This window comes from Nocardia crassostreae, assembly GCF_001613405.1.
Classification (GTDB): domain Bacteria; phylum Actinomycetota; class Actinomycetes; order Mycobacteriales; family Mycobacteriaceae; genus Nocardia; species Nocardia crassostreae.
Map to the genome: position 1 here is coordinate 114726 of NZ_BDCH01000040.1, position 43054 is coordinate 157779.

At 67.6% G+C, this 43054-nt stretch carries 41 protein-coding genes and 5 pseudogenes (1 of these 46 running past the window's edge); 28 read left to right on the forward strand and 18 right to left on the reverse strand.

Annotated features, from left to right (window positions below; all coding sequences use genetic code 11):
* Positions 1–509 carry the 3' portion of a tetratricopeptide repeat protein gene (locus tag NC4_RS35325; RefSeq protein ID WP_067547763.1) on the forward strand. Its footprint begins 1309 nt before the window's first position, so only the last 509 of its 1818 coding nucleotides appear in the window; the start codon falls outside the window, past its left edge; it ends in the stop codon at positions 507–509.
* A gap of 1 nt (position 510) precedes the next feature.
* Here the strand turns inward: NC4_RS35325 and NC4_RS35330 are convergent, their stop codons facing one another.
* The gene (locus tag NC4_RS35330) at positions 511–1590 is read right to left on the reverse strand and encodes a YihY/virulence factor BrkB family protein (protein ID WP_084530080.1); all 1080 of its coding nucleotides are present in this window, start codon (positions 1588–1590) and stop codon (positions 511–513) included.
* A gap of 122 nt (positions 1591–1712) precedes the next feature.
* On the opposite strand from NC4_RS35330, the gene NC4_RS35335 reads away from it, so the two are divergent.
* On the forward strand, positions 1713–3428 hold the full coding sequence (locus NC4_RS35335; RefSeq protein WP_245722140.1) for a DEAD/DEAH box helicase: 1716 nt from the start codon (positions 1713–1715) through the stop codon (positions 3426–3428).
* 29 nt (positions 3429–3457) lie between these two features.
* On the opposite strand, the gene NC4_RS35340 is transcribed toward NC4_RS35335, so the two are convergent.
* Both NC4_RS35340 and NC4_RS35345 read right to left on the reverse strand, forming a co-directional pair.
* Entirely contained in the window at positions 3458–3757 is a 300-nt protein-coding gene (locus tag NC4_RS35340) for a DUF1905 domain-containing protein (RefSeq protein WP_067547766.1), read from the reverse strand.
* A gap of 51 nt (positions 3758–3808) precedes the next feature.
* On the reverse strand, positions 3809–4633 hold the full coding sequence (locus tag NC4_RS35345) for an AraC family transcriptional regulator (protein WP_245722141.1): 825 nt from the start codon (positions 4631–4633) through the stop codon (positions 3809–3811).
* Between the two features lie 56 nt (positions 4634–4689).
* Here NC4_RS35345 and NC4_RS35350 point away from each other — a divergent pair, with 56 nt between their 5' ends.
* The gene (locus tag NC4_RS35350) at positions 4690–5256 is read left to right on the forward strand and encodes a class I SAM-dependent methyltransferase (RefSeq protein WP_067547769.1); all 567 of its coding nucleotides are present in this window, start codon (positions 4690–4692) and stop codon (positions 5254–5256) included.
* 23 nt (positions 5257–5279) lie between these two features.
* Here NC4_RS35350 and NC4_RS35355 read toward each other — a convergent pair whose 3' ends face one another.
* A complete protein-coding gene (locus NC4_RS35355; RefSeq protein ID WP_067547899.1) occupies positions 5280–5993 on the reverse strand; it encodes an SDR family oxidoreductase in 714 nt (237 codons plus the stop codon).
* A 91-nt stretch (positions 5994–6084) separates the two neighbouring features.
* On the opposite strand from NC4_RS35355, the gene NC4_RS35360 reads away from it, so the two are divergent.
* Positions 6085–6507: a winged helix-turn-helix transcriptional regulator gene (locus NC4_RS35360; RefSeq protein WP_067547906.1), complete on the forward strand. Its 423-nt coding sequence runs from the start codon at positions 6085–6087 to the stop codon at positions 6505–6507.
* Between the two features lies 1 nt (position 6508).
* On the opposite strand, the gene NC4_RS35365 is transcribed toward NC4_RS35360, so the two are convergent.
* The 5 genes from NC4_RS35365 to NC4_RS35380 form a co-directional block, all read right to left on the reverse strand.
* A complete protein-coding gene (locus NC4_RS35365; RefSeq protein WP_067547771.1) occupies positions 6509–7090 on the reverse strand; it encodes an SWIM zinc finger family protein in 582 nt (193 codons plus the stop codon).
* On the reverse strand, positions 7090–8943 hold the full coding sequence (locus NC4_RS35370; protein WP_084530083.1) for a DEAD/DEAH box helicase: 1854 nt from the start codon (positions 8941–8943) through the stop codon (positions 7090–7092). The genes NC4_RS35365 and NC4_RS35370 overlap by 1 nt, the downstream gene beginning before the upstream one ends.
* A 161-nt stretch (positions 8944–9104) precedes the next feature.
* Complete coding sequence (locus NC4_RS43645) at positions 9105–9302, reverse strand: DUF7455 domain-containing protein (protein ID WP_084530084.1); 198 nt, start codon at positions 9300–9302, stop codon at positions 9105–9107.
* A gap of 347 nt (positions 9303–9649) precedes the next feature.
* The gene (locus NC4_RS35375; RefSeq protein WP_067547774.1) at positions 9650–11455 is read right to left on the reverse strand and encodes an acyl-CoA dehydrogenase; all 1806 of its coding nucleotides are present in this window, start codon (positions 11453–11455) and stop codon (positions 9650–9652) included.
* A gap of 19 nt (positions 11456–11474) precedes the next feature.
* Positions 11475–12509, reverse strand: a complete 1035-nt coding sequence (locus tag NC4_RS35380) for an AraC family transcriptional regulator (RefSeq protein ID WP_067547777.1) — start codon at positions 12507–12509, stop codon at positions 11475–11477.
* A 135-nt stretch (positions 12510–12644) separates the two neighbouring features.
* Here NC4_RS35380 and NC4_RS35385 point away from each other — a divergent pair, with 135 nt between their 5' ends.
* The 4 genes and pseudogenes from NC4_RS35385 to NC4_RS35400 all read left to right on the forward strand — a co-directional run bounded on the left by NC4_RS35385 (position 12645) and on the right by NC4_RS35400 (position 16382).
* Complete coding sequence (locus NC4_RS35385) at positions 12645–13979, forward strand: aldehyde dehydrogenase family protein (RefSeq protein WP_067547781.1); 1335 nt, start codon at positions 12645–12647, stop codon at positions 13977–13979.
* A gap of 257 nt (positions 13980–14236) precedes the next feature.
* A pseudogene (locus NC4_RS35390) lies at positions 14237–14618 on the forward strand (DUF952 domain-containing protein).
* 65 nt (positions 14619–14683) lie between these two features.
* On the forward strand, positions 14684–15166 hold the full coding sequence (locus NC4_RS35395) for a cation:proton antiporter regulatory subunit (protein ID WP_067547783.1): 483 nt from the start codon (positions 14684–14686) through the stop codon (positions 15164–15166).
* A gap of 4 nt (positions 15167–15170) precedes the next feature.
* On the forward strand, positions 15171–16382 hold the full coding sequence (locus tag NC4_RS35400; protein WP_067547785.1) for a cation:proton antiporter: 1212 nt from the start codon (positions 15171–15173) through the stop codon (positions 16380–16382).
* 84 nt (positions 16383–16466) lie between these two features.
* On the opposite strand, the pseudogene NC4_RS44930 reads toward NC4_RS35400, so the two are convergent.
* Both NC4_RS44930 and NC4_RS35405 read right to left on the reverse strand, forming a co-directional pair.
* Positions 16467–16817, reverse strand: a pseudogene (locus NC4_RS44930) (rhomboid-like protein); the annotation flags it as partial.
* A 27-nt stretch (positions 16818–16844) separates the two neighbouring features.
* Positions 16845–17144, reverse strand: a complete 300-nt coding sequence (locus NC4_RS35405) for a hypothetical protein (RefSeq protein WP_067547788.1) — start codon at positions 17142–17144, stop codon at positions 16845–16847.
* A 249-nt stretch (positions 17145–17393) separates the two neighbouring features.
* On the opposite strand from NC4_RS35405, the gene eat reads away from it, so the two are divergent.
* The 7 genes and pseudogenes from eat to NC4_RS35440 all read left to right on the forward strand — a co-directional run bounded on the left by eat (position 17394) and on the right by NC4_RS35440 (position 25127).
* Complete coding sequence (gene eat, locus NC4_RS35410) at positions 17394–18821, forward strand: ethanolamine permease (protein ID WP_067547790.1); 1428 nt, start codon at positions 17394–17396, stop codon at positions 18819–18821.
* On the forward strand, positions 18818–20224 hold the full coding sequence (locus NC4_RS35415) for an ethanolamine ammonia-lyase subunit EutB (protein ID WP_067547792.1): 1407 nt from the start codon (positions 18818–18820) through the stop codon (positions 20222–20224). The genes eat and NC4_RS35415 overlap by 4 nt, the downstream gene beginning before the upstream one ends.
* Positions 20225–20416: 192 nt before the next feature.
* Positions 20417–21352, forward strand: coding sequence for an ethanolamine ammonia-lyase subunit EutC (gene eutC / locus NC4_RS35420; RefSeq protein WP_084530085.1), 936 nt, complete (start codon positions 20417–20419; stop codon positions 21350–21352).
* Between the two features lie 25 nt (positions 21353–21377).
* Positions 21378–22016, forward strand: a complete 639-nt coding sequence (locus NC4_RS35425) for a YdcF family protein (protein WP_067547794.1) — start codon at positions 21378–21380, stop codon at positions 22014–22016.
* A 620-nt stretch (positions 22017–22636) separates the two neighbouring features.
* A pseudogene (locus tag NC4_RS44935) lies at positions 22637–22699 on the forward strand (hypothetical protein); the annotation flags it as partial.
* A 496-nt stretch (positions 22700–23195) separates the two neighbouring features.
* Positions 23196–23840: a response regulator gene (locus NC4_RS35435; RefSeq protein WP_067547801.1), complete on the forward strand. Its 645-nt coding sequence runs from the start codon at positions 23196–23198 to the stop codon at positions 23838–23840.
* Positions 23841–23981: 141 nt separating this feature from the next.
* The gene (locus NC4_RS35440; RefSeq protein WP_218021383.1) at positions 23982–25127 is read left to right on the forward strand and encodes a DUF418 domain-containing protein; all 1146 of its coding nucleotides are present in this window, start codon (positions 23982–23984) and stop codon (positions 25125–25127) included.
* A 53-nt stretch (positions 25128–25180) separates the two neighbouring features.
* On the opposite strand, the gene NC4_RS35445 is transcribed toward NC4_RS35440, so the two are convergent.
* Positions 25181–26773 (reverse strand): Na+/H+ antiporter, encoded by a 1593-nt coding sequence (locus NC4_RS35445; RefSeq protein ID WP_067547807.1) that lies wholly within the window; start codon positions 26771–26773, stop codon positions 25181–25183.
* 74 nt (positions 26774–26847) lie between these two features.
* Complete coding sequence (locus NC4_RS44940; protein WP_067547810.1) at positions 26848–27978, reverse strand: MHYT domain-containing protein; 1131 nt, start codon at positions 27976–27978, stop codon at positions 26848–26850.
* Positions 27979–28332: 354 nt separating this feature from the next.
* Between NC4_RS44940 and NC4_RS35455 the strand changes: the two genes are divergently transcribed.
* Positions 28333–29700, forward strand: a complete 1368-nt coding sequence (locus NC4_RS35455) for a DoxX family protein (RefSeq protein ID WP_157555416.1) — start codon at positions 28333–28335, stop codon at positions 29698–29700.
* Positions 29701–29747: 47 nt separating this feature from the next.
* A complete protein-coding gene (locus NC4_RS35460; RefSeq protein ID WP_067547813.1) occupies positions 29748–30377 on the forward strand; it encodes a LysE family translocator in 630 nt (209 codons plus the stop codon).
* Between the two features lie 162 nt (positions 30378–30539).
* Here NC4_RS35460 and NC4_RS35465 read toward each other — a convergent pair whose 3' ends face one another.
* Both NC4_RS35465 and NC4_RS35470 read right to left on the reverse strand, forming a co-directional pair.
* A complete protein-coding gene (locus tag NC4_RS35465; protein ID WP_218021384.1) occupies positions 30540–30947 on the reverse strand; it encodes a dihydrofolate reductase family protein in 408 nt (135 codons plus the stop codon).
* 96 nt (positions 30948–31043) lie between these two features.
* Positions 31044–31997 (reverse strand): GlxA family transcriptional regulator, encoded by a 954-nt coding sequence (locus NC4_RS35470; protein ID WP_067547823.1) that lies wholly within the window; start codon positions 31995–31997, stop codon positions 31044–31046.
* 117 nt (positions 31998–32114) lie between these two features.
* Between NC4_RS35470 and NC4_RS35475 the strand changes: the two genes are divergently transcribed.
* From NC4_RS35475 to NC4_RS43665, 7 genes and pseudogenes are all read left to right on the forward strand, one after another.
* Complete coding sequence (locus NC4_RS35475; protein WP_067547826.1) at positions 32115–32369, forward strand: type 1 glutamine amidotransferase family protein; 255 nt, start codon at positions 32115–32117, stop codon at positions 32367–32369.
* Between the two features lie 120 nt (positions 32370–32489).
* Positions 32490–32627: pseudogene (locus NC4_RS44945) on the forward strand (hypothetical protein); the annotation flags it as partial.
* A gap of 36 nt (positions 32628–32663) precedes the next feature.
* Positions 32664–33230 carry a hypothetical protein gene (locus tag NC4_RS35480; RefSeq protein WP_245722143.1) on the forward strand — a complete coding sequence of 189 codons (567 nt, stop codon included), beginning with the start codon at positions 32664–32666 and terminating at the stop codon, positions 33228–33230.
* 40 nt (positions 33231–33270) lie between these two features.
* On the forward strand, positions 33271–33933 hold the full coding sequence (locus tag NC4_RS35485) for a hypothetical protein (protein ID WP_157555418.1): 663 nt from the start codon (positions 33271–33273) through the stop codon (positions 33931–33933).
* A 129-nt stretch (positions 33934–34062) separates the two neighbouring features.
* Entirely contained in the window at positions 34063–35379 is a 1317-nt protein-coding gene (locus tag NC4_RS35490; RefSeq protein WP_218021385.1) for an IS110 family RNA-guided transposase, read from the forward strand.
* A gap of 193 nt (positions 35380–35572) precedes the next feature.
* Complete coding sequence (locus NC4_RS43660; protein WP_245722144.1) at positions 35573–36139, forward strand: alpha/beta fold hydrolase; 567 nt, start codon at positions 35573–35575, stop codon at positions 36137–36139.
* Complete coding sequence (locus tag NC4_RS43665) at positions 36117–36536, forward strand: hypothetical protein (RefSeq protein WP_245722145.1); 420 nt, start codon at positions 36117–36119, stop codon at positions 36534–36536. The genes NC4_RS43660 and NC4_RS43665 overlap by 23 nt, the downstream gene beginning before the upstream one ends.
* Positions 36537–36869: 333 nt before the next feature.
* On the opposite strand, the gene NC4_RS35500 is transcribed toward NC4_RS43665, so the two are convergent.
* Positions 36870–37490: a TetR/AcrR family transcriptional regulator gene (locus tag NC4_RS35500; RefSeq protein WP_067547837.1), complete on the reverse strand. Its 621-nt coding sequence runs from the start codon at positions 37488–37490 to the stop codon at positions 36870–36872.
* Positions 37491–37669: 179 nt separating this feature from the next.
* Between NC4_RS35500 and NC4_RS35505 the strand changes: the two are divergent.
* The 3 genes and pseudogenes from NC4_RS35505 to NC4_RS35515 all read left to right on the forward strand — a co-directional run bounded on the left by NC4_RS35505 (position 37670) and on the right by NC4_RS35515 (position 40368).
* Positions 37670–38606 (forward strand): annotated as a pseudogene (locus NC4_RS35505) (metal-dependent hydrolase).
* Positions 38603–39766, forward strand: coding sequence for a hypothetical protein (locus NC4_RS35510; protein WP_067547841.1), 1164 nt, complete (start codon positions 38603–38605; stop codon positions 39764–39766). Before NC4_RS35505 ends, NC4_RS35510 begins: the two are co-directional and overlap by 4 nt.
* A gap of 92 nt (positions 39767–39858) precedes the next feature.
* A complete protein-coding gene (locus NC4_RS35515) occupies positions 39859–40368 on the forward strand; it encodes a hypothetical protein (protein ID WP_157555419.1) in 510 nt (169 codons plus the stop codon).
* Between the two features lie 62 nt (positions 40369–40430).
* Here the strand turns inward: NC4_RS35515 and NC4_RS35520 are convergent, their stop codons facing one another.
* Positions 40431–40688 (reverse strand): type 1 glutamine amidotransferase family protein, encoded by a 258-nt coding sequence (locus tag NC4_RS35520; protein WP_084530091.1) that lies wholly within the window; start codon positions 40686–40688, stop codon positions 40431–40433.
* 359 nt (positions 40689–41047) lie between these two features.
* On the opposite strand from NC4_RS35520, the gene NC4_RS35525 reads away from it, so the two are divergent.
* Positions 41048–41539, forward strand: coding sequence for a methyltransferase family protein (locus NC4_RS35525; protein ID WP_157555420.1), 492 nt, complete (start codon positions 41048–41050; stop codon positions 41537–41539).
* A 69-nt stretch (positions 41540–41608) separates the two neighbouring features.
* Here NC4_RS35525 and NC4_RS35530 read toward each other — a convergent pair whose 3' ends face one another.
* Positions 41609–42997, reverse strand: coding sequence for an RNA polymerase sigma factor (locus tag NC4_RS35530; RefSeq protein ID WP_067547851.1), 1389 nt, complete (start codon positions 42995–42997; stop codon positions 41609–41611).
* Between the last annotated feature and the right edge of the window lie 57 nt (positions 42998–43054).

Sequence of the window (43054 nt, forward strand, 5' to 3'; positions counted from 1 at the left end):
TGCGCTGGCCGCACCTGCCCGCCGTCTACGATTTCGCCGTCGTGCTGGCCGATGTGCCGCTGCCGGATCTCATCGGCACGCTGGTGCATCCGCCCGCGCCCCGCGACGACGAGGAGGGTCGCGCCCTCACCGCGCGCTACCCGGACCTGTGGGTCCAGGCGGTACAGGTGTTCGCGTGCCTGGGCATCGCGCATCATCGCGTGGTCGAGCCGTGGCCGGAATCCACCCGGCGAACAGTCCTTCTCGATCTGCTCAACGGTCCGGAGGACTGGGTGTGCGAGGCCGCTGCGGTGGCGCTGCTCGCGGTGGCGTGGACCCAGCCCGACACCCGCTCGGATATCGGGCTCGCCCTCTGCCAGCGCATGATGGACCTGCTCGAGGCGTACCGGTCGCGACCGGTGACCATCGCGGCCACCTTCTGCTCGCTCATCCTGGCCTGCCCGTGGCTGGACGGGGCCTTCCTCGATCTCGCCCGGGACATGCTCGCCGTATTCGACGCGCCGGACTGAGCTACGAGATGATGCGCACTGTCCGCGCATCCTTGGCGGGCGGCTCCGACACGGGATGCGGTCCGGGCTCGTCGGCGGGATCCGGCTCCGTCATCGCCCTCACCTTTCGGTGCAGGTGCGCGGTCAGCCAGGCCCGGACGCGGGCGAAGCGAGTGGTCCGGGCGGGCCAGAACTCCTGCACGCTGGCATTGAATTCCGCGCCCAGAATCACGGCGAACCCGAGGAAGAACGTGAACAGCAGGAACGCGATGGGCGTGGCCAGCGCGCCGTAGCTGATGCCGGTCTTGGTGATCCAGGACAGATAGCGGCGCAGCCCCTCGCTGGCGGCCATGAAGAACACGGCCGCCACCAGCGCACCGCCGAACAGCCGATGCCAGGGCAGGGTGCGGTGCAGGGCGAGCTTGTAGAGCGTGGTCAGCGCGACGATGAGCAGCAACCCCACGCCCGGGTAGTAGAACGTGTCGATGAGCCGCAGCCCGGGTTCCTTCCAGCCCGAGGGGAGGGCGCGGCCCATGATCGACGGGCCCAGCGCCACCAGCGGCAGGATGAGCACCGCGGTGATCAGGAAGCCCACGTAGAGCAGCAGCGCGAAGATGCGCTGCCAGACCGGATGGCGGGCGTCGGCCTGGCCGTGGGCGGCGGTAATGGCGTCGACGAAGGTGGCCATGGCCGAGGAACCGGCCCACAGCGACAGCACGAAACCGAGCGAGACCACCCCGCCGTGGCCGCGTTGCAGCACGTCGGAGACCGTCGGCGCCACCAGGTCGTCGACCACGCTGGGGCTGAACAGCTTCCGGCTGAAGCTGATGATCTTGGAGTTCACGATGTCGACGGTGTCCGGACCGAACCAGTGGCCGACATAGCCGAGGCTGCCGAGCAGGCCCAGCAGCAGCGGCGCCAGCGACAGCGTCTGCCAGAAGGCGGCCGCCGCGGATTTCGCGAAGATGGAATCGCCCCAGGCCTTCACTGCCACGTGGGCGATGAGGTCCCAGACCCGGCCCAGCCGTGTGGCGGCGCGCACGTTGGACCCGTCCGGCGCGGGGGCGTCGGCGTGTTGTTCAGGATCCTGGTGCGTGTTCATTGTGGCTACAGCATCGCCTACCAGCGGTTCGAATGGGACAGGACCCGCGATGTGTCGTGCGGCACTCGAAGGGGCTGTGTCGGATTGGTGGAGTGTCGGTGGGAATCGCTAATCTCTACCGAGTGACTTCGGGTGGTGGCGGTTCATTACGTGCTTGGCAGCGCAGGGCTCTCACCAAGTATCTGACAAGCAAGCCACGCGACTTCCTCGCTGTCGCGACCCCAGGTGCCGGTAAGACGACTTTCGCGCTGCGGGTGGCCGCCGAACTGCTCACCGACCGCACCGTGGACCAGGTGACGGTGGTCGCGCCGACCGAGCATCTCAAGCATCAGTGGGCGGCCTCGGCGCAGCGGATCGGGATTCAGCTCGACTCCAACTTCTCCAACTCCACCGGGTCCACCTCCTCGGACTACCACGGTGTGGTGGTGACCTACGCCCAGATCGCCTCGCATCCGTTCAAGCACCGGGTGCGCACGGAGAACCGGCGCACGCTGGTGATCATGGACGAGATCCATCACGCCGGTGACGCCAAGAGCTGGGGTGAGGCGGTCGAGGAGGCCTTCGGCGATGCGACCCGCAGACTCGCGCTGACCGGTACGCCGTTCCGCAGCGACGACTCCAAGATCCCGTTCATCACCTACGAGGCCGACGAATCCGGGTTCGAGAAGTCCCGCGCCGACCACACCTACGGCTACTCCGAGGCGCTCGCCGACGGCGTCGTCCGGCCCGTGGTCTTCCTCGCCTACTCCGGTGAGGCGCATTGGAGAGACAGCGCGGGCGAGGAGTACTCCGCCCGCCTCGGCGAGCCCCTCAATGCCGAGCAGACCGCCCGCGCCTGGCGCACCGCCCTCGATCCGGCGGGCGACTGGATATCGAAGGTCCTGCAGGCCGCCGACACCCGCCTGCGCCAGCTGCGCGCCACCGGCATGCCCGATGCGGGCGGTCTGGTCATCGCCACCGATCAGGACAAGGCGCGCGACTACGCCGAACTGCTGGAACACATTTCCGGCACCAAACCGGCCGTCATCCTCTCCGACGATCCGGACTCCTCCGATCGCATCGGCGAGTTCTCCAACAACACCGACCCGTGGATGGTCGCCGTCCGCATGGTGTCCGAAGGCGTCGACGTCCCCCGTCTGGCCGTCGGCGTCTACGCCACCAGCGCCTCCACCCCGCTCTATTTCGCCCAGGCCATCGGCCGCTTCGTGCGCGCCCGCAAGTCCGGCGAGACCGCCAGCGTCTTCCTCCCCTCGGTCCCCGTCCTCCTGGATCTGGCCGCCCAGCTGGAACGCCAGCGCGACCACGTCATCGGCAAACCGCACCGCGAGAAGAGCGATCTCGACGACGAACTCCTCATCGACGCCAACCGGCAGAAGGACGAGCCCGGCGAAGAGGAGAAGAAGTTCATCGCCCTGGCGGCGGACGCCGAACTCGACCAGGTCATCTACGACGGCGACTCCTTCGGCACCGCCACCTTCTCCGGCTCCGACGAGGAAGCCGACTACCTAGGCATCCCCGGCCTCCTCGATGCCGATCAGATGCGCGCACTCCTGCGCGACCGCCAATCCCGCCAGTTGCAGGAGCGCACCGCCCTCGCCGAGGCTCCCCGCCCCGACGGCCCCAGCGTCGCCGCCGCGGCCGAACGCGCCGCCACCGCCGACCGCCTCTCCGAACTCCGCCGCGAACTCAACTCCCTGGTGGCCATGCACCACCACCGCACCGGCAAACCTCACGGTGTGATCCACGGCGAACTCCGCCGCGAATGCGGCGGCCCCCCGACCACCCTCGCCACCGCCGACCAGCTCACCGAGCGCATCGCCGCCCTCCGCCGCCTCTGATGCGGCGGGGTAGTGGAATCGCCGGGGAATCAGGCGATCTCCAGCTCGACCCGCACCGAGTCGCCCGCCTCGATGCCCTCCGCGATCCGCACCGGCTTCTTCATCGGGAGGATGTAGGTGCCGCGTTTGGTATCGGGGAACAGGGAGGTGGACCAGCGGCTGGCGCCGACGGTCACCTTCACCCGGATCGAGCCGAAACCCGCCGCGCGGTGGCCGTGTAGCTCCTCGATCTCGTCCGCCATCGGCTCGGGCAGGCTCACGAAATGCCAGGCCGCCGGGCCTTCCCACTCCCAGAGGACGGCACTGAATGCGTATTCCGATGGCGCCATAGGGCGACGGTAGCCCACGGGTGTGACAGGTTTCCGCCCGCGCCGGGCAGCTCAGCGGGTGAAGTAGCGGCCGGGGGAGATGCCCACTTCGCGGTGGAAGGCGGCTACGTAGGCACTGGGGGTGGCGTAGCCGACGCGTTCGGCTATGCGGGACAGGGGGAGGTTGGCGGCCAGGAGGGGGAGGGAGGCGGCCAGGCGGATGTGGGTTCGCCAGTGGGCGAAGGTGATTCCGGTGTCGGCGAGGAAGGCGCGGGAGAGGGTGCGGGGACTGGTGGCGGCCGCGGTGGCCAATTCGGTGAGGGTGCGCGGGTCGGCGGGGTCGGACAGGAGTATTGCGGCTACCTGGCGGGCTCGGGGGTCTTCGGGGAGTGGAGCGCCCAGGGGGACCACGTCGACGGGGGTGAGGAGGTCGAAGATGACGGCTTCGGCGCGCTCGCGTTGGGCGGGAGTGGTGGTGTCGGCGGTCAGGTGGTCGAAGAGGTCGTGCAGCAGGCGGCTCACACGGAGCATGGTGGGCCGGGCGAAGGCGACCGGGGTGCGGGCGGGGTCGAGGTAGATGCCGCGCATGACCGCGCCTTCGTAGGTGCCGGTGCGATGGCGGACGCCGCCGGGGATCCACAGGGCGCGGGTGGGCGGCAGGACCCAGCGGCCGTCGCCGACTTCGACGGTGATCACTCCCTGTGCGGCCCAGGCGATCTGATGCTGGGGATGTTCGTGCTCGTCGAACCAGAGACCGGCGGGCAGGGCGCCCGCGCCGAAGACCATGGCGGTGGGGCCGGTGGGAGCCGGGAACACCATGCCGTCCGGATCGGCGTGGCCGGGGACCACCGCGCCCGCGGCGACCGGGAACACCGTGAATTGGCCGTTTGGCGACACGACTTGTCAGCGTAGTCTCTCGCGGTCGGGGCGATGCGTCCCTACCGTCGGAGGGCATGGGGATGAATGTGTTTCACCAGCTCTTGTGCCGGTCCTCGATGTGGGAGCGGACCAGCGCCACCCGCATCGTGCCGTGGGCGCTGGATCAAATCGAATTGGGCGACAACGCGCTCGAGGTCGGGCCCGGGTACGGCGCGAACGTGCGAACCCTGCGCGCCCGATCCACCGCGCTGACCGGCCTCGAGATCGACCCGGCCCTGGCGACGCGGCTGCGGAACCGGCAGGGCGGGGAGGTGCGCGTCATCGAGGGTGACGGCACCGCGATGCCGTTGCCGGACAAGGACTTCAGCTCCGTGGTGTGCTTCACCATGCTGCATCACGTGCCCTCGCCCGCCCAGCAGGACGACCTGTTCGCCGAGGCGTTCCGGGTCTTGCGCCCCGGCGGCGTCTTCGCGGGCAGCGACGGTCTGGACCGGCCGTTCTTCCGGCTCATCCACCTCGGCGACACCTGTGTGCCGGTGCCGCCCGAGACATTGTCCGACCGGCTCGCCCGCATCGGCTTCACCGATATCGAGATCGACACCGCCGCAACGATGTTCCGCTTCCGTGCCCGGCGTCCGTAGCGCTCACGGCACCGGCACGGCGGTCACAGCACGGGCACGCCCACGGTGTTCGTCATGAGATTCGCTCGCGCGAACCGGGTGAGCTCATCGGCGAACACTTCGGGAGCGCCGGACTCGATGCCGTCGAGAATGGCGGTGGCGACGTCGGCGGGGGAGTTCTTGGGGTGGTCGATGCGCGCCGCCATATCGGTGTCGATGAACGCCGCGTGTACGCCGACCACCAGCGTGCCCTGCTCCCGCAGGGCGATACGCAGGCCGTTGGTGAGCGACCAGGCCGCGGACTTGGACGCGCTGTAGGCCGCGACCGCGGGCAGGCTGACCCAGGACAGCACCGACAGCACGTTCACCAGCGCACCGCCGCCGTTCGCGGCGAGGACGGGCGCGAAGGCCTGGCTCATACGGAGCGTGCCGAAGTAGTTGGTCTCCATCTCGTCGCGCGCGGTGTCGAGCGTGGTCGCGGCGGTAATGCTGCCGGGTCGGCTGATGCCCGCATTGTTGATGAGCAGCGTGGTGTCCCCGCAGCGGGCGGCCGCGGCGGCGACGGCCGCCGGATCGGTCGTATCCAGTTGCACCGGAATCAGATCCGGATCGGTGACGCTGCCCGGATCGCGCACTCCCGCGTAGACGGTGGCCGCGCCGCGCGCCGTCAGTGCCCGCGCGATGGCTCGTCCGAGTCCGCGGTTCGCGCCCGTGACGAAGGCGGTGCTGCCGTCGATCTTGACGCCGGATTCACTCATGACCTGCACTCCCTGGTTAGTTGGAATTTCCAACCCACTATGGCATGCGGTAAGTTGGAAATCCAGACCCACTCGGAACGAGGAGGTGGCGGTGCCGTCGGAAGCCCGTGCGTGCTCGATAGCCAATGCGCTCAAGGTCGTCGGCGAGCGCTGGAGCCTGCTCGCAGTGCGCGAAATCATGCTGGGGGTCAACCGGTTCGACCAGATCGCCCGCAATACCGGGGCCAGCCGCGACATCCTCACCACCCGATTGCGCAAGCTCGAGGAGGTCGGGCTGCTGGAACGCCGGATGTACCAGGAACATCCGCCGCGCTACGAATACGTGCTCAGCGAATCCGGACAGGCGCTGCACTGGGTGCTGCTCAACCTCATGAACTGGGGTGATCGCTACGTCACCGAGGGCGCGCCGCCGCTGGTCCTCGAACACGACTGCGGCGCGGTGCTGGGCCCGGTAACGGTGTGCGCGCACTGTGCACGGCCGGTCTCGCCCACCAGCCTGCGTCCGCTGCCCTAGATCAGGGCGCGGTAACCTCGAAAAAGGTTGCCGGATCCAGGGTGTCGATCGGAATCCAGCGTGGCGGCGGGATCTCGGCCGCCCCCTCGGCGGTGCCGTCCGCCTGCCCCGCGCTCCGTAGGATGCGCCCGTAGCCTTGCAGATCCAAAGCGAGCCAGGGGTTCTCGTCGATCCGCATGGCCAGCGCATAGCAGGTGGCGAGCATGTGCAGGCAGCGCTCGCCGCGCGCGCGGCAGGAGCAGTCGAGCGCGGACAGCGTGGGCGACACCGTGATTCCGGCCTCGGCGATCGCGGTGCGATGCTCGTCGGTCAGCATGACGGCCTCCGCGGGTACCAGTTCCGCGATCGCGCGCACCGCCGCGGCGGGCAGCGGAGCCACCTCGAAGTAGGTCACCGATGCCTCCGACCCGCGATGAATGTTCGCTCGCACCATTGCGCCGGTGATCTCGATCCGCACGAGGCCGTTGCGCGCGATGCTGCGCGCGCGGGGCAGCATCGGTTCGGGTTTGGTCATCCGCAGCGGTTCGGCCAGTCGCACCCAGTCCCGGCCCCACGCGGTGTATCCGAAATCGTTGTCGGGCATCAGTTGCCTCGCTTCCGGCGCAGCAGGTCGAGCAGGCGGTCGTCGTCGAGGCGCGCCAAGGTGGCGATCCCGCTGGTGTCGGTCAGATCCGTGAGCGCCGACTTGCGGTCGTGCATCCCGGCGATGTGCTCCTCGATGGTGGTGCCCGAGGTGAGCGTCGTGACGGTGACCGTGCGCGTCTGCCCGATGCGGTGCGCGCGATCCGATGTCTGCGCCTCGACGGCCGGATTCCACCAGCGGTCGAAGTGCACGACATCCGCGGCCCGCGTCAGCGTCAGCCCGGTGCCCGCCGCCTTCAGACTCAGCACGAGAATCGGTGGCCCGTCCGGAGATTGGAACCGCCGCACCAGCTCCGAGCGCTCGGACTGCTTCAGCCCGCCGTGGAAGAACGGCGCGGTGACCCCGAACTGCTCGGCGCACTGCCGGACCAGCAGCTCGCCCGTGCGGCGGTACTGGGTGAACACCAGTGTGGGCGAGCCGGTATCGAGATTGTTGGCGAGGATATCGGTGCACACATCGAATTTCCCGGAGCGCCCGGACAATTCGTCGAGCTCGCCGGTGATCAGCCCCGGATGATTGCACACCTGCTTCAACTCGGTGAGCACCGCCAGCACCCGGGTGTGCCGCTCGGCCCCCGATCCGAACCCCGCCTCCTCGGCCCGCGCCAGCAGCTGGTCGTAGAGTCGCTCCTGCTCGGCGGTGAGATCACAGATCAGATCGCTGTGAATCTTCGGCGGCAGCGTGGAGGCCACATCCGCCTTGCGTCGCGCCAGCACCACCAGCTCCAGCGCGTCCCGCAACCGCACCACCGCCGCCGCGGACCCCTCGTGAATCGGCCGCACGAACCGCCGCCGGAACTGCGCCTTGTGCGTGAATGCCTGCGGCACGGTCAAATTCAGCAAGGCCCACAACTCGTCGAGATGATTCTCCACCGGCGTCCCCGTGAGCGCGATCCGCACGTCCGCGGTGATCGCCCGCGCCGCCTTGGCCACCTGCGTGCGCGGATTCTTCAGCACCTGCGCCTCGTCGAAAACCGCACTCGCCCACCGCTGCCCGGCCAGCGCCGCCCCGTGCCCCCGCAGCGTCGGATACCCGGTCACCACGATCGTCCCGTCCGCGATCTCCGGCAGTTCCCCGCCCCGCCAGGTCACCGGCCGCAGTCCCGGCGCGAACCGCTCGATCTCGTGCGCCCAGTTGCCGACCAGCGAGGTTGGGCAGACCACCAGCTGCGGCCCCTCCCCGGCCCGCCCCAGCAGATACCCGATCGCCTGTACGGTCTTGCCCAGCCCCATCTCATCGGCCAGCACCGCCCCGCCGTGCGCCGCCCCGGTCTCCCGTAACCAGGTGATCCCGCGCGCCTGATACGACCGCAGCTCGGCCTTCAACCCGGCTCGCAGCTCCCCGCTCAGCGCCACGGTGTCCCGTAGTACCCGCAATGCCCGATCGCCGGAGACGATGGCGTTCCCAGCCGCGTTCGGCACCGCGTGCGCCGCGGCGGGCAGTTCCGACGCCGCGATCTCCCCGCTCAACGCCGCCCGCCACGCCGCCACCGAGACCCCCGGTTCGCTCAGCTCGACCACCGGCAACCGCTCCGGATCGACCAGCGCGCACTCGACCTCGGTCACCGCGATCCCGCCCTCGCCCGGTACGGCCACAGGCACTGTCTCCAATTCACCCAGCCCGCGCGGCGCGGACCCGGGCTCGCGCCCGGTCCACGTCCACAGCGCGAACTGATGACGATCGGGCAGGTAGGTGGCATGTACGGCAGGCAGCGCAACTCCTCGGTCATAGCGGCAGACGACCGTTGTACCCGATTTTCCGGGCACCGCGCACAGAGCAGACCCGTGATACATGCCATGTTGTCGCCCACCGTCCGGACATGTCTTCGGGCACATTCCCCGAAACGCCAGCGGCGGGCGATCTTTCGATCGCCCGCCGCTGGGGTTTTCTGTTGGGAAGATTCAATTGTCGAGCGGACCCTTCGAGGTGGCGTACCGGCCTCGAAGCGGAGGAGCTATGAAAGCGCCGGTGCCGACTCCGTGTCGATCACGGCTTCGAGCTCACGGAGACGATCCATGTGCTCATTGGCGTGATGCTGGCAGAAGAGCAACTCGCCACCACCGGGAAGGGTCGCACGCACGCGTGCTCCTGCCCCACAGCGGTCACAACGGTCGACCGCGGTCAGTGGGGTGCTTGTCAGGGTTCCTGGCATGACTCCTCCGTCCTGGCTCCGGGTGCTCGCGCACCGTTTGCCTGGTGTGGGGCCCACAGTCCACTCTGTGGGCCTCGCTACCGCTACTTCCCAGCAGTGGTTGATGACTACTCTGTCAGACGTTCGGCGGGAGGTCTTTGTTCCCGAGGAGTTTCCCGTGTGTTTTGCCTAACACGACCTGGGGTTTCGCTGAAAGCGAACAGGCCCGGGCGGCAAGGGAAAAACACCTGTGAAGCCCTCCGGGCTCCCCGCCGAACACGCTGATCGAGTTGTCTACCGGGAGACTACCCGCGAGCCCCGACACCCACACTCCGATTGAGTAACCCTATGAGTACGGGACAGCAAGCTCACAGCCACGATGGGTCCAGGTCGAGGGTGGTGCGATCGCCCGAATCGAGGAGATCGAACAGGGGGTTGGTACGGGGGAGTTCCCAGTGGAAGAAGTAGCGGGCGGCGGCGCGTTTGCCGTGGCCGAAGTCGTCCCCTCGGGCGACGTGCGGGGCGGCGGCGAGCGATTGCTCGAGCCAGATCCAGGCGAGCACGATATGGCCGAAGGCCTCCAGGTAGGCGGCCGAATTCGCGAGGGCGGAGACCGGGTCGGCGTCGCGCCCCAGGCCCGCCGTGGTGGCGGCCAGGCGGGTGGCGGCGGCCTCCAGGGCGGCGGCGAAGGCGGTGAGTTCCGGGTCGGTGGCGGCGCGGGCGGCGGCCACGGTCGCCGCCATGGTTTCGAGCAGGGCGGTGAGGGCCGCGCCGTTGTCGAGGGTGACCTGGCGGCCCAGCAGGTCGAGGCTCTGGACGCCGTGGGTGCCCTCGTGGATGGGGTTGAGGCGGTTGTCGCGGTAGTGCTGTTCGACGTCGTAGTCGCGGGTGTAGCCCGCGCCGCCGTGCACCTGGATGGCGAGATCGTTGGCGGCCAGGCACCATTGGCTCGGCCAGCTCTTGGCGATGGGGGTGAGGATGCGCAGCAGGGTGGCGGCGCGGGCGCGGTCGTCCGGGGTCCCGGCGGTGTGCTGGTCGTCGACCAGCTTGCCGCAGTAGAGCTGAAGGGCCAGTGCGCCTTCGGCATAGGACTTCTGGGCGAGCAGCATGCGCCGCACGTCCGGGTGGTCGACAATGGGCACCTGGGCGCCGCCGCGCGCGCCGACGGGGCGGCCCTGCGGGCGGTTGCGGGCGTAGTCGAGGGATTTCAGGTAGCCGGTGTAGCCGAGGGCGGTGGCGGTCATGCCGACGCCGATGCGGGCCTCGTTCATCATCGTGAACATTTGCGCCAGGCCGTTATTGGGCTCGCCGACCAGGTAGCCGACGGCCCCCGGGACGCCGCCGGGGGTGAAGTTGCCGTCGCCGAAGACCGGCGCGGTATTGACGGTGCCGCGCCAGCCCATCTTGTGATTGATGCCCGCCAGCACGATGTCGTTGCGCTCACCCCGCGAACCGGCTTCGCCCGGAAGGTATTTGGGCACGATGAACAGCGAGATGCCGCGCGTGCCCTTGGGTGCGCCCGGAATGCGGGCCAGCACCGGGTGCACGATGTTCTCCGAAAGATCGTGGTCCCCACCGGAAATCCACATCTTGCGGCCGAAGATCCGGTACGTGCCGTCGTCCTGCGGCGCCGCGCGGGTGGTGATGTCGGCGAGGCTGGATCCGGCGTGCGGTTCCGACAGCGCCATGGTGCCGAAATTGCGGCCGTCGAGCATGGGGCGCACGAAGGCGTCGATCTGCTCCGGACTACCGTGCGCGGCCAGCAGATTGGCATTGGCGGCGGTGAGCAGCAGATAGGAGGTGGTGGCGACGTTCGCGGCATGGAACCACGCCATGCACGCCGAATTGACGACATAGGGCAGCTGCATGCCGCCGATCTCGTAATCCATTGCCGCGCCGATCAGTCCGGCATCGGCGAAGGCGCGCAATGCCTTGCCCGCCGCGGGGATGATGTGCACGCGCTCGCCGTCGAAGGTGGGCTCGGACAGATCGTTCTCGCGATTGTGCGGCGCGAAGTAGGTGGTGGCGAGATCCTGGCACAGCCGCAGCACCTGGTCGAAGGTCTCGCGGGAGTGGTCGGCGAAGCGTTCCCGTTCCGTCAGCGCGGTCACGTCCAGCCAGTCGTAGAGCAGGAACTCGATATCGCGGGCAGACATGATGAGCGACGGGTTCATACCAGGAACGTACCGGGATTCAGGAACGGACCGGGGCCCGACCTCGGTGCAATCGTCCGAAATGTTCGGGGGACTGGCCCTTCCAGGAGCGGAAGGCCGAGGCGAAGGCGGACACGCTGGAGTAGCCGAGCCGTTCGGCGGCCTGTTCGACGGTCAATCCGGCGATGAGCAGCTCCTCGGCGAGCATGCCGACCGTCTCGGTGCTCAGTTCGCGGAAGGTGGTGCCCTCTTCGGCCAGGCGGCGGCGCAGGGTGCGCACGCTGACATCGAGGTCGGCGGCAATGCGGGTCTGGTCGGCGGAGCCGCCGTGGCGGATGAGCAGTTGGCGGACGCGGCCGCTGAGGCCGCTGCGGCTGCGGCGGCTCTCCATGAGGTCGGCGCACTGCTGCTCGTAGAACCGGGCGGTCGACAGATTCGCCTGGGGTAGTGGGGTTTGCAGCGTGCTCGCCTGAAAGCCGATCTGCGAGCGCGGCATCGAGAAGTGCACATCCTCCACGCCGAAGACGGCGCCGAACATCTCGTAGATGGGGTGGGCTTCCACATTCAGCTCCACGCGCACGGTCGGGATGCGCATGGGCAGCAGATCCTGCTGCACGGTGGCAATGGCGGCGAGATCCCGTTCCAGGGTGAAACGCCGGATTTCGGGCGGCAGTACGCTGTCGTCGCGCACCACCCACACCTCCGCGCCCCGGTCCTCGATCTGGTGCGGGGCGGTGGTGAAGGTCAGGTCCGAGTAGCGCTGCGCGATATCCATGGCGTGGCGCATGTTCATGCTGCTCATCAGGGCGAAACCCATGACGCCCAGGGACGGCGGATGGCACAGCAGCCCGGCCAGCAGGCCCAGGCCGGGCTCGTCCTCGATGCCCTCGACCACATTGCGCGTCACCGAGAACTCTTGACCCACGGTGATTTCGAATGACGGATCGCGCAGATCGACTTCTCTGATGCCGGTCCCCTTCAGGACCGATGCCAGCGGGAGACCGCGGCCCAGCGCGAAATCGACCAGCAGCGCGGTACTGGTGATGGAACGCAGCCGCTCCAACTCTTCCGTCACTCAGGCAGTCTCGCAAACTTCCGGCGTCCCCGAGGCGTTACCGGCCGGTAAGTTGCCTGGTTGCGGCCCGTATTCGTCGGTTCCTGGCCGCTAGGAAGCTGGTCGCTCGAAAACCTCACCCATACGGTGAGATTCATGCGCACCGCGCTCAGCACCCAGATGAACCAGATGAAGGTGTCGGATTCCGGAAAGGTCCGTCCGCCGATGCTCACCGTGATCGCGCCCGCCGACGGCCGGGTGATCGAGACCATTCCCACCGACGATCCGGATCAGGTGCGCGCGATCGTGGACCGGTTACGGGATAACGGCGCGCTCTGGCGTTCGCTCGGGGTGGTCGGTCGGATCCATTGGCTGACCTCGTTCCGAAACTGGTTGCTGGACAATCGCGATGAACTCGTCGCACTGCTCGAGCTGGAAACCGGGAAGTCGGAATCGGAGAGCGAGGCGGAATTCGCGCTCGCTCTCGAAGCCCTCGAGCACTACCGCGCCCACGGCGCGGCCTTCCTCGGCGGCCGCCACCCGCAGGTGGCCGTGCGCCCGACCGCCTCCATGCAAGTGGCTCTCGCGAACCAATTGTGCTCGGTGATGGGGGTGGTCGGGCCGTGGACATATCCCTTGGCGCTGGCGGTATTCGACGCCGTGCCCGCGCTGCTGGCCGGAGCCGCGGTGGTGGTGAAACCGTCCTCGGAAACGCCGCTGACCATGCGCGCGGTCACCGCGGGCTGGGCAAGTATCGGCGCCCCAATGGTTTTCGAGACCGTCGCCGGGCACGATGCCGGGCCCGCTGTGCTCGACAGCGTGGACTACGTGCGCTTCACGGGTAGCGCCGACACGGGCAAGGTGGTGGCGCTGCGCGCGGCCGGGCGGTTGATCCCGTGCTGCCTGGATATCGGCGGCAAGTCCGCGGCCGTCGTGCTGGCCGACGCGGACCTGGATCAGGCCGCGGCCTGTATTGCCCTGGGCGGGCTGGCGAACAGCGGGCAATCCTGCAATTGCGTGGAACGGATCTACGTCGAATCCGCCGTCCATGACGCGTTCATCGACAAACTGGTGCACGAGGCCGCCGCCTTCGGACCCATGACCGACGACGATCCGGGCATCGGCGTCATGACCTCCGCCGCCCAGGTCGGCATAGTCCGCGACCAGGTGCGCGACGCACTGCTCAAGGGCGCCCGCCTCCTGTGCGGCGGCACCGCCACCGGCCACGTCTTCGAACCCACCGTCCTGGCCGACGTCGACCCGGCCATGTCCATCATGACCCGCCAGACCCTCGGCCCCGTCCTACCCGTGGTCCGCGTCGCCGACGCCGGTGAAGCCTTCGAACTCGCCCTACGCCCACCCGCCGCCCCTTGCGTGAGCGTCTGGACCACCGACGCCGCAGTCGGCGCCCGCGCCGTCGGCCGATTCGCTCCCGCCCTGGTCGGCGTGAACGACATCTCCGGCCACATCGCCCGCCCGACCCCCTTCTGAATCAAACGACCGCCCCTGGTGCACACAACTCAGCCCTGATGCGCGCAGCCTCAGCCCAGCGCGCGAAGGTCGTCCGGCGGCGGAGGGTGGTCTAGCCGCAGAAGCTTGTCTGGTAGCGGAGGATCGTCCAGCCGCGGGAAGTTGCCTGGCGGCGGAGGATCGTCTGGCGGCGGGAGGTCGTTCAGCCGTGCGTCGGGTGGGGATTGGGTGCGGCGATAGACTGCGGCTTTGTCGGGAACGCGGAGCGGATGGGGATCATGTCGGAGACAGCGTCGGATACCGCAGCGTCGGAAACCCTGGTGCACATCTGCACTCGGGACGAGTGGGAGGCCGCGCAGGCGGCGGGGGAGTATCGCGCGCCGTCCTTGGACGAGGTCGGGTTCATTCATCTGTCGGCCCCCCTATCAAGCGCACTATCCGGCCGATCGGTTGTTCGCTGGGCGGCAGGACCTGGTGCTGCTGTGGCTGGACCCGCACCTCTTCGACGCACCGGTCCGGTGGGAGCCGGGCGTGCCGACCGATCCCGAGTCCATGCGGTTCCCGCATCTTTACGGCGCGCTGCCGCTGGCGGCGGTGACCGGGGTGAGCGATTACCTCCCCGCGGCGGACGGTCACTTCGCGCCGCTGGTCGACGACTGACCGGTATCCGGCTCGGCATGAGCCCGTTCTGCCGCAAACTGTGCGGTCTGTCCTAGTCTGGACCGGTGAACGTCGATGTGACAGCGCTGCCAGGTATCGGTGTACGCAAGGATTTCGAGGTCCGAGCGGGCCGCCGGATCGGGGTGGTGGCGCACCGGGACGGCGGCATCGACCTCATCGTCTCCCAGCTCGACGATCCGGACGCCTGCCTGGCGCAGGTGCCCCTCACCACGGACGAAGCGGCCGTCATGGCCAATCTGCTGGGCGCTCCGCAGCTGGTGGAGAGCCTCAAGGAAGATCACCGCGACCTGCCCGGCATCACCACCAGACAGCTACCCATCGGCAGCAACTCGCCCTATCAGGGCCGCATGCTCGGTGAGACCGGTATGCGCACCCGCACCAAGGCGTCCATCGTCGCCATCATGCGCGCCGGGCAGTTGCACCCCTCGCCCGGACCGGACTTCGTGCTCGACTCCGGCGATCTGCTGGTAGTCGTGGGCACCCCGCACGGGTTGGACGCCGCGGCGCGCATCCTGGCCGACGGCTGAGACTGTGGATGCAACCGGTCTAGCCCTGGTCGAACTCGGCGCGATCTTGTTCGCGCTCGGGATGCTGGGCCGGTTGGCCGCCCGGTTCGGCATGTCGCCGATCCCGCTGTATCTGCTCGGCGGACTGGCCTTCGGGCAGGGCGGCATCGTGCAGATGCAGGCCGCCGCCGAATTCGGTCACCTCGCCGGTGAGATCGGCGTGGTGCTGCTGCTGTTGCTGCTCGGATTGGAGTACACCGCAGCCGAATTGGTGACCGGCCTGCGCCGCTCCTGGGTGGCGGGCCTGGTCGATATCGTCGCCAATGCCACCCCGGGCGCGGTGGTGGCGCTCATGCTCGGATGGGGTGCGGTCGGCGCGGTCACCATGGGCGGCGTCACCTACATCTCCTCCTCCGGCATCGTGGCCAAGGTACTCAATGATCTTGGGCGCCTGGGTAACCGGGAAACCCCGGTGATCCTGTCCATCCTGGTGTTCGAGGATCTCGCCATGGCGGTGTACCTGCCGATCCTCACCATGATGCTGGCCGGGCTGAGCTTCGCCGCCGGTGCGAAATCGCTCGCCGTCGCGCTGCTGGCGATCACCGTGGTGCTGGTGGTGGCCCTGCGCTACGGCCGCTATGTGTCGGCGGTGGTAGACAGCAACGACAACGAGGTCTTCCTGCTCAAGCTGCTCGGCGCGGCGCTACTGGTGGCGGGCATCGCCTCCGCGCTCAATGTGTCGGCGGCCGTGGGCGCGTTCCTGCTCGGCATCGCCATCTCCGGATCGACGGCGCACGAGGCGGCGAAACTCCTGGAACCGCTGCGAGATCTGTTCGCGGCCATCTTCTTCGTGGCCTTCGGGCTCAATACCGATCCCACCGCCATACCGCCCGTGCTCGGGTGGGCGGTCGCGCTCGCGGTGGTCACCGCGCTCACCAAACTCGGTACCGGCTGGTGGGCGGCCAAGCGGCAGGGCATTCGCCGGATGGGCCGCGCGCGTGCCGGTGCGGCGCTGGTGGCGCGCGGCGAATTCTCCATTGTCATTGCCGGACTCGCGGTTTCGATGGGCGGCGCGGACAGCCGACTGGCGGCGCTGGCCTCGGCCTATGTGCTAATCATGGCCGTGCTGGGGCCGATCGCGGCGCGGCTGGTCGAGCCCGCCGTCCGATTCTTCCAGGGGCTGGGCAGCTCCGCCGACCCGATCGAGCCCGCCAGCCGGGATGCGGTCGGCCGCTGAGCCTTTCGCCCGCCCGTGCGCGGACCGGGCGGCCTTGCGCGCCATGACCTTCACGAACCGGTGTGAGAGCCCGACCGCTATCGCCCCGACCGCCAGGCCGATGAACAGGGCGAAGAAGTGGCCGTAATCGGTGAAGGTGCGGCCGTGCCAGAGCGCGCCGCCCCACCACAGCACCAGTCCCACCGCCCAGATCCAGCGCGCCGGGCCGCGCAGCCGGAAGGTCAGCGCGCCCAGCATGGCCGAAATCCCGTAGCTGGGGCCGACATCCGTGGCCACGGTGACCCGCAGCGGAATGAGCCCGTCCTCCAGTCGCTGCGTGAGCCCGTAGGCCACCAGCAGGGTCGCGCCGATATGCCCGGTGGCGACCACCAGGATCCAGCGCAGTGAGCCCAGCCAGCGTTCGGCAAGCGCCATGAGGGTGAGCATGACGATGATCTCGCCCCACGGGAATCCGCCGTCGGTCTAGAACGCCGAGGCGACGAGCACCTGGATCGGATCCTTGTGCAGATTACGCAGATTGGTGGAGGCGGACAGGATGAGGCGGCGGCCCACCATATCGCTGGCCCCGCGCAGGGTCCACCAGGTGAGGAACAGGGTGAAGGCGTAGGCGATGGCGGCGGGGGTGACCGACAGCAGATCGTGATAGGCCTGGAAGGCGCGGCGTATCCGCCGCGGGCGTTGCCACCACGCGCGCAGGGCGCGCACTTCGTCCTGGATGTCTACCGTGCGCAGCCAGGGTGGCTGATACGCGTCCAAGGCCATGTGACGGGGTCCGTTCTGCCGTGCGCTACCGGGGTTCGCTGCGTGAACCGACGTCCGATCGGGGCGTCGCGGACATCGTATCCCGAGGTCAAGCAGGCTCGGAGCGCAGGTTCGGTGCGATTCGTAACGCGCATTAATGCCGCGGGAAAACGGTGGTTACAAGCCAGCAACATGGGGTCCCGAGGATCGTCCGGGTAACCCATTCTGGGCGAGTGCTCAGTTCACAGTGCGAGGAGTGCGAGTCACCATATGACGACTGCGACCCGAACGGCGGCGTCCGCCGAGACCACCGCCGACGACTATCTCGCCAAGAGAACACTGCGCAAGGGTTCGGCGGGCTGGGTGCTGCTGGCGGGGCTCGGCGTCAGTTATGTGATTTCCGGTGACTATTCGGGGTGGAATTTCGGTCTGGCACAGGGCGGTTTCGGCGGGCTGCTGATCGCGACCGTGCTCATCGCGGGCATGTATCTGGCCATGGTGCTGGGCATGGCGGAACTGTCGGCGGCGCTGCCTGCGGCCGGTGGCGGGTACACCTTCGCGCGGCGGGCGCTGGGGCCGTGGGGCGGATTCGCCACGGGCGCGGCGGTTCTCATCGAATACGCCATTGCTCCGGCGGCCATCGCCACCTTCATCGGCGGATATGTGGAGTCGCTGGGATTGTTCGGGATCACCGACGGGTGGTGGGTGTATCTCGCGGTGTACGCGATCTTCATCGGGATTCACCTGGCCGGGGCGGGTGAGGCGCTGAAGGTCATGTGCGCGATCACCGTCGTGGCGCTGGTGGGTTTGGTCATCTTCGTTATCGCTTCGTGGGGCAAGTTCGATCCGGCCAACCTGACCGATATCGCGGTCGATCCGAATGCCGTTGGCAGCTCGTCGTTCCTGCCGTTCGGCGTGTTCGGGATCTGGGCGGCGGTGCCGTTCGCGATCTGGTTCTTCCTCGCGGTGGAGGGCGTGCCGCTGGCGGCCGAGGAGGCGCGCGAACCGGAGAAGAACGTGCCCAAGGGGATTATCGCGGCCATGCTGGTGCTGATGGTCACCGGCGGCGCGGTGCTGGTGCTGTCCACCGGAGCGCTTGGCGCGGACAAGCTTTCGCAGTCCGGGAACCCCCTGGTCGAGGCGCTCGGCTCCGGCGGGGCCGCCACCGCGGTCAACTACATCGGCCTGGCGGGTCTGGTCGCCAGCTTCTTCTCCATCGTCTACGCCTACTCGCGGCAGACCTTCGCGCTGTCGCGGGCCGGATATCTGCCGACCAGCCTGTCGGTGACCAACTCGCGCAAGGCGCCGGTGCTGGCGTTGATCGTGCCGGGCGTCATCGGTTTCGGGCTGTCGCTCACCGGTGAGGGCGCGATGCTGCTGAACATGGAGGTCTTCGGCGCCGCGGTCAGTTACGTGCTCATGATGGTGAGCCACATCGTGCTGCGGGTGCGCGAGCCCGGTATGGCGCGGCCGTACCGGACGCCCGGCGGTATCGCCACCACCGGATTCGCATTGCTCGTCGCGTGTGTCGCGGTGGTCGCGACCTTCCTCGTGGATCCGGTCGCGGCGGCTTGGACGCTCGCGGCATTCTGCGCCTTCATGCTGTATTTCGGGCTGTACAGCCGTCATCGCCTGGTCGCGAGCTCGCCCGATGAGGAATTCGCCATGCTGGCCAAGGCCGAACAGGAGCTGGAATGAGCGTCTACCACCAGCACATCGGCGGCACGACCTACACCTTCGACGGGTTGGTGGAGCTGCTGGCCAAGGCCACGCCGCTGCGCAGCGGTGACGAATTGGCCGGGTGTGCGGCGCATTCCGATGCCGAGCGGGCGGCGGCGCAGTGGGCGCTGGCGGAGGTGCCGCTGAGCGCCTTCCTGAACGATCCGGTTGTGCCGTACGAGACCGACGAGGTCACGCGGCTCATCATCGATAGCCACGATCGCGGTGCGTTCCAGGCGATTTCGCATCTGACCGTGGGCGGACTGCGGGACTGGCTGCTCGGGGTCGCGGCCACCGAGCACGCGGCCGTCACCCTGGCCGCGGTCGCGCGCGGGCTCACTCCCGAGATGGTGGCCGCGGTGTCCAAGCTCATGCGCAATCAGGATCTTATTGCCGTGGCCAAGGCCACCGAGGTGACGGCGGGGTTCCGGACCACCGTGGGGCTGCCCGGCACCCTCGCCACCCGGTTGCAGCCCAACTATCCCACCGACGATCCGCGCGGTATTGCCGCGGCGGTGCTGGACGGGCTGCTGCTGGGCTGCGGTGATGCGGTGATCGGCATCAATCCGGCCACCGATTCGCCGCAGGCCACCGCCGATCTGCTGTACCTGCTCGACGAGGTGCGGCAGCGGTTCGATATTCCGACGCAGTCGTGTGTGCTCTCCCATGTTACGACGACCATGGGGCTCATCGAGGCGGGTGCGCCGGTGGATCTGGTGTTCCAGTCCATCGCGGGCACCGAGGGCGCGAATTCCGGGTTCGGCGTGAACATCTCGCTGCTGCGCGAGGCGAACGAGGCCGGGCGGTCCCTGCGCCGCGGCACCGTCGGCGACAATGTCATGTACCTGGAAACCGGTCAGGGCTCGGCGCTTTCAGCCGGTGCGCACCTGGGCGTCGGCGGCAAGCCCGTCGATCAGCAGACTCTGAAAACCCGCGCCTACGCCGTGGCCCGCGACCTCGACCCGCTCCTGGTCAATACCGTGGTCGGCTTCATCGGACCCGAATACCTGTACGACGGAAAGCAAATCATCCGCGCGGGCCTGGAAGACCGCTTCTGCGGCAAGCTCCTCGGCCTGCCCATGGGCGTCGACGTCTGCTACACCAACCACGCCGAAGCCGACCAGGACGATATGGACACCCTGTTGACGCTCCTGGGCGCGGCGGGCTGCGCCTTCGTCATCGCCGTCCCCGGCGCCGACGACGTCATGCTCGGCTACCAATCCTTGGCCTACCACGACGCCCTGTACGTCCGGAAGGTCCTGGGCCTGCGTCCCGCCCCCGAGTTCGCGGCCTGGCTGGACCGTCTCGGCATGATGAGCACCGACGGCCGCGTCCTGCCCGTCGAACCCCTGTCCTCGCCGCTGCGAGCACTGGCGAGCTGACATGAACGACCTGCCCACCTGTTCGGCTCTGCCGGTCGTTCTCGTCGGCGCCTTCGGGAAAACCCTTGGTGCTCGGCATGACCGGACCGCATCGCGAACATTGCGCGCGACGCACCGATTCGACAGCGGCTGCCGCCCACGCGGAGCCGATGTCGCCGAAGGCGATTCGGTGTGGACTCCGGAGGAAGACCAATGAGCAATCACGACTCCGCCCGCCCCGCGACGGTCCTCGCCGGTCGCTCCATCCATCCCGCCGGTCCCGTCCCCGAGACCGCGAGCACGACAGCCGCTGCCGCCCAAGACTTCTGGGCGGAACTGCGCCGGACGACCCAGGCCCGTATCGGCCTCGGCCGCACCGGCGACGCCCTGCCCACCACCGAAGTCCTCGAATTCCGGGCCGTCCACGCCGCCGCCCGCGACGCGGTGCACAATCCCCTCGACGTGGCGGCGCTGTCGACTCGGGTGACGGCACTCGGCCTGGGTGAGCCCGCGCACGTCCGCAGCCGAGCCGCCGACCGCTCCGAGTACCTGCGGCGACCGGATCTCGGTCGCCTCCCGGCCGGGGTCGACGCGGTGAACGCGAGAACCGCTGCGGGACAGGAGGACGCGCCGAAGCTCGCCGGGTTGTCGCGGGTGGGTGCCGATATCGGGATCGTGCTCGCCGACGGGTTGTCGCCGCGTGCCCTCTCCGATCACGGCGCGCCCATGGTGGCCGCCTTGGTCGAAGCGCTCGGTGACCGCTACACATTCGCGCCGCCCGTCATCGCCACGCAGGCTCGTGTGGCACTCGGCGACCACATCGGCGCGGCCCTCGGCGTGACGACCCTGCTGGTCCTCATCGGTGAACGGCCCGGCCTGTCGGTCGCGGACAGTCTCGGTATCTATCTCACGCATCTGCCCCGCCCCGGTCGCGCCGACTCCGAGCGCAACTGCATCTCCAATATCCACCCGCCCGAGGGCCTCGGTTACGCACGCGCCGCCCAGGTCGCCGCCGGGCTGATCGAAGGCGCTCGCCGTCTGGGCCGTTCGGGGGTCGATGTCAAGGACACGTCGACCGGGCCCGCGCTCGAATCGAGTGACGCGACAGTGCTCGACGCGGTGGTGTCGCAGGCTGCCGATCCGGGGTAGTCGGCGGGGTGGATAGGGTCGTGCCATGCGTCCGCTGCTGGTTGCTCTGCGTCTGCTGCCCCTGCTGATACTCGTCCAGTTCGTCGCGTTCCTGGGGTATGTGCTGGTGTATGCGCGGCGGCCGCAGCGGCCGGGTGCGGAGGTCATCGTGGTCCTCGGATGCCGATTGCGGGATGGGCGGGCGGGGCCGCTGCTGGCCTCCCGGCTGGACCGGGCCGTCGAGGTGTACGGCGTGGAGCGAGAGCGGGGCGGCGCGCCGGTGCTCGTCGTCTCGGGCGGTCAGGGACGTGGGGACAGCATTGCCGAAGCCGACGCTATAGCCGCCTACCTCGAGGCCGCGGGGATTCCGGCTACGGCGCTCGTTCGCGAAAACCGTTCTCGCAATACCGAAGAGAACCTCCGATACACCCTCCGCGAACTCCGCGGTCGCGGCATCGATCCCGACACCGCCCGAATAACGGTGGTGACCAGCGACTTCCACGTGCTGCGCACCGCCGCCCTGGCCCGCCGTCTCGGGCTGCGCGCCCAGGTCAACGGCGCGCGCACCACTCGCTGCTTCGCCCGGCGCGCTGTCCTGCGCGAGTTCGCCGCCGTCTTCGCCATGTATCTCGCCACGGCGGCGCGCTGGGGCAGGCGCCGAGAGAGCGGCAGACAGTTGACCTGATCGGGCGCGAAGCGGCTCTGTTCGCGGGGGTCGATAGGGTCGTGGGCATGCGTGCGTTGTTGGTTGCTCTGTGTGTGCTGCCCGGTGGGCTGGGTGTGCTGCTGGAGTTGTCGGCATCGGGGGCTGCGGGGCAGGTCGGGGTGGATCTGATCGGCGTCGCGGCGGGCACGGTGGCGTGTGTGGCGGCCTTGCGGGAGACCGGGGAGCCGGTGGTGCGGCGCTGGGCGGTGGTCGGCGGATTCCTGGCGTTGCTCGCGGCGATTGTGGCGGTGGCCTACTGGCCGGTGGGCCACGCGCCATGGGCTACCGGGTCGGCATGGGTGGCGATCGTCGGGTGCGGGGTGGTGGCGTCGCGGATTCGCACGTTGTGGGACGGCGTACTGGCCGGGCTGCTGGCGGTGGCGGCGGTGGGCTCGGTTGTCGCGTATGCGGGGGTGATCGAGGACGGGGCGATCGCGCTGCTCGCCGTGACGATTCCGACGATCACCTCGCTGGGGATCGGGTTGCTGGTGCGGTCGCATCGGGGGCGGTTGGTGGCCGAGCGCCGGGCGGCGGTGGCGGGGGAGCGGGCGCAGATGGCGCGGGAACTGCACGATGTGATCGCGCACGAGGTGATGGGGATGGTGGTGTTGGCGCAGGCGGCGCAGGCCGGGGCCGATGAGCGGACCCGGCCGTTGCTCGCGAGGATCGAGGGGTCGGGGCGGCGGGCGCTCGACGATATCCGGGCGCTGGTGCGCACCGTCGCCGACGAGGCGGCCACCACCGGTACCCGGGATCTCGATGATGTGGTGGCGCGCTTCGCCGAAACCCTTGGGGGTGAGGTGGTTTCCGATATCGATCCGATGGTGCGAGCGCCGCGGGTCGCCGATTCGGTGCTGCTGGCGGCGCATCGAATCCTGGTGGAGGGGTTCAACAATATTCGGCGTCATGCCGCGGACGCGCGCCGGGTGACGGTCACGGTGCGGCTCGACGAGGACGATGCGGTCGAGATTCGATTGTGCGACAACGGAAGCGGATCGGCCGGTCTGGGCGGTGGCGGCGGGGCCGGGATCACCGGATTGGCGGAGCGGGCCGCCGCGGTGGGCGGAACCGTCACCGCGGGTCGGCTGCCGGACGGCTCCTGGCAGCTGGCGGCACGCCTGACCGCCTGCCCGCATCCGGAAACAAGGAAGGGACACGATGATTCGCGTACTCGTCGCCGACGATCAGGAGATGGTGCGCATGGGGTTCGCCATGATCCTCGACGCCGCACCGGATATCGACGTGGTCGCCCAGGCAGCCGACGGAGTGCAGGCCATCGAAGCGGTGCGCGCGGCGAATCCCGATGTCGCACTGCTCGATATCCGCATGCCCCGGGTGGACGGCCTGGAGGTGTGCAAACGAATCAGCCTGACCACCCGCGTCGTCATGGTCACCACCCTCAACGACGACGACTACGTCGACACCGCACTGGCCAATGGCGCCACCGGCTTCCTCCTCAAGGACTCCGGCCCCGACCTCCTGTTCGCCGCGGTCCGCGCCGCCGTCGCCGGTGACGCCCTCCTCAGCCCGGAACTCACCACCGCCCTACTGCGCCGCACCCGCGCCCGCACCGAGCGCCCGGTCCCGCCGGAGTTCGCGAACGCCCTGGCCACCCTCAGCCCCCGCGAACTCGACGTCGCCCGCCTGGTCGCCGAAGGCGCCACCAACGCCGAAATCGGCGAGCGCCTGTTCCTCTCCCTGGGCACGGTGAAAACCCATATCGCGAGCATCCAACGCCGCCTCACGGCCCGCAATCGCGTGGAGATCGCAGCCCGCGCCTGGCAGTCCGGACTCATGGACTGAGCACCACCCCCCGGGACAGGTGATCATCCGTGGACGCGTGGGTTGTTCGGGATCTTGGGGGGGAACTCATCCGTTCGGCTGAGGGTGGCGGGGTGGTTTCGGCTGTTCGGCCGATGTTCGGGGGTGGGGCGGAGGATGAGCATGATCGGTATGCGACGAATACCGAGTCTCGACATTCTGCGCGGGTTTGCCCTGTGCGGCATCCTGTTCGCCAATGCTCCGGCCCTGCTGCGCCTGCATCCGGTGCGGGGCGATGACCTCGATCCGGTGGTGCGCGGGTTGGAGCTGGCGGTTTATCACCGGTTCTTTCCGTTGTTCTCGCTGCTGTTCGGGATCAGCTTCGCGCTCATGTGGCGCGCCGTGTCGTCGCGGGTGCACTCGCCGCGCCGCGTGATGCTGCAGCGGATTGCCGCGATCGGTGTACTGGGCGCTCTGCACCAGTTGCTGCATCCGGGGGAAGCGCTGCTGCCGTACGCGATCGTGGCGTTGACCCTGCTGCTGCCCGCCACGTTCCTCCCGGCGCGGTGGGTGGTGCCGGTGACCGGCGGGGCGGGTGTGATCTGCACCGTCGGCGCGGCACTCGGGTCGTCGGGTCTGCTGGTGGTTCCGGGGCTGTTTCTGCTCGGCTTCGCGGCCGGTATGGCGGATCTGCCGCGGCGGCTGGAGGTTTCCGGGCGGCGGATTCTGCCTTGGGCGCTGGTGGTTTTCGGGTTCGCGGCCGTCGCCGCGCTGCTCTGGCAGCTGAACCATGCCGAGGTCGGTATGGTCAGCGGGCTCGTCATGATGGCGGCCTATGCGTGCCTGGTCCTGCTGCTGCTCGGCTCTCGCCCGGATTCGCGGCCAGCCGTCGTGCTCGCAGCGCTGGGTCGCACGGCGCTGACCAACTACCTCGCCGCCACCGTGATCGTGGTTGCCGCACGGTATTTCGCGGTTCCGCTGGGATTGGAGCCGGAGGGGGCGGGCGCCTGGACCCGCACTCTCGTGCTGTGCGCGCTGATCCTGGTCGTGCAGGCGGCGGTATCACTGTGGTGGCTGCGGCGATTCGCGCAGGGACCGATCGAATGGCTGGTGCGCCGCGTGTCCTGGGCCGGGGCGAAACCACTGACGCCCACGGCCGCTGGCTCGCCCGCGGCCGCTGACTCGGCCATGACCGCTGACTCGGCCATGACCGCTGACTCGGCCAAGGCAGTCCGCTCGGCCAAGGCTGCCGACTCGGGTGCGGTCGTCGGCTCGGCCGGTGCTGACGGCTCCGCGAGCGGCTCGACGCGGTCGGCGGTGGCGGGGTGATCGGCCTCCAGCCCGCGAATCGAGCTGACAGCCCTCCGCCGTAGCGGGTTTCACTACATGGGTGGGCTGTTGCGCAGGTCCAGGCGGCGCATGACGCGGTCGACGACATCGGGTGGGATGCCGGGTTCGCGGCGGGCGGCCAGGGCTTCGGTGCGCCCGGCTTCCAGGACCTCGTTGGTGATGGAGCGCATCTTCTTGGTGAAAGCCAGTGCGCGGTCGGTGTTTTCCTTGGCGTTCTTGTCGGCGGCTTCGGGGTCGACGCGGGCCAGGCGGCGTTCGAAATTGTCGCGGAGGCGCTCGTAGACCTCGTCGGGGAGTTGCTCGTCGGCCGAGATCTGTTTCAGGCGAGCCAGTTCGGCGTGCAGCACCCGGCTCCAGAGGTTGCGTTCCATCTCGCGTTCGAGTTCGGTGTCGGCGTGCACGCCGGTGGCGCGCACCACGGCGGGCAGCGTGGGGCCCTGCAGGAGCAGCGTGAACAGGACCACGGCGAAGGCGGTGAAGAGGATTTCGGTGCGGCCCGGGAAGGGTTCGCCGCTCTCGGTGGTGAACGGGATGGCCAGGGCCAGCGCCACTGTGGCGACGCCGCGCATACCGGCCCACCAGGTGACCAGGGTCTCGCGCCAGGTGTAGGGCTCGTCCTTGTCGCGTCGCCGCCACCACGCCTGGAACAGGGCGGTGGTGCCGAGCAGCCAGATCAGGCGCAGGCCCACGACGACCGCGATCACCACGCCCGCCCCGCCGAGGTAGCGCGGCCAGTCGGGACCGGCCTGTTGCAGCACGGTGCTGAGTTCCAGGCCGATGAGACCGAAAGCGAAACCGGTGACGAGCATCTCGGTGATCTCCCAGAAGGAATCACCGACCAGGCGGTAGTCGCTGTCGCCGAAATCGGTTGCCGCATCGGTGAGATACATCGCACACACCAGCACGGCGAGCACGGCCGATCCGCCCCGCGACTCCGAGACGCCGTACGCGGCGAACGGAAGCAGCAGTCCGAGCGTCACCTTCCACGGGGCCTCGTCGAGCTGCTGCATGAGTTTGCTGCCGATCCACCCGGCGGCCAGGCCGACCACCACGCCCACCACCGCGGACACCGCGAAATCGCGCGCCGCATGCCAGCCGGAGAACTTGCCGGTGACCACGGCCTGGATGGCCACCGAGTACAGGACGATGGCCGTCAGGTCATTGAACAGGCCCTCGCCCTCGAGTACCGACACCAGGCGGCGGGGGAGTCCGAGCTTGCCCGCCAGCGCCGAGATTGCCACCGGATCGGGCGGGGCCACCAGCGCGCCCAGCGCCAGGGCCGCTCCAATCGGAATCGCCGGATACCAGGGGTGAAAGGCCCAGGCCACGGCGATCGTGGTGACCACGACCAGGACCACGGCGCGCAGGCTGATGGCCCCCCAGTTATCGGCGAACTGCCGCCAGGAGGTTCGCCGCGCCGCCGCGTAGAGCAGGGGCGGCAGCACCAGCGGGAGGATCACATGGGGATCGATCTGGATTGCCGGGACCTGCGGGATCAGCGCCAGGACCACGCCGAAGGCGGTCATGAGCACCGCCGGGGCCTGGCCCAGCCGCTGACCGAGCGGCTGGGCGAGGATGGTCGCGAAGAGGACCAGGAAGATGAGTTCCAACTGGTGGGGCTCCACGGCAGCTAGTTTGCTACCGATATGCCCGAGAGTCGACCAACCGGTCCGTGTTCTCAGTTACCGAAATGGGAATCTCAGGAAGAGCGCCTATTGTGGCGCGGAACGCCGATGTTCACCCGGGGCGTGCTCAGACCGGTCTGCGGAAAGCCCGGCGGTAGCGGCGGGAAGCCCGGCGCCTGCGCCGCCGGAGCGGGCTGGTGCGGCTGGTTTCCGAAACCCGTAGGCGGCGGGGCCGATTCGTGTGCCGCCGCCCGGTACCGGGCCCGCGCGGCCTCGGCGACATACCGCCGCGCGCCGACACTGCCGTAAGTCGGACCGGAATCGTGCTGCGGCGCACCGTAGCCGTGCTGCCCCGGCTCTCGAACCATCGCATCCATGCCCGGATTCGCCTGCCGTTCCAGCGGATTCGCCTGCAACGACCACGCCGCATGCTCGGGCTGCTGCGACCGCTTCGGCGAATCGAGCACCTCGGCCATGCGGCTGGCCTCATCGACCTCGGTCAGGCCGACGTGAATGAGCAACACCATGGTCACCATGCTGACGCTGATCATGAGCGGCGCGAGCAACTGCATCGCACCCGCGCCCGCGGGCATATCCACCGCGTGATCGGCCTCGTGCGCGCTCATGGACGCCATTCCGGTGTAATGCATGCCGCACACCGCCACACCCATGATCAGGGCCGCCCCGATGGTGGCGAGAATCCCATTGATGTGCAGGGTGAACCACAGCGCCACGGTCGCCGCCACCACCGCGATCAGCAGCGATACCGCCACAATGCCCGCGTTGTAGTGCACGACCGCATCGGTCTTCATGGCGTACATGCCCGAGTAGTGCATGGCGCCCACGCCGAGTCCGGTGACCGCGCCGCCCGCGATCAGCTCCCAGCCGCGCCAGCGCGCACTCGCCACGATGGACAATCCGACCCACACCACGCCGATGGCGATTACCGCCGAGAGCAGGGTGATCGGGATATTGTATCGAATATTGGCGCCGCGAATCGCGAATCCCAGCATGGCAATGAAATGCATCACCCAGATGCCCGTTCCGCCGATGGCGATCGCCGCGGCGATGAGCCAGCCCTTGCGGCCGTAGCCCACCCGGGCGCGCGCCGTGCAGCGCAGTCCGAGTAGGGATCCGGTGACGGACATGATGTACGCCAGTACGGGTGTCAACCACCCGTAGCTGAAGTGGTGAATTTCCAGCACACGAACTCCATTGCCAGAACAGGTTTTTCGCTATCGCGCACCGCGACGTGCGCACACTACAGCCGGATCGCTCGATTGGGAAATTAAGAGGATTGTTTTCCTCGAAAAGATTCCGTATGAAGTTTTCGGACGTCCTAGCAGGTAGCGGGTGTGCGTAGCGTACGCCCGAAACCTGTTGTGCGCGCGGCGATTCGGTCGATCAATATCGGCAAATATGGAGCGATCGCGGCGGCGGCCGATTCCCGCAGTTCTCGGGGCAGGAACGGTCGGGGCAACGGTTTTGGTGGATACGCGCGGTTTGCTCGCTCCCATAACGTTCCGCCCGCAAAGCAATTGGTGGTGGGAGGAACGAACGTGGTTGCGTTGTCGACGGCCGAGGCGGTGCGCCCGGAAATCGGGCCGGAACAGGACGGAAGCTGGCATCCGCTGGTGCGCGTCTTGTTCCGCTTCGGATTCGTCTTCGTGGGTGTCGGCATGGCCGGGGTGTGGCTGGCGCATGCGCTGCTGCGCTCGTTCGGCGTGTCGCAGCAGACGGTGACGCGGGTGGGTGAGTGGGCCTCGCTGCATCCGCTCACCGATTGGATCGGTCTCCATATCTTCGACGTGCGAGTCGATTACACCCCGACCGGCATCGGTGATACTGCGACGCACTGGGTTTCGCTGTTCACCCTGCTGTTCGCCGCCGTGCTGGCCACGGTCGTCTGGTCGGTGCTGGATCGACGCCGTCTCGAGTATGTGCGGCTGTACGCCTGGTTCCGGCTGCTGTTGCGCGCCAACCTGATCAGCGCCCTGCTGCTGTACGGGATGATGAAAATGCTGCCGTCGCAGATGTCGTTCAATCTGGATCGGCTGGTGCAGCCCTTCGGTGAGATGAGCCCGATGTCGGTGCTGTGGGCGCAGACCTCGGTGTCGGAGCCGTACGAGATCGCTTTGGGCGCGGCCGAAGTCACCGCGGCCCTGCTGCTGGTGCTACCGGTCACCGCCGGGCTGGGCTCGAACCTCGCCGCCATCGTGGCCTTGCAGGTCTTCGTGCTGAACCTCACCTTCGACGTCCCGGTGAAGATCTTCTCCTTCCAGCTGCTCGTCTACGCGCTGGTGCTGGCCGCTCCCGATATTCGCCGAATCGTGCTGGCGCTCATCGGCCGGGCTCTCCCGCCCCGGCTGCCCGACCTCGTGCTCGCCACAACCCGTGGCAACCGAATCCTGTTGGCAGGCCAGGTCCTCTTCGGCATCTGGCTGCTGTTCACCACCGTCGTCGAATGCCACGACGCCTGGCGCACCCACGGCACCGCCCGCCCGCAATCGCCGTTGTACGGCATCTGGAATGTCACTGAATACACCGTGGCCGACCAGCAGCTCCCGCCTCTGATCGACTACTCGGACGCGTCGAACACCCAAATATTCACCCCCGCCGACCGTTTCCGCCGCATCATTTTCGACATCCCGATCGGCATCACCGTCCAGCGCATGAACGACTCTCTCCAGTCCTTCCCCGCCCGCATCGACACCGACCGCCACACGATCACCCTGTCGAAAGACCTGGCACACCAGTACCCCTTCGCGGTCTTCGGCTACGAACAGCCGCAACCGGATCAACTGATCCTCACGGGCACACTGTCCGGCCGCCCCGTCCGCATCCAACTGGACCTCGTCGACCTCGACCGCTACCCCGTCGTGTCCCGAGGCTTCAACTGGGTGCAGCCCGCCCCCTACTTTCGGTAGCGAGCGAATCCTCCCGCACCACCGAATTCCCGTGTGATGTTCGAACAATGACCTGGTCGATGCTCGGCGGCTTCCTCATCGCCGTAACCCTCGCCGCCATGGTGCCCGGCCCCACCACCGCCCTGGTGATCCGCCGCAGCGCCCTCGGCGGCACCCGAGCCGCCCTCCCCATCATCGCGGGCATGCAGCTGGGCCTCTACCTCTGGATAGCCGCCTCCGTCTTCGGCCTGTCCGCCCTGGTAGCGGCCAGCGACATCGCCTACACCGTCATCCGCGTCCTCGGCGCGGCAGTCCTCATCTGGTTGGGCGTCCAGGCGTGGCGCGCCGCCCGCCGCCCACCCGAGGACATCCCCGTGGACGAGCACGCCGCCCGGGCCCGCACCTGGCGCGCCTTCTCCATCGGCCTCCTGACCAACCTCACCAACCCGAAGGTCGCAGTCTTCGCCTTCGCCTTCTACCCCCAATTCGTCGCCCCCGAGGCGAACATCATCCCGACCACCCTCGCCCTGGGACTCCTCCAACTCCTCATCGACGCAACCTGGTTCCTCCTGGTAGCCACCTTCGTAGGCCGCGCCCGAGCCTTCTTCTCCCGCACCCGAGTCCGCCACTGGCTCGAACGCACCACCGGCACCGTCCTGATAGCCCTGGGCCTCCGCCTCGCCGTCACCGAGACCTGACCCAGGGCCGTCGAACAGCGCCGGTCAGTTCGGGACGAGGCGGTGGACGACGATGCCGGATTTGAAGGTGGTGGTGCCGAGCAGGGTGAGGTGGGTGAGGGTCGGGTAGCCGTCGAAGAGGCGGTCGCCGGTGCCTGCGAGGGTGGGGAAGATCCAGAAGTGCTATTCGTCGACGAGTTCGGCTTTCAGGAGGGTGTGGGAGAGGGCGCCGGTGCCGAATTTGAGGATTTTGCCGCCGGTTTCGGCTTTCAGGGTGCGGACGGCTTCTACCACGTCGCCTTGGAGGATAGTGGCGTTCCAGGTGGCGTCTTGTGGGGTGAGGGTGCGGGATGCGACGTATTTGGGGATGGCGTTGATGTGGGCGGTGTAGGGGTCGTCGGCGGGGCGGGTGGGCCAGACTTCGGCGAAGCCGGTGTAGGTTTCGCGGCCCAGCAGGAGGGCGTCGGAGGCGAAGAGCAGGTCGGAAGCGTAGGCGGTGTGCTCGTCGTCCCAGTAGGGGCCGCCCCATTTGTGGGGTTCGCCGACGACGCCGTCGGTGGTGACGAAGGTGGATTCGATGAGTTTGCGCATGGCGGCCCTTCGAGCTGGATGAAATGGTCGCCTAAGAATTGCTGGCCGAAAAGCCCTCCGACAAGCGCTGTTTCGGCAATGCAGCGTCAAGCGACGCTAAACGCGGGCGGGCTTGCCGAAGGTGGCGCGGTAGGCGTGGGGTGTGGTGCCGACAATGCGTTTGAAGCGGTCGCGGAAGGCGGTGGGGGAGCCGAAACCTGCTTGGGCGGCGATTCTTTCGACGGGGTAGTCGGTGGCTTCGAGGAGGTGCTGAGCCCGGCGGATGCGGGCGCGGAGGAGCCATTGCACGGGAGTGGTTCCGGTTTGCTCGCGGAACTGGCGGTTGAGGGTGCGGGGGCTGGCGCCCGCGTGGGCGGCGATATCGGTGAGGGTCAGCGGGGTGGCGCAGTTGTCCTCGATCCAGCGCAGGAGGGGGTCGAAGGTCGAGCCGCGCGGGGTCGGCGGGCGATCGTGGATGATGAATTGGGCTTGGCCGCCTTCACGTTCGAGGGGCATGACAGCCAGGCGGGCGGCGTCGGCGGCGACCGCCGAGCCGTGGTCTCGGCGGACCAGATGCAGGCAGAGGTCCAGACCGGCGGCGGCGCCCGCCGAGGTGAGGACGTGGCCGTTGTCGATGTAGAGGACGTCCGGGTCGACTTCGACGGCGGGATACAGGTCGGCGAGGGTGGCGGCGGCCAGCCAGTGGGTGGTCGCGCGGTGGCCGTCGAGGAGGCCGGTCGCGGCGAGAGTGAAGGCGCCCACGCAGATCGAGGCGATTCGGGTGCCGTCGGCCGCGGCGGTGCGCAGCGCGTCGAGTACACGCGGGGGGACAGGGGCGGTGGGGTCGGCGCAGCCGGGAACGACGATGGTGTCGGCCTCTGACAGGTCGTTGAGGTTCCATGGCGCGTGCAGGGTGAACTGTCCGGCGTCGACCCGTGGCGTGGGTGCGCAGACGCGGACCCGGTAGGAGGGATTGCCGTCGGGTAGCCGGGCGCGGGTGAATACCTCGATCGGAGTGGCCAGATCGAAAGGGATCACCCCGTTCAGGGCGAGCACCGCCACCGTATGCATGGCATCAGGATAGATATCGGCTGGCGAGAATCCGTTGGTACCTGGCAATCTCGCCACTTCTCCGGTGCGGTTCGCATGCCTAGCGTCGAGGGCGACCGGATCAGAAGGAGACCTCGCATGCTTGTTCAGATTGTGTTGTTCGACGGATTCGGCCCGATGGATGTGGTCGGGCCCTACGACGTGTTCAGCGCTGGCGCGATGCTCACCGGTGGCCAGTTGGACGTCGAACTCGTCTCCGCCGAGGGCGCGCGCGAAGTTCCCGGCGGGGCTGGCACATTGAGCCTGCGCGCTACCACGGTTCTCGACCCGCAGCGGGCCGACATCGTCGTCGTCCCCGGCGCCGCGGGCGACATTCCCGAGCCGGGCACCTAGCCGGGTGAAGCCAGCATTCCGGCAATCCTGGCCCGCTGTCTCGAGACCCCGCTACCGGGCCTGCTGAAACAAGCCTTCGACCGCCCCGATTCCACCGTCGCCGCGGTCTGCGGCGGTTCGATGCTGCTGGAAACCCGGGACCCCGAGACCACGCCGGGTAGGCTACGTCAACTTGCTGTCGATTCGGTCCGACCGGTTCGGTTATGGGCTGCGCGTAATCCGAACACCCCGCCGGATGCCCTCGCTTTGCTCGTGGTCGACGCTCTTCGATCCTCCGTTATACCCTTGTGCGCCTTGGTCATTGCGATGATTGCGCTCGGCGTGACGCTGCACAGCGGTTGGGTATTCACCGAGTTCTGGATTTTCGCCCTACCGTTGCTGCTGGCAGTGTTCGTGATTGTCTTGGCCTGCTTCGCGTTGGCGCTGTTTCTGGCTAGCCGTGACACGCGACGGTGGCCTCTGGTGGCGACCGCGGTACTCACTGCGGTCGGGGTCGGCGGGTCGGTTCTTCTCACTTTGAATCCGAAAGCTAGTGCGTGGACCAGGTTTTGGGTCGAGCGACCGGCGTTCGCCGCTGTCGCGGCGATGGAGCTGCCGGAGCTTCGCGCAATCGATTACTACGGTGTCGAGTTGCCTCGGCACCTGTGTTTCGTTTCGGCGAACTGCAAAGTGGCAGTGATCGGCACCAGTGGTGGGCAGCCGGTGCGGTTCGTACCCGACTACATCGGGATCCCCGACGATGCGCTCGGTTACGGGCATTTCGTGGGAACGCCCGAGCCTGGACCGTACGACGGGTGGGGCGCACGTATCTGCCCCACGATGGAGCTGGCAGGCGGTTGGTGGTGGCTCGGCTATTGCTAGCGCGCTGTCTCGTCCGAGCCGAGCAAGGAGGAACCGTAGGGTGAGAGCGGCGGATTCAGAACGTGCCGGTCGCAAGGTCGTTGCCACCGGCGTGTTCCGCAAACTCGTCATGCTGTGCGCAGCGATGCTGGTAGCGGCGGTCGCGATGGCGGGGGCGATAGTCGCTACCGTGTATGCCATCCCCCTGCTCGCCGAGTTCAGCGATGGGTGCAAGAAGCTGTCGAACAAGGACGTCGTCCGGGTGTTCCACGCAGGAGCGAAGGTCAACGGGTTCGCTTACACGCCTCCGCCTTCCGGTGCTCCGGCCCCGGGTCTGGCGAGCAATGTGCTGGCGGAGGGCGACATGTGCGCTCGGTATGTCAGCGCATGGACGGACGGCCAACGCATGGGCAGCGGCACGGTGTACGCGAGGACGCGGACCGGCAGCGATGCGGCAGCTTTCTTTCAGCGCGAGCGGGAGAAAGCCCTCACCCGCGACCCCGAGGACACGCGAACACTGCGGGCCTTCTTCCTGAACGACATCCGTCACGGCGACGAAGCGTTCTGCACTGTCACCAAGGATAAGCACGACCCCGCCCACGGTGTGCTGGTGCGTTTCGGCAACAAGGTGGTGTACGTCGATGTCCCCACTGTCAGAACCCTTTCCGACGCACAGAACTGCGACCGGGCCCGAAGGCTTACCGACGAACTCCGTTGGCCATGACCCCTGATAGCAGAGCGGCAGTATCGCCGAACCAGTCCAGCGCTGCCCGCTTCGCGGCTAGTTAGAGAATTGATGTCAGGGTCGAGTCCCGGCCAGGATTCGATCCAGGTGCCCGGCGGGGTGCCCCTCATGCGGCTGCCCGCCGTCGGTATTGGTGTGGCTCTCTCATTGGCTTGCTTCCCACCGGGTACCGCGCCGGGAATGGCTGAAAAAGGGGTTTGCCCAGCTCGAACTAGCGGTGCCTTCCCGCGCGGACACCACAGTCCGGCGACCACGGGAGAGACGGCGATGACCGTCATCATCGGAATGGATCCCCACAAGCGCTCGGCCACCATCGAAGCCATTGACGCCCAGGCGCGGATCCTGGCCGCCGGCGGCTACGGCACCGACACGGCCGGATACGCGGAAATGTTCTCTGCTGGACAACAATTCACTGACAGAGTGTGGGCCATCGAGGGCTGCAATGGCGTCGGCCGCCACCTGGCGCACCGACTCGTCCACGACGGCGAGACCGTCATCGACGTCCCGTCCAAGCTGTCGGCGCAAGTCCGGGTCTTCGCCACCGGCAACGGCCGCAAAACCGATCCCGTCGACGCCCACTCGGTCGCGCTGGCAGCCTTGCATGCCCCGAACTTGCGCCGCGTCGAAGCCGACCCCGAACTCGTCGCACTCGGCGTGCCCGCCGACCGACGTGATCAACTCGGCCGCGCCCGCACCAACACCATCAACCGCCTGCACCGGCTACTGCTCGAACTGATTCCTGGTGGAGCCAAACGGTTTCTCACCGCGATTCAGGCCCGCGAGCTCATCGCCGCCATCACACCGCGCGATCCGGTCGCCCGCGTTCAACATCGGTTGATCGTCGAGCTGATCGAGGAACTCGAAGCCCTCGACCGCAAGGTCAAGGCCGCCGACAAGGAGTTGCGGCAGCTCGTCGTCGACCGCGGATCCACCCTGATGCAACTCCACGGCATCGGACCATCCTCGGCCGCAAGACTTTTAGCTGACACCGGAGACATCCACCGCTTCCGCAACCGAGACCGATTCGCCTCCTGGAACGGCAGCGCACCCCTGGACGCCTCCTCCGGAGCCCAGCAACGACACCGGCTCTCCCGCGCCGGGAATCGCAAGATCAACCGAGTCCTACACATCATGGCCGTGGTCCAACTCCGGCACCCGACCGCCGGCCGCGTCTACTACGACACCCGCAGAGCCGGCGGCAAGACCTCGATGGAGGCGATGCGCGCACTCAAACGCCGACTATCCAACGTCCTCTACTCCCAGATGCTCGCCGATCAACAGCGCCGCGAATTGGCAGGCCCGGGAGGGCAATCGGGAACGACTACTGACTCCAGCGTGACCGGTTCCAACCCGCACACCGGCCCTTCGGACAAGCCACATCCCGGACCCGCTCTCAAGGCTAACCCCAGCGCCTCCAGGGCTTGACCTAAAGGGGAGCCATGAGCGTGTGTTGGGTTGTGGCGAGCGCTACACAACCCGATGTGAGCCTAGGGCTAAACCTGCCCTAGCTGGTTCTTACGGTGGGTTCATACAGATGGTCACCAGCAGTTAGCCAGTCCGCTAGCGTGAAGGGCTGTTCAACTGCCGGTCCGTTCACCCCAGGAAAGGATCGACGATCATGAGCATCATCGAAGCCGCCGACCACGCGGATCTCTTCGTCGCGCACAGGTTCGACGAGCACACTGTCGATCTCGGCGAGATCCGCATGAATTACGTTGCCGAGGGGGACCCCACCGCGCCGCCGCTGCTGCTGATCCCCGCCCAGGGCGAATCCTGGTGGGGATACGAGAACGCCATTGCGTTGCTGACCGACCGGTTCCGGGTCTACGCGATCGACTTGCGGGGGCAAGGACGCTCTACCTGGACGCCGGGCCGCTACACGCTCGACATCTGGGCTGGCGACGTCGAACGATTCATCGACCTCGTCATCGGCAAGCCGACCTTGGTGTCGGGCAATTCTTCCGGCGGCGTGATCGCCGCCTATCTGGCCGCCTACGCCAAACTCGGCCTGATCCGGGGCGCGATCCTGGAAGATCCGCCGCTGTTCTCCTCACAGGCGACCCCGCCCTACGGCCCTGGGATGGCCGCAGACCCTGGGCCCGATCTTCGCGTTGTGGGCCAAGTGGCTCGGCCCGCAATGGTCGATCGGCGACTGGACTGGCATGATCGAGGCCGCACCGGGTGAGCTGCCCGAATTCCTGCACCCTGGAATCGGATTCATGATGGGCGACGGCAACGGCAATGCGTCGGCCACTCCGGTACAGCATCTGAAGGAGTACGACCCTGAATGGGCCCTGGCATGGGTCACCGACGCCGCCAACGCCGGGTGCGACCATGCCACGATGCTGGCGCAGAACAAGGTCCCGGCCTTGCTCACCCACCATTTCCACATGACCGACCCCGACACCGGTCAACTCATGGGCGCAATGACCGACATTCAGGCGCAGCAGGCCCGCCGCCTCTTGGAAACCACCGGCCAACCGGTCACCTACACCCCACTCGACGCCCCCCACACCATGCACGACCCCGAACCCGAACTCTACGTCAAGGTTGTCACAGAATGGATCGCCACACTCGACTGACCGCCTTGAACCTGCAGGAACAACCAGCACCGCACCGCTTTCCGAGGAAGAACCGCAGAGCTTGCGGCTGCTGGCGAGCGAGCTCCGGCATCAGCCAGCGGAAGACGTCGGAGCAGCGAATCCTCCATTCCGTCGCCGACGGGTCTGCGGCGGCGGACCAAACGGCCGGGGCGCGGCAGAAGCGGACATTGGAGCTATCGCCGGGGTAGCCACCGGTGACGTGAAAATCGGTTCCTTGCCTTCCAACCCGATCCAGATCCAACGCCCCCGCGCGGCCTGGCTCGCGATGCTGTGCGGCGCGAACTCCGCACCCGGGCGTGCGAGGTGTTGCGTTCAAGGGTTTTCGGCGTACTCGCTCTGGGCGGTGATGGCGGCGCCCATCCAGCGGCGGAGGTAGTCGCGGAGTTCGGGGTCGGTGCGGGGTGGGTTGCCGGGGGAGACGAAGAACGAGTGCATGGTGCGGAGGACGTATTCGACCAGTTCGAGGAGGGACTCGTCGGTGTAGCCGTGGCGGGCCCAGTCGACGTCGAAGCGGTGGAGCATGGACATGCCGAAGGCCTTGGCCTGTTCGGAGGTGAGGCTGTCGGGGTCGATGCTGGAATAGGAGTTCGAGAGCAGGATGCCCAGGTGGGGGGTGCGGCGGACTTCGGCGAGGGTGTAGACGACGCCTTCGGTCATGGCTTCGGCGGGGTCGTCGAGGCCCGCCACATGGGCGGTGAGGCGATCGAGGAAGCCGTCGACCGAGGCGATGGCCGCCGCTTGCATCAGGGATTCCGCGCTGGGGATGTAGCGGTAGACGGTCTGGCGGATGACGCCCAGAGCTTCGGCCACATCGGCGATGCTGATGGCCGCGCCGGTCCTGTCGATGAGGTCGACGGCCGTGGCGACGATACGGCGATGCGCCTCTTCATCATTCGCGGGCGGACTCCCGCCCCATCCGCGTCTGCGCGCCACCTGGCGGACAGTATCAGAGAGCACATGCCGTAACGGTGCGGCGTGGCGAATCTAGGCAAAGTCATCATACATTGCGACGCATATTTGTATGATTGTCGCATCGCGCTGGCAGAGCGCGATGTCCGATCGACTATTTCCCGAGGCTAGGTACGCCCAGTGACCCACTTGCAACCCCAAAGATGGACTTCGGATTCGAGGACGCCGATGTCCCCTTCCTGTGGAACCCGCAGAATCCCGCCTGGTCGAGCATGTCCAATGCGGTCTCGTTCCTGGCCGTCGGCTTCGAGAAGATGATCGTGAAGCTGATCATGCAGTTGAAACCGGTGTTCACCGATCCGGATGTGGCGGCGGAGGCCGTCGCGTTCATGCGGCAGGAGGGGCATCATTCGACCGCGCACCGCCAGCACGTCAAGGCATTGATCAAGCGCTATCCGGGGTTGCAGAACACGCTCGACGCGGTGATCGGCGAGTTCGATCTGCTCACCGAGGCCACCTCGCGCGAGTACCGGCTCGCCTACACCGCCGATCTGGAGGCGACCTTCACGCCGGTGTTCAAGTTGATGCTCGACAACGAGGAGACGCTGTTCCGGCCCGGCGACGACCGGGTCGCATCGCTGTTCATCTGGCACTTCGTGGAGGAGGTCGAGCACCGCAGCTCCGCCATGATTCTGTTCAATTCCGTTGTGGGCGACGAGCTTTACCGGATGCGGATGGCACCGTCGATCTTCGCGCACGTGCTGAAGGTGATCCGGATCGGCTGCGCCGGGTTCAACCAACACGTCCCGCTGGCGGACCGGCAGGTCGATTCGCTGTCGATGTTCGCCCGGCATCGCGCCAAGCAGCGGGTGCTGACCTTCTTCGCGCCGTACCTCACCAAGGGCCCCATGCCGCGCGCATTCAACGGGCTGCCGCGCGCGGCGCAGCTCACCGCCCTCGGCGGCGCAGCTCACCGCCCTCGGCGGCGTCGTTCGCAGCCAGATGCCCAAACATGATCCGGCGCACGAGAAGTTGCCGGAACTGGCCGATCGTTGGTTCGAGCGCTACGACGCGGGCTACGACTGCACCCGCTGGTACACCGCCGAACAGCGCACCGATGCGCTGGAGGTGAATCGATGACCGACCTGTGTCCGACCACGTTCTCCGAACTCGCTACGCGGCTGGGCTTTTCGTGCGACGAGGCCGGTGGGCTCATCGAATTCCGCAGCCCGGCCGCACTGGAGAACTGGACGCTGCCGGTTCTCGAGGCGACCATCGTGCTCGGTTCCGTGCTCGCGCTGATCTATGCGATCGTGCGGCTGCGCAGGCACGGCGACCCCACCAACCTGGTGCTCTGGTTCGGCGCGACCGCCTACCTGTTCGTCATCGAGCCGCCGCTGCACTTCCCGTCCGCGTTCGGCATTGCCGAGCACGTCGATACGATGTTCGCGCACAACGTGTTCACAGTGGACTTCCTGTGGGGCAGGTTGCCGCTCTACATCATCGCCATCTATCCGCTCATGGCCACCATCGCCTTCGAAATCGTGCGCATGCTGGGCGTTTTCCGCCGCTACGGCGTCTTCCTCGGCGCGGCCTGCGTCGGCTTCGTCCACCACGCCTTCTACGAGATCTTCGACCACATCGGCCCGCAACTGCGCTGGTGGGAATGGTCGGTCGACAACCCGCTCAATCAGCCCATGTTCGATTCGGTCCCGCTGCCCAGCGTGGTCGTCTTCGCCGCACTGTGGCCGATGTCCCTGGCCTGGTGCGTGCAATTCTTCGTCGGCCGCCACGCCGATTCCGGCCAGCATTTCACCGGCCCCCAATTGATCTGGCGCACAGTGGTGATCGGCCTGCTGGCCTCGGTCGGCACCTTCGCGCTCCCGCTCCCCGCGACGGTATTCGGCATGGGCAGCGATACAGTGCGCGGATTCCTCTACGCCGCAGAGCTTCTCGTGCTCTCCGCGGTGTCGGTGGCCCTGCTGGTCCGGCAGTGGTACGCGCTGCGCACCGGCGCGGCCCCGGCGCCCGGATACCGAAATCGCCTGGTGCAGTGGTACGCGCTCTTCTATCTTGCGGTCTTCGCGGCGCTCTGGCTCACCGCCCTACCGGACTTCTTCGACGCGGTGGACGGCGTCACCGCCAATGGCGACCCCGTCGGCAGCCTCTGGTACACGATCACCTGCTTCGCCATCGCCTTCCTGACCGTCCTGGCGACTTTCACGGTGCCACACGAGACCTCGCACTCCAACGGCGCTTCTTCGGACGGAGCCGAATCCGTCACGACGAACACCAGGTGATCCGGGCGGGCTGGCACAATCGATGTCGAACGGCCGCGCGGGATGGGGAGAACCGCGGCCGGGCGAACACCGTGCGAAGAGGGGGTCTCATCGTGGCCGCGAGAAACCGTGGCAACACCACCGTGTATCGGTCGTCGAAGCTTCCGGCGCTGCTGATCATGCTGGGAATCACCGTATTCGTCGTTCCCGGCACAGTGCCGCTGCTGAGCGATGAACCCGCAACGGAGGAGGTCCTCACCAACGCCTTACTGTCGACATTGGTGCTCGTGCTCGGTCTGATACCCCTGGTGAAGGAGTTCATCCTGCCTGAGCTGACCCTCACCGATTCTGGATTCACGCACCGTCGAACCGGCTCGTACGCCTGGGCGGAAGTCACCCGGATCAGGTTCCGGAAGATGGGCCCGCTGCACCTCCTCGAAGTCCTGCTCTGGCATCCGGAAGCGTCGCTGGAACGCGCACCGTGGCACGTCCAGCAACTGGGCCGAGCCATGCGACGCAGGGGCTACAGCCCCGTCACGATTCCCGCCCTGACCCTGACGGCGCCGCTGACCGAAGTCGCCGCGGCGATGCGGCGGCACCATCCGGATCTCTCGGTCGGGTAGCAACACCGGCGCACCAGCGCTGCGCCGAACGCGGGAGTGCTTGGTCGAGCGCTGACTTCCGGCTATGCGCCGATTGTGCGCCAGACGGTGCCACGGCGTTCGAATTCGAAGAGCTTTTCCACCGAAAGCGCCGCCTGGGCGCCGAACTCGCGTTCCATCAGGTACACGCCCAGGTCCAGTCCGGAGGTCACGCCGCCCGCGGTCACCAGGTCGCCGTCGTCGACGATGCGGGCATCGATCGTGCGCACGCCGGTGGCGTTCAGCACATCAACGCCGCGGTGATGGGTTGTCGCGCAGCGATTGTGGATGAGGCCCGCCATGGCCAGAACACGGCGGTATCCGCTCAACCGCTCAGCGCGAGACCGAACTCCCTGCTTATTCACCGCGGAAGTCTTTCACCTCACGGGGTAGCCCGCACGCCACCGTCACGCGACTGCGTGACAAGCCGCTGGATCGTGACGCCAAGGGTGAGCAGCCCCCCAACTGGCTAGCTGACGCATGATGCTGCAAACGCACTACTACTCTGCCCCATGTCGTGCTGTCCGAATGGTACTGCGCCATCGGGTTGACGGCGAATATTGTTGTAAGAGAACGAGATCAGTTCGCCGAGTAGGTGCTCTGCGGCTCGGGTTCGGGTGAGTTCCGACCCGGGCGGTGGAACGGAACTAGGCTGGATCTCGTGCGCGGAACGCTTCCTCCGATCCCCGCCCTTGCCTTGATGGCCGTGGGGCACTCCATCGCCTTCGTGGCCTTCCCCATCGCGGTGTCGAGCCTCGGTGAGCGCCACGGATGGTCCCAGGGCCGACCAGGGTTGGTGAATCTCGTCGTAGGCACGCCGGTCCTGGGTGCCGGGGTGGGTATTTACGTCTGGACCGTGGCGAGCCATCTCCGGGTTCGGTCTGGATGGCAGATCGCGCTGACGCCCGACTATCTGAACAAGGCTGGCCCATATCGGTTCTCGCGCAACCCCATGTACGTCGGCCAGCTCACGCTCTGGGGTGGCTGGGCCGCACTGTTCGGGAGCCTGCCGGTGGCTGGCGGCCTGGCGGCATGGACTGCCTTCGTGAACGGTCTCGTGCGCTGGGAGGAACGGGCTTTGCACAAGCGGTGGGGTTCGGATTATGACGCTTACCGACACCGTGTCCCGCGATGGGGCAGGCTTCCCCGCTGAATCCAAGAGGGCCGAAAACGAGGATTGGGCCGCCGAGCAGTAGCTCGGCGGCCCAATCAAGAGTCGAACTCAGTCCAGGTAGTCGCGCAGGACCTGGGAGCGGCTCGGGTGGCGGAGCTTGCTCATGGTCTTGGACTCGATCTGGCGGATGCGTTCGCGGGTTACGCCGTAGAGCTGGCCGATTTCGTCCAGGGTGCGGGGCTGGCCGTCGGTGAGGCCGAAGCGGAGGCGGACTACGCCTGCTTCGCGCTCGGAGAGCGTTTCGAGGACGGACTGCAACTGGTCTTGCAGCAGCGTGAAGCTGACCGCGTCGACGGCGACTACTGCTTCGGAGTCTTCGATGAAGTCGCCGAGTTGGCTGTCGCCTTCGTCGCCGATGGTCTGGTCCAGGGAGATGGGCTCACGGGCGTACTGCTGGATTTCCAGCACCTTCTCCGGCGTGATGTCCATTTCCTTGGCGAGCTCTTCGGGGGTGGGCTCGCGGCCCAGGTCCTGGAGGAGTTCGCGCTGGATGCGGCCGAGCTTGTTGATGACCTCGACCATGTGCACCGGGATGCGGATGGTGCGGGCCTGGTCGGCCATGGCGCGGGTGATGGCCTGGCGGATCCACCACGTGGCGTAGGTCGAGAACTTGTAGCCCTTGGTGTAGTCGAACTTCTCGACCGCGCGGATCAGACCCAGGTTGCCTTCCTGGATGAGGTCCAGGAACGCCATACCGCGGCCGGTGTAGCGCTTGGCGAGCGAGACGACCAGGCGGAGGTTGGCCTCGAGCAGGTGGTTCTTGGCGCGGTTGCCGTCGCGCATGATCCAGTTCAGATCACGGCGCAGCTGCACCGGCAGCTTCTCACCCTTCTCGGTGAGCTTGCGCATCTTCTCCGTGGAGTAGAGACCGGCCTCGATCCGCTTGGCGAGCTCGACCTCCTCCTCGGCATTGAGCAGCGCGACCTTACCGATCTGCTTGAGGTAGGCGCGCACCGAGTCGGCCGAAGCGGTCAGCTCGGCGTCCTTGCGGGCCTGCCGCAGCGCCTCGGATTCCTCTTCGTCCCAGACGAAGTCGCCGGAGGCCTTGTCCTTCTCGGAGGGTTCCTCGGCCTCTTCGGTCTCGGCTTCCGCCTCGACCTCCCCGGCCTCTTCCTCCTCGTCGTCCTCGCCGATCTCGACATCGTCGACGTCGATATCACCGAGATCGTCGAGTTCCAGCGACTCGTCGTCGCCGATCTCCTCGACGTCGCCCTCGGGGCTGCCGTCGGCCTTCTTGGGGCTGGCCTTCTTGGCAGCCGCCTTGGTGGCCTTGGCCGCCTTGGCGGGCGCCTTCTTGGCAGCGGCCTTCTTCGCCGCAACCTTCTTGGCCGGGGCCTTCTTGGCGGCAGCCTTCTTGACCGGCCGTGCTGCGGTGGTGTCTGCTGAATCGGCGGCTTCGGCCGAGTCGGCGGTCTCTCGGGTATTCGTGGCTACCACGTACGCCCTTTCGTGACGGTCTCGTGCGGCGTCACGCCAGAGTGGATCCGGCGGAGC

Excerpts from the sequence above, each read along its gene's own strand:
- NC4_RS35465 (WP_218021384.1), bottom strand. The coding sequence starts at position 30,947 with ATGCGCAAACTCATCGAATCCACCTTCGTCACCACCGACGGCGTCGTC.
- NC4_RS43665 (WP_245722145.1), top strand. The coding sequence starts at position 36,117 with ATGATCGAGGCCGCACCGGGTGAGCTGCCCGAATTCCTGCACCCTGGA.
- NC4_RS35460 (WP_067547813.1), top strand. The coding sequence starts at position 29,748 with ATGACCTGGTCGATGCTCGGCGGCTTCCTCATCGCCGTAACCCTCGCC.
- NC4_RS35405 (WP_067547788.1), bottom strand. The coding sequence starts at position 17,144 with ATGGCCTTGGACGCGTATCAGCCACCCTGGCTGCGCACGGTAGACATC.
- NC4_RS35355 (WP_067547899.1), bottom strand. The coding sequence starts at position 5,993 with ATGAGTGAATCCGGCGTCAAGATCGACGGCAGCACCGCCTTCGTCACG.
- NC4_RS43660 (WP_245722144.1), top strand. The coding sequence starts at position 35,573 with ATGAGCATCATCGAAGCCGCCGACCACGCGGATCTCTTCGTCGCGCAC.
- eat (WP_067547790.1), top strand. The coding sequence starts at position 17,394 with ATGACGACTGCGACCCGAACGGCGGCGTCCGCCGAGACCACCGCCGAC.
- NC4_RS35470 (WP_067547823.1), bottom strand. The coding sequence starts at position 31,997 with ATGCATACGGTGGCGGTGCTCGCCCTGAACGGGGTGATCCCTTTCGAT.
- NC4_RS35490 (WP_218021385.1), top strand. The coding sequence starts at position 34,063 with ATGCGGCTGCCCGCCGTCGGTATTGGTGTGGCTCTCTCATTGGCTTGC.
- NC4_RS35440 (WP_218021383.1), top strand. The coding sequence starts at position 23,982 with ATGATCGGTATGCGACGAATACCGAGTCTCGACATTCTGCGCGGGTTT.
- NC4_RS35425 (WP_067547794.1), top strand. The coding sequence starts at position 21,378 with ATGCGTCCGCTGCTGGTTGCTCTGCGTCTGCTGCCCCTGCTGATACTC.
- NC4_RS35365 (WP_067547771.1), bottom strand. The coding sequence starts at position 7,090 with ATGCCCGACAACGATTTCGGATACACCGCGTGGGGCCGGGACTGGGTG.
- NC4_RS35435 (WP_067547801.1), top strand. The coding sequence starts at position 23,196 with ATGATTCGCGTACTCGTCGCCGACGATCAGGAGATGGTGCGCATGGGG.
- NC4_RS35330 (WP_084530080.1), bottom strand. The coding sequence starts at position 1,590 with ATGAACACGCACCAGGATCCTGAACAACACGCCGACGCCCCCGCGCCG.
- NC4_RS35370 (WP_084530083.1), bottom strand. The coding sequence starts at position 8,943 with ATGTATCACGGGTCTGCTCTGTGCGCGGTGCCCGGAAAATCGGGTACA.
- NC4_RS43645 (WP_084530084.1), bottom strand. The coding sequence starts at position 9,302 with ATGCCAGGAACCCTGACAAGCACCCCACTGACCGCGGTCGACCGTTGT.
- NC4_RS35520 (WP_084530091.1), bottom strand. The coding sequence starts at position 40,688 with ATGGCGGGCCTCATCCACAATCGCTGCGCGACAACCCATCACCGCGGC.
- NC4_RS35385 (WP_067547781.1), top strand. The coding sequence starts at position 12,645 with ATGCGCACCGCGCTCAGCACCCAGATGAACCAGATGAAGGTGTCGGAT.
- NC4_RS35340 (WP_067547766.1), bottom strand. The coding sequence starts at position 3,757 with ATGGCGCCATCGGAATACGCATTCAGTGCCGTCCTCTGGGAGTGGGAA.
- NC4_RS35475 (WP_067547826.1), top strand. The coding sequence starts at position 32,115 with ATGCTTGTTCAGATTGTGTTGTTCGACGGATTCGGCCCGATGGATGTG.
- NC4_RS35415 (WP_067547792.1), top strand. The coding sequence starts at position 18,818 with ATGAGCGTCTACCACCAGCACATCGGCGGCACGACCTACACCTTCGAC.
- NC4_RS35350 (WP_067547769.1), top strand. The coding sequence starts at position 4,690 with ATGGGGATGAATGTGTTTCACCAGCTCTTGTGCCGGTCCTCGATGTGG.
- NC4_RS35510 (WP_067547841.1), top strand. The coding sequence starts at position 38,603 with ATGACCGACCTGTGTCCGACCACGTTCTCCGAACTCGCTACGCGGCTG.
- NC4_RS35375 (WP_067547774.1), bottom strand. The coding sequence starts at position 11,455 with ATGAACCCGTCGCTCATCATGTCTGCCCGCGATATCGAGTTCCTGCTC.
- eutC (WP_084530085.1), top strand. The coding sequence starts at position 20,417 with ATGAGCAATCACGACTCCGCCCGCCCCGCGACGGTCCTCGCCGGTCGC.